59 protein-coding genes, 4 pseudogenes and 2 other annotated features (2 of these 65 cut by a window edge) are annotated in these 57671 nt (G+C 36.5%); of the genes and pseudogenes, 38 read left to right on the top strand and 25 right to left on the bottom strand.

Annotated features, from left to right (window positions below; translation table 11 throughout):
- The 7 genes from B5P42_RS03225 to B5P42_RS03195 form a co-directional block, all read right to left on the bottom strand.
- A protein-coding gene (locus B5P42_RS03225; protein ID WP_088035093.1) for a peptidase G2 autoproteolytic cleavage domain-containing protein crosses the window boundary here: on the bottom strand, nt 1-211 show its 5' portion. The gene continues 1184 nt to the left of window position 1, outside the view; the window shows 211 of its 1395 coding nt (coding positions 1-211); its start codon is at nt 209-211; its stop codon lies off the left edge, out of view.
- 223 nt (nt 212-434) lie between these two features.
- Entirely contained in the window at nt 435-1175 is a 741-nt protein-coding gene (gene prpE, locus B5P42_RS03220) for a bis(5'-nucleosyl)-tetraphosphatase PrpE (RefSeq protein ID WP_113733641.1), read from the bottom strand.
- Between the two features lie 79 nt (nt 1176-1254).
- Nucleotides 1255-2415, bottom strand: coding sequence for an FtsW/RodA/SpoVE family cell cycle protein (locus B5P42_RS03215; protein ID WP_002030401.1), 1161 nt, complete (start codon nt 2413-2415; stop codon nt 1255-1257).
- Between the two features lie 130 nt (nt 2416-2545).
- Entirely contained in the window at nt 2546-3472 is a 927-nt protein-coding gene (locus B5P42_RS03210; protein WP_002030400.1) for a glycosyltransferase family 2 protein, read from the bottom strand.
- 6 nt (nt 3473-3478) lie between these two features.
- Nucleotides 3479-4237, bottom strand: a complete 759-nt coding sequence (locus tag B5P42_RS03205; protein ID WP_113733640.1) for a class I SAM-dependent methyltransferase — start codon at nt 4235-4237, stop codon at nt 3479-3481.
- A 224-nt stretch (nt 4238-4461) separates the two neighbouring features.
- The gene (locus B5P42_RS03200) at nt 4462-5307 is read right to left on the bottom strand and encodes a TylF/MycF family methyltransferase (protein WP_002186420.1); all 846 of its coding nucleotides are present in this window, start codon (nt 5305-5307) and stop codon (nt 4462-4464) included.
- Nucleotides 5308-5430: 123 nt separating this feature from the next.
- Nucleotides 5431-6264, bottom strand: a complete 834-nt coding sequence (locus B5P42_RS03195; protein WP_113733639.1) for a BclA C-terminal domain-containing protein — start codon at nt 6262-6264, stop codon at nt 5431-5433.
- Between the two features lie 165 nt (nt 6265-6429).
- Here B5P42_RS03195 and B5P42_RS03190 point away from each other — a divergent pair, with 165 nt between their 5' ends.
- From B5P42_RS03190 to B5P42_RS03145, 10 genes are all read left to right on the top strand, one after another.
- A complete protein-coding gene (locus B5P42_RS03190; protein ID WP_002125963.1) occupies nt 6430-7527 on the top strand; it encodes a tetratricopeptide repeat-containing glycosyltransferase family 2 protein in 1098 nt (365 codons plus the stop codon).
- Between the two features lie 155 nt (nt 7528-7682).
- On the top strand, nt 7683-8372 hold the full coding sequence (locus B5P42_RS03185) for a class I SAM-dependent methyltransferase (RefSeq protein WP_113733638.1): 690 nt from the start codon (nt 7683-7685) through the stop codon (nt 8370-8372).
- Nucleotides 8369-9055, top strand: a complete 687-nt coding sequence (locus tag B5P42_RS03180) for a glycosyltransferase family protein (protein WP_002140852.1) — start codon at nt 8369-8371, stop codon at nt 9053-9055. The genes B5P42_RS03185 and B5P42_RS03180 overlap by 4 nt, the downstream gene beginning before the upstream one ends.
- A gap of 11 nt (nt 9056-9066) precedes the next feature.
- Nucleotides 9067-9747, top strand: coding sequence for a glycosyltransferase family protein (locus tag B5P42_RS03175; RefSeq protein ID WP_113733637.1), 681 nt, complete (start codon nt 9067-9069; stop codon nt 9745-9747).
- 14 nt (nt 9748-9761) lie between these two features.
- Nucleotides 9762-10499, top strand: a complete 738-nt coding sequence (locus B5P42_RS03170; protein ID WP_085309764.1) for a sugar phosphate nucleotidyltransferase — start codon at nt 9762-9764, stop codon at nt 10497-10499.
- A gap of 8 nt (nt 10500-10507) precedes the next feature.
- Nucleotides 10508-11053: a dTDP-4-dehydrorhamnose 3,5-epimerase gene (gene rfbC, locus B5P42_RS03165; RefSeq protein ID WP_002011381.1), complete on the top strand. Its 546-nt coding sequence runs from the start codon at nt 10508-10510 to the stop codon at nt 11051-11053.
- A gap of 15 nt (nt 11054-11068) precedes the next feature.
- The gene (gene rfbB / locus B5P42_RS03160) at nt 11069-12040 is read left to right on the top strand and encodes a dTDP-glucose 4,6-dehydratase (protein WP_044437803.1); all 972 of its coding nucleotides are present in this window, start codon (nt 11069-11071) and stop codon (nt 12038-12040) included.
- 11 nt (nt 12041-12051) lie between these two features.
- Complete coding sequence (gene rfbD, locus B5P42_RS03155) at nt 12052-12906, top strand: dTDP-4-dehydrorhamnose reductase (RefSeq protein WP_002011383.1); 855 nt, start codon at nt 12052-12054, stop codon at nt 12904-12906.
- A 108-nt stretch (nt 12907-13014) separates the two neighbouring features.
- Nucleotides 13015-13785, top strand: a complete 771-nt coding sequence (gene fabI, locus B5P42_RS03150) for an enoyl-ACP reductase FabI (RefSeq protein ID WP_002011384.1) — start codon at nt 13015-13017, stop codon at nt 13783-13785.
- A 147-nt stretch (nt 13786-13932) separates the two neighbouring features.
- Nucleotides 13933-14451 (top strand): CotO family spore coat protein, encoded by a 519-nt coding sequence (locus B5P42_RS03145; protein ID WP_181295479.1) that lies wholly within the window; start codon nt 13933-13935, stop codon nt 14449-14451.
- Between the two features lie 48 nt (nt 14452-14499).
- Here B5P42_RS03145 and exsY read toward each other — a convergent pair whose 3' ends face one another.
- Nucleotides 14500-14964 carry an exosporium assembly protein ExsY gene (gene exsY, locus B5P42_RS03140; protein ID WP_002140857.1) on the bottom strand — a complete coding sequence of 155 codons (465 nt, stop codon included), beginning with the start codon at nt 14962-14964 and terminating at the stop codon, nt 14500-14502.
- A 124-nt stretch (nt 14965-15088) separates the two neighbouring features.
- On the opposite strand from exsY, the gene B5P42_RS03135 reads away from it, so the two are divergent.
- Both B5P42_RS03135 and B5P42_RS03130 read left to right on the top strand, forming a co-directional pair.
- Complete coding sequence (locus B5P42_RS03135) at nt 15089-15448, top strand: DUF1360 domain-containing protein (RefSeq protein ID WP_002140858.1); 360 nt, start codon at nt 15089-15091, stop codon at nt 15446-15448.
- A 164-nt stretch (nt 15449-15612) separates the two neighbouring features.
- Nucleotides 15613-15798 carry a hypothetical protein gene (locus B5P42_RS03130; protein WP_044438098.1) on the top strand — a complete coding sequence of 62 codons (186 nt, stop codon included), beginning with the start codon at nt 15613-15615 and terminating at the stop codon, nt 15796-15798.
- A 76-nt stretch (nt 15799-15874) separates the two neighbouring features.
- On the opposite strand, the gene exsF is transcribed toward B5P42_RS03130, so the two are convergent.
- The 6 genes from exsF to B5P42_RS03100 form a co-directional block, all read right to left on the bottom strand.
- Nucleotides 15875-16378: an exosporium protein ExsF gene (gene exsF / locus B5P42_RS03125; RefSeq protein ID WP_002011391.1), complete on the bottom strand. Its 504-nt coding sequence runs from the start codon at nt 16376-16378 to the stop codon at nt 15875-15877.
- A gap of 167 nt (nt 16379-16545) precedes the next feature.
- Nucleotides 16546-17016 carry a spore coat protein CotY gene (cotY, locus tag B5P42_RS03120; RefSeq protein ID WP_002011392.1) on the bottom strand — a complete coding sequence of 157 codons (471 nt, stop codon included), beginning with the start codon at nt 17014-17016 and terminating at the stop codon, nt 16546-16548.
- Nucleotides 17017-17159: 143 nt separating this feature from the next.
- Nucleotides 17160-19226 (bottom strand): ATP-dependent helicase, encoded by a 2067-nt coding sequence (locus B5P42_RS03115; protein ID WP_044437809.1) that lies wholly within the window; start codon nt 19224-19226, stop codon nt 17160-17162.
- A gap of 223 nt (nt 19227-19449) precedes the next feature.
- On the bottom strand, nt 19450-19872 hold the full coding sequence (locus B5P42_RS03110) for a GNAT family N-acetyltransferase (RefSeq protein ID WP_044437812.1): 423 nt from the start codon (nt 19870-19872) through the stop codon (nt 19450-19452).
- A gap of 1 nt (nt 19873) precedes the next feature.
- Complete coding sequence (locus B5P42_RS03105) at nt 19874-20392, bottom strand: YjcG family protein (protein ID WP_113733636.1); 519 nt, start codon at nt 20390-20392, stop codon at nt 19874-19876.
- 90 nt (nt 20393-20482) lie between these two features.
- Nucleotides 20483-21214, bottom strand: a complete 732-nt coding sequence (locus B5P42_RS03100) for an alpha/beta hydrolase (RefSeq protein ID WP_002030493.1) — start codon at nt 21212-21214, stop codon at nt 20483-20485.
- Nucleotides 21215-21417: 203 nt separating this feature from the next.
- On the opposite strand from B5P42_RS03100, the gene B5P42_RS03095 reads away from it, so the two are divergent.
- The gene (locus tag B5P42_RS03095) at nt 21418-22329 is read left to right on the top strand and encodes a DMT family transporter (RefSeq protein WP_113733635.1); all 912 of its coding nucleotides are present in this window, start codon (nt 21418-21420) and stop codon (nt 22327-22329) included.
- 164 nt (nt 22330-22493) lie between these two features.
- On the top strand, nt 22494-23069 hold the full coding sequence (locus tag B5P42_RS03090) for a Crp/Fnr family transcriptional regulator (protein ID WP_113733634.1): 576 nt from the start codon (nt 22494-22496) through the stop codon (nt 23067-23069).
- Here the strand turns inward: B5P42_RS03090 and B5P42_RS03085 are convergent.
- The gene (locus B5P42_RS03085; RefSeq protein WP_113733633.1) at nt 23059-23730 is read right to left on the bottom strand and encodes a DUF4386 domain-containing protein; all 672 of its coding nucleotides are present in this window, start codon (nt 23728-23730) and stop codon (nt 23059-23061) included. The genes B5P42_RS03090 and B5P42_RS03085 overlap by 11 nt on opposite strands.
- A gap of 88 nt (nt 23731-23818) precedes the next feature.
- On the opposite strand from B5P42_RS03085, the gene B5P42_RS03080 reads away from it, so the two are divergent.
- A complete protein-coding gene (locus B5P42_RS03080; protein ID WP_113733632.1) occupies nt 23819-24214 on the top strand; it encodes a PH domain-containing protein in 396 nt (131 codons plus the stop codon).
- 24 nt (nt 24215-24238) lie between these two features.
- On the opposite strand, the gene B5P42_RS03075 is transcribed toward B5P42_RS03080, so the two are convergent.
- Together B5P42_RS03075 and putP are read right to left on the bottom strand one after the other, a co-directional pair.
- Nucleotides 24239-24637, bottom strand: a complete 399-nt coding sequence (locus tag B5P42_RS03075; RefSeq protein WP_113733631.1) for an Ig-like domain-containing protein — start codon at nt 24635-24637, stop codon at nt 24239-24241.
- A gap of 163 nt (nt 24638-24800) precedes the next feature.
- Nucleotides 24801-26279, bottom strand: coding sequence for a sodium/proline symporter PutP (gene putP / locus B5P42_RS03070; RefSeq protein WP_113733630.1), 1479 nt, complete (start codon nt 26277-26279; stop codon nt 24801-24803).
- 307 nt (nt 26280-26586) lie between these two features.
- Nucleotides 26587-26825, top strand: a binding site (T-box leader).
- A gap of 42 nt (nt 26826-26867) precedes the next feature.
- Nucleotides 26868-27112 (top strand) — a binding site (T-box leader).
- A gap of 51 nt (nt 27113-27163) precedes the next feature.
- On the opposite strand from putP, the gene trpE reads away from it, so the two are divergent.
- The 10 genes from trpE (at nt 27164) to B5P42_RS03015 (ending at nt 36356) form a co-directional block, all read left to right on the top strand.
- On the top strand, nt 27164-28582 hold the full coding sequence (gene trpE, locus B5P42_RS03060; RefSeq protein WP_113733629.1) for an anthranilate synthase component I: 1419 nt from the start codon (nt 27164-27166) through the stop codon (nt 28580-28582).
- Nucleotides 28579-29166 carry an anthranilate synthase component II gene (locus B5P42_RS03055; protein WP_113733628.1) on the top strand — a complete coding sequence of 196 codons (588 nt, stop codon included), beginning with the start codon at nt 28579-28581 and terminating at the stop codon, nt 29164-29166. The genes trpE and B5P42_RS03055 overlap by 4 nt, the downstream gene beginning before the upstream one ends.
- The gene (trpD, locus tag B5P42_RS03050) at nt 29163-30188 is read left to right on the top strand and encodes an anthranilate phosphoribosyltransferase (protein WP_044437821.1); all 1026 of its coding nucleotides are present in this window, start codon (nt 29163-29165) and stop codon (nt 30186-30188) included. The genes B5P42_RS03055 and trpD overlap by 4 nt, the downstream gene beginning before the upstream one ends.
- A 1-nt stretch (nt 30189) precedes the next feature.
- On the top strand, nt 30190-30951 hold the full coding sequence (gene trpC / locus B5P42_RS03045; RefSeq protein WP_002011417.1) for an indole-3-glycerol phosphate synthase TrpC: 762 nt from the start codon (nt 30190-30192) through the stop codon (nt 30949-30951).
- Nucleotides 30948-31562, top strand: coding sequence for a phosphoribosylanthranilate isomerase (locus B5P42_RS03040; RefSeq protein WP_113733627.1), 615 nt, complete (start codon nt 30948-30950; stop codon nt 31560-31562). The genes trpC and B5P42_RS03040 overlap by 4 nt, the downstream gene beginning before the upstream one ends.
- Nucleotides 31559-32752 (top strand): tryptophan synthase subunit beta, encoded by a 1194-nt coding sequence (gene trpB / locus B5P42_RS03035; protein WP_002086917.1) that lies wholly within the window; start codon nt 31559-31561, stop codon nt 32750-32752. Before B5P42_RS03040 ends, trpB begins: the two co-directional genes overlap by 4 nt.
- Before the next feature lie 3 nt (nt 32753-32755).
- Nucleotides 32756-33532 carry a tryptophan synthase subunit alpha gene (trpA, locus tag B5P42_RS03030; RefSeq protein WP_016094533.1) on the top strand — a complete coding sequence of 259 codons (777 nt, stop codon included), beginning with the start codon at nt 32756-32758 and terminating at the stop codon, nt 33530-33532.
- A 74-nt stretch (nt 33533-33606) separates the two neighbouring features.
- The gene (locus tag B5P42_RS03025; protein WP_113733626.1) at nt 33607-33966 is read left to right on the top strand and encodes a DUF4029 domain-containing protein; all 360 of its coding nucleotides are present in this window, start codon (nt 33607-33609) and stop codon (nt 33964-33966) included.
- A 115-nt stretch (nt 33967-34081) separates the two neighbouring features.
- Nucleotides 34082-35581 carry an L-lactate permease gene (locus B5P42_RS03020; protein ID WP_113733625.1) on the top strand — a complete coding sequence of 500 codons (1500 nt, stop codon included), beginning with the start codon at nt 34082-34084 and terminating at the stop codon, nt 35579-35581.
- A gap of 91 nt (nt 35582-35672) precedes the next feature.
- Nucleotides 35673-36356 carry a DUF2278 family protein gene (locus tag B5P42_RS03015; protein ID WP_113733624.1) on the top strand — a complete coding sequence of 228 codons (684 nt, stop codon included), beginning with the start codon at nt 35673-35675 and terminating at the stop codon, nt 36354-36356.
- Nucleotides 36357-36370: 14 nt separating this feature from the next.
- Here B5P42_RS03015 and B5P42_RS03010 read toward each other — a convergent pair whose 3' ends face one another.
- Complete coding sequence (locus tag B5P42_RS03010) at nt 36371-37204, bottom strand: hypothetical protein (RefSeq protein ID WP_113733623.1); 834 nt, start codon at nt 37202-37204, stop codon at nt 36371-36373.
- Nucleotides 37205-37404: 200 nt separating this feature from the next.
- Here B5P42_RS03010 and B5P42_RS03005 point away from each other — a divergent pair, with 200 nt between their 5' ends.
- The 5 genes and pseudogenes from B5P42_RS03005 to B5P42_RS32485 all read left to right on the top strand — a co-directional run bounded on the left by B5P42_RS03005 (nt 37405) and on the right by B5P42_RS32485 (nt 40395).
- Nucleotides 37405-38187 carry a zinc ribbon domain-containing protein gene (locus tag B5P42_RS03005; RefSeq protein WP_002086912.1) on the top strand — a complete coding sequence of 261 codons (783 nt, stop codon included), beginning with the start codon at nt 37405-37407 and terminating at the stop codon, nt 38185-38187.
- Between the two features lie 19 nt (nt 38188-38206).
- Nucleotides 38207-38551, top strand: a pseudogene (locus B5P42_RS03000) (TcaA second domain-containing protein); the annotation flags it as partial.
- A gap of 335 nt (nt 38552-38886) precedes the next feature.
- A complete protein-coding gene (locus B5P42_RS02995) occupies nt 38887-39966 on the top strand; it encodes an RNA-guided endonuclease TnpB family protein (protein WP_113733622.1) in 1080 nt (359 codons plus the stop codon).
- A gap of 149 nt (nt 39967-40115) precedes the next feature.
- Nucleotides 40116-40295 (top strand): annotated as a pseudogene (locus B5P42_RS32490) (zinc ribbon domain-containing protein); the annotation flags it as partial.
- Nucleotides 40285-40395, top strand: a complete 111-nt coding sequence (locus tag B5P42_RS32485) for a YARHG domain-containing protein (RefSeq protein WP_080118795.1) — start codon at nt 40285-40287, stop codon at nt 40393-40395. The pseudogene B5P42_RS32490 and the gene B5P42_RS32485, both read left to right, overlap by 11 nt.
- Before the next feature lie 43 nt (nt 40396-40438).
- Here the strand turns inward: B5P42_RS32485 and B5P42_RS02980 are convergent, their stop codons facing one another.
- On the bottom strand, nt 40439-40861 hold the full coding sequence (locus B5P42_RS02980; RefSeq protein ID WP_044437833.1) for a hypothetical protein: 423 nt from the start codon (nt 40859-40861) through the stop codon (nt 40439-40441).
- Nucleotides 40862-41060: 199 nt separating this feature from the next.
- Here B5P42_RS02980 and B5P42_RS02975 point away from each other — a divergent pair, with 199 nt between their 5' ends.
- Nucleotides 41061-42395, top strand: coding sequence for an FAD-dependent oxidoreductase (locus B5P42_RS02975; protein WP_113733621.1), 1335 nt, complete (start codon nt 41061-41063; stop codon nt 42393-42395).
- 157 nt (nt 42396-42552) lie between these two features.
- Complete coding sequence (locus tag B5P42_RS02970) at nt 42553-42963, top strand: DUF3908 family protein (RefSeq protein WP_002030461.1); 411 nt, start codon at nt 42553-42555, stop codon at nt 42961-42963.
- Nucleotides 42964-42995: 32 nt separating this feature from the next.
- On the opposite strand, the pseudogene B5P42_RS02965 reads toward B5P42_RS02970, so the two are convergent.
- The 6 genes and pseudogenes from B5P42_RS02965 to odhA all read right to left on the bottom strand — a co-directional run.
- Nucleotides 42996-43199, bottom strand: a pseudogene (locus B5P42_RS02965) (SAM-dependent methyltransferase); the annotation flags it as partial.
- A gap of 74 nt (nt 43200-43273) precedes the next feature.
- Nucleotides 43274-44836 carry a SagB family peptide dehydrogenase gene (locus tag B5P42_RS02960; protein WP_113733620.1) on the bottom strand — a complete coding sequence of 521 codons (1563 nt, stop codon included), beginning with the start codon at nt 44834-44836 and terminating at the stop codon, nt 43274-43276.
- A gap of 22 nt (nt 44837-44858) precedes the next feature.
- Complete coding sequence (locus B5P42_RS02955) at nt 44859-46808, bottom strand: TOMM precursor leader peptide-binding protein (RefSeq protein ID WP_113733619.1); 1950 nt, start codon at nt 46806-46808, stop codon at nt 44859-44861.
- Nucleotides 46805-48724: a putative thiazole-containing bacteriocin maturation protein gene (locus B5P42_RS02950; protein ID WP_113733618.1), complete on the bottom strand. Its 1920-nt coding sequence runs from the start codon at nt 48722-48724 to the stop codon at nt 46805-46807. Before B5P42_RS02950 ends, B5P42_RS02955 begins: the two co-directional genes overlap by 4 nt.
- Before the next feature lie 125 nt (nt 48725-48849).
- Nucleotides 48850-50106: a 2-oxoglutarate dehydrogenase complex dihydrolipoyllysine-residue succinyltransferase gene (gene odhB, locus B5P42_RS02945; RefSeq protein WP_002168867.1), complete on the bottom strand. Its 1257-nt coding sequence runs from the start codon at nt 50104-50106 to the stop codon at nt 48850-48852.
- 129 nt (nt 50107-50235) lie between these two features.
- A complete protein-coding gene (gene odhA, locus B5P42_RS02940) occupies nt 50236-53103 on the bottom strand; it encodes a 2-oxoglutarate dehydrogenase E1 component (protein WP_002186381.1) in 2868 nt (955 codons plus the stop codon).
- A gap of 815 nt (nt 53104-53918) precedes the next feature.
- Here odhA and B5P42_RS02935 point away from each other — a divergent pair.
- The 6 genes and pseudogenes from B5P42_RS02935 to B5P42_RS02905 form a co-directional block, all read left to right on the top strand.
- The gene (locus B5P42_RS02935) at nt 53919-54128 is read left to right on the top strand and encodes a helix-turn-helix transcriptional regulator (protein ID WP_000428506.1); all 210 of its coding nucleotides are present in this window, start codon (nt 53919-53921) and stop codon (nt 54126-54128) included.
- A gap of 2 nt (nt 54129-54130) precedes the next feature.
- Nucleotides 54131-54508 carry a hypothetical protein gene (locus B5P42_RS02930; RefSeq protein WP_060751875.1) on the top strand — a complete coding sequence of 126 codons (378 nt, stop codon included), beginning with the start codon at nt 54131-54133 and terminating at the stop codon, nt 54506-54508.
- Nucleotides 54509-54536: 28 nt separating this feature from the next.
- Complete coding sequence (locus tag B5P42_RS02925; protein WP_002086895.1) at nt 54537-54719, top strand: DUF3976 domain-containing protein; 183 nt, start codon at nt 54537-54539, stop codon at nt 54717-54719.
- Nucleotides 54720-54855: 136 nt separating this feature from the next.
- Nucleotides 54856-55216 (top strand): annotated as a pseudogene (locus tag B5P42_RS31880) (hypothetical protein).
- Nucleotides 55217-55662: 446 nt separating this feature from the next.
- Entirely contained in the window at nt 55663-56562 is a 900-nt protein-coding gene (locus B5P42_RS02910) for an ABC transporter ATP-binding protein (RefSeq protein ID WP_113733616.1), read from the top strand.
- Nucleotides 56555-57671, top strand: partial view of an ABC transporter permease gene (locus B5P42_RS02905; RefSeq protein WP_113733615.1) — the 5' portion only. It continues 125 nt past the right edge of the window; 1117 of the gene's 1242 nt are visible here — the first part of the coding sequence; it begins with the start codon at nt 56555-56557; its stop codon lies off the right edge, out of view. The genes B5P42_RS02910 and B5P42_RS02905 overlap by 8 nt, the downstream gene beginning before the upstream one ends.

Genomic DNA, 57671 nt, shown 5'->3' with positions numbered 1-57671 from the left:
TTGCTTTTATTTTCCTGCTATCTATAATTCGCCTCATAACAGCATTTTCTAAAGAGACATATGTTTCTCTCGGTTTGCTTTTTTTTGATGACTCTTGTTCTTCTATTTCTTCTATAGCTGCAGCTCGAATACTGCACCAGTTGTTAATTCCATACATGGGATGGTATAAAGGGTGGAATTTTCTTTTTTGTTTAGAAGATTTTTTCTTCATTCCGTCACCTCCTGCGACAGTATATGCCGTGCAATTAAAAAAAGATGCACTTTATTGCATCTTTTTTTAATTGCTTTATCTAGTTTTAGTGTGGAATATGTCTAGAAAACACCATGATCCTCTGCAAATCGTGAATTGTATTAAGTAGAGGTATTTATCCCGATTGGTGCGGGCTAATAATCAGTGGGGGATGAACAAAACCCCCACTGATTAAAGTTTCACTTTATGAAATTGGGCGGAACTTTTCAGGGACAAAAGGTAGGGAAGAAGGGACAGAAACGGTCTCCAACTCAGGGTAACGTAGTCCAGTTAGTTTACCACCAAATACAGCACCAGTATCAATATTGACTGTATGATTCACAAAGCGAGGTTCATTGACAGGTGTATGTCCATAAACAATCCATGTTTCACCCTTATACTCTTTCGCCCAATCTTGGCGGACAGGTGAGCCGTCAGGGTGTTTTTCACCTGTAATATCACCATATAATACAAAGGTTTCTACTTTTTTATCTTGTCTTCCTATGTAATCTTGCCGAATACCAGCGTGACAGACGGTTAATTTTTTTTCATCCAGTATGTGATATAGCGGTGATTGTTCGTAAAGAGTAATGAATTTTTCTTTTATTATTTGTTGCTTATTAGAAGGCAATGCTTCATATTCTGCAACAGTTGTTTCGAGCCCATGAGCGATTGTAACATTACGTCCAAGGAAGAAACGATACAGTTTATTACAGTGATTCCCTGGAGCATAATAAGCATTTTTTCTATTTATTACGAGCTCCCATACAATTTCAATCATCCGTAATGAATGAGGACCTCGGTCTGTAATATCACCAACGAATGCAAGCCTTCGTTTTGCGTTATGAATTGGGATACCACTATCCCAGCTATACCCTAGTTTCGTTGTTAAATCTTGAAACTCTTGGAAGCATCCGTGAATATCACCTATAATGTCATATTTCATATTTAAACCTCCAGCTCATTTTTTCATTAGTATATCTAAAATGGACATAGAAAAAAACCATACCGTTTTTCGATATGGTTCATTTAAACATAAAGATTTTAGTTCTTGAGCGTACGTTTAAAATAAATCCAATAGCAACCATATATGTGAGCAGTGAACTCCCGCCGTAGCTCATAAGCGGTAACGTTATTCCTGTAATAGGGAGTAAACCAATTGTCATCCCAATATTTTGGAATACTTGGAACGTAAACATTCCAATTGTACCAGCGCAAATATAACTACCGAAAGGTTCATTGCTTTCTAAAGCGATATGGATCATTCGATAAATGAGTAAGAAAAAAAATGAAATAATAACACTTGCTCCTAAAAAACCGAATTGTTCAGCGATATTTGTAAAAATAAAATCTGTATGTGGCTCTGGAAAATATACTTGTCTATTTTCCCATCCTTTTCCTTGCATCTCTCCTGATCCAGTAGCTAAAAATGCTTGTCTTAATTGATATCCTTGTGCGTCATATTCATAAGGTGCAAGCCAACCATAGAAGCGATTTAATTGATATTCTTTTAGAATGTGCTCTTTAAAGAACTCTGTATGCGTGAAATAAATATATGTTAAGGTAGAGCCTATGGCGAAAATACCGGAGGTTAATCCGAGGATAAAGCGCCAACGTATACCAGAAACTAAAACCATTGTTGCAAGCATCGCTGAAATGACCATTGTGTTTCCTAAATCAGGTTCTTTTGCGATTAGAAGTAGTGGAGGTAAACTAGCTGCAAATATTTTTAAAAGTAAAATGAAATCTTCGCGAGTTGTCCGAAAAAGGTATTTTTCATTATGATTCGCTATAATTCGTCCAACGACGATAATCAAAAATAATTTCATAATTTCAGAAGGCTGAAAGTTTCCGATGCCTGGGAGTCTGTACCACGCGGTAGCCCCTTTAATTGTAACGGCGCCAGGAACTTGAAGTTCTAGGCCAATTAGAAGTATGAGTGCAAAGCTATATAAATACCAAGCAATTTGTTTATAGCGATCGAAATCAATAACCATAATAACACCAATGGCGATAAATCCAATGGCATACCATTGGATTTGTTTTAATACAAAATTTACGTTTTGTAAAAATGGTGGTAAAGAAGCTTGTGCACTTGCGATAGCAAAGCAGCTAACAATCCCAATGGCAAATAAAATGAATATTAATATGTAGTCTATTTGATATTGAGTGTTCGGATCTTTCACTGTATGAATTCCTTTCTACTGCTCTCTATATTAGTGGGTTTTAGTTGGTGCATCACATAGTTTAAAAAGAATGTATGAACTATACGCATTATTCACGTAAAGCTCACACATTTTATTTTCGCAGAATAGACTAATGATGTAGCTCTTTTATAATTATGTCCAAACAATGGGAAAGACGTACATGTGCATCTGGAATGAGGTTTGGTAACTGGCTATAATATTCTAAGGAACCTTTACACCATTTATAAGCGCTAATTAGACCTAGTCTATAATCTGTATTATCTTGTAAAAATCCGTATTCTTTTGAAGTTATAACGAGGTGCGTAAAATCCTCAGATCCTTCAAGGAGCTTGCTGTGTATTTGTTGCCCAGTATGGTAGCGAAATTGGCTTAAAGGTTCGGATATGTATACTGCGTCTCCTTTAGAAAGTAAGGAAATCCATGATGCCATATCGACACTACAAGAATAGTGCCTTCCTTTTAGCGTGCCGAAAGGTTCAGTGAGTAACTGTTTTCTAAACAGAATAGTTGTAGGCTCACCGATAATGTTATGTCCACCTTTTAACATCCAGTCGCCTAAAAATATTCCGTTTAATTGAATGTCTTCGCTATATAATCTTTGTGTTGGATGAGCATCTCCAATTAAATTCCCGTGATCATCAATACGTACTCGATAAGAAGTTATAAGAGCGAGATTTTTATTTGTGTCTTGCTCAAAATAAGCCATCATTTTTTGTATTTTATGATTATAAAACACATCATCGTCCATTAAAAAATTTATATACTCCCCATTAGATTTCTCTAAGAGCATAAGATCGTTATGAAATTGTCCTAAAGTAGTGGTATTTCGAATGTATGTTATGTTTTTATAATTAGGTAAATACTGTTCATTTATTAAGATTTCTGTTTCATCATTTGTACTATCGTCTCCTATAATAATTTCAATGTTTGGATAAGTTTGTGCTAATGCACTTTCTAGAGCAATTTTGAAATAATGTGGTCGATTATAAGTGGGAATAAGGATGGAAACGAGAGGTGACTTTTTTTTATTATTCATACGAAACTACCTTTCAGAAGCTTTTTTTGTAAGAACGATATCTTGATAACTTGTATACTCATTTCTGCCGCACCATAAACCATAATACGGTTTATTAATTACCTCTAAGCCATGTTTATTTAATAAGGTGCGGATATCTTCTTCAGGATAGGCAACTGCGAAATTAGGAATATCTTTATTCACAACATAACAATTTTCAATTTGATGATAAAAACCTAATGTACTTAGCCCAGAATTTAAGTAATAGGATGATTCAGGGTTAATGAGAAAGAAGGTAATAAAACATCTCCCATCTTTTTTTAGAACACGTACAATCTCAGATACGTAATGTTCTAATTCTTTCGGAAGAAGATGGGTAAATACAGAAGTTAAAAAAATAAAATCGAATGAATCGTCTTCATATGGAAATTTGTATTGAGAAGCATCTTCTTTTCCTTCTGGGTTGTAGAATTGATTATATATATCAACGTGTTCAAAATGGAAATTGCTACGGGCAGTTGAAATATTATTTTTGCACCATGTAATGCCATCTTTAAATAAATCAAATCCATAATAAGCTCCATCATCACCTAAGTAATTCATTAATGGAACCGCCATTCGACCGACACCACAACCTACATCTAACACTGTTTCATTGGATTTTAAACTACCAATTTGAATAAAATGCTTTATGAATTCTTTTCCAACCTTTTGAAAGTCGCCACCTACATATTGGACGAGTTCGGGAGGTGGGATTAATGCGATTTTTTTTTCAAGCTCGCTCATAATTTCACTCCTTCCTTGTAGTAAATAGGGAACCAACATTTTTAATATGCAGCTAACATTTTATAGTGGGAGGGGAAACGATATTAGAACTGTTGCGATATGTAAAAAGCTCCCTAGAACAACTGGAAATAGTAATGGGAGCTTTTGTTTTTATTTATCATGCTATTGGCGAAGGCTAATAATTAGTGTGAGATGGAGAAACCCTAACTGAATAAAGTTTCGCCCTATTCTTTTCGCCAATAAACCCCGAATACATCAATTTTAGTAATAGGAGCTTTTAAGTTTCTTTGATTTCTAAAGTCTGTCACGGCCTCTGCACAAGCTGGTAGTCCATAGTCATCAATAATAATATAGCCGCCCTTAGAAACTTTATCGTATAAGTTCACGAGACCATCCATTGTGGATTCGTACATATCACCGTCAAGGCGTGCAATTGCAATTTTTTCTATTGGTGCTGTTGGTAAAGTATCTTTAAACCAGCCTTTTAAAAATTTTACTTGATCATTTAATAAATCATATTTTCTAAAATTCTCTTGTACTTGTTCTAAAGAAACGCGTAAGTAATCGAAAGAGTGTAAATAATCTCCGTAATCTTTCGGATAGTGTTCTAAATTCGGTGTTGGCAAACCTTCAAATGAATCTGCAACCCACACATTACGATCAGTAATGTTATTTGCCTGTAAAAAACCATTCATAAAAATGCACGATCCCCCGCGCCACACACCTGTTTCAATAAAATCACCTTCTATATTTTCACGGACAACTGTTTCTAGTGCTTCATGTAATTGATTCATTCGTTCCCGGCCGATCATACTGTGTGCTGCTCTTGGCCAATCCATCCCATCTTGACGTTCACTTTTTAAAACATCTGGTTTCACAATTTTCAAGTTATGGTTTTCAGCATATTGCTTAATGAATAAAGGAAGTGGTACGGTAACTGGTTCATATGGAAGTTCCTTAGAAATATGTAATGAAGCAGGTAAATATGGCTCATACTCTAGCCATATTTCAAATAAAATTGTTTTCTTTAACAACTCGAGATAAAGCTGAACAGCAAATTTATTTTCCATATTTGTGCCTCCTGCAAAATGTCATACAACAATATGATTATGTATATAGTGAAAGTTTCATGCTTGAATTCATAATTGAAAAAGCAGTAAAACTGATATCAGTTTTACTGCTAAGTAAAAAAATTAAGCGATTTTTTCAATGATAATGGATGCACTTGTACCAAGAGCTAATGATAATCCAATTCCAGTAACAATTGCTTCAACCATTGATGGAGTTATTGTAATTTGTGTAATTGCTTGGATAACGATAGGTGCTCCAAGTGAGATTAAGCTTGTGCCTGCACCTGGTACATTAACTCCATTAACTTGAATTGCAAGGCTACCTAATAAACTTACTGCTGCAGTATATGCGATAACAGTAATTTTATAGAATCCAGTTTCACTTATGATGAAAGTATCAGCGTCTAATTGAGAAATTGCTGTACCAAACTGAGATCCAACCGTGTTAAACGGTACAGGATCATTAATTCCAAGAGCTAAAGAAACTGTAGCAGAGTTAAATGCATACAATCCTGCTGGAAGTCCTAATCCAGATGGCCCGGTCGGCCCAGTAGGTCCAGTAGGTCCAGTAGGTCCAGTAGGTCCAGTAGGTCCAGTCGCACCAGTCGCACCAGTGTCTCCAGTCGGCCCAGTCGGTCCAGTTGCGCCAGTGTCTCCAGTCGGCCCGGTAGGTCCAGTTGCGCCAGTGTCTCCAGTCGGCCCAGTCGGTCCAGTTGCACCAGTGTCTCCAGTCGGCCCAGTCGGTCCAGTTGCGCCAGTGTCTCCAGTCGCGCCAGTTGTACCAGTGTCTCCAGTAGGCCCAGTAGGCCCAGTAGGCCCAGTCGGTCCAGTAGGCCCGGTTGGAAGTGTAAACGGTGGTATTGGTGGTAAAGTTGGACCTACAAGATTAGGATCAAATGCACTAGCTGATAAGAATTCATCAGGATTTAAGCCATCTGAATAATTATTATTTGACATAAATTCACCTCCATAAAGCTTTCATTATATAGTAGATGCAAAATCACAAGAAAATGACACGGACATTTGAATTATTAAAAAGAAATCTTAAATAGCTTGAACAAGTTAAAAAAATGGAAAGTTTATTGTATGTATAACATATGATTGAGTTGGAAGAGGGTGATTATGTTGAACAAGCAAGGAATTACAATTAGTCTATGTATGATTGTTCGCGATGAGGAAAATACAATAGATCGATGTTTGGACGCGGTAGAAAAAATTGTTGATGAAATTATTGTAGTTGATACAGGATCCACTGATCGAACGAAGGAAATTGTAGCAAAATACACTTCTAACATACACGATTTTCCGTGGGTTGATGATTTTGCGGCAGCTAGAAATTTCGCGTTTTCAAAAGCAACGCAAGAATATATATTATGGTTAGATGCTGATGATGTGTTATTAGAGGAAGCTCAAGAATCACTGAAAACATTAAAACGAGAGTTAGATGGTAAAGTTGACGCTGTTTCTATGCCTTATTATCTTGTAATGGATTCTAATGGGAAACCTTTATATTGCACAAGAAGATATCGACTTGTAAAGCGTGAAAAACAATTTCAATGGTTTGGAAAGGTGCATGAGTATTTAGCTGTTTCTGGTGAGATTTACAATAGTAATGTCGCCATTACACATAAGAAAGAAAAAGAAATAACGAATCGTAATTTGAAAATTTTTCAAAATGCTGTAGCAGCTGGAGAAGAATTAAGCCCGAGAGATTTATTTTATTACGGTAATGAATCTATGGATAATCAAAAATACGACGATGCGGTTCTTCTGTATGAAACATTTCTTAATCAAGAGGAAGGATGGCATGAAGAGAAAATTTATGCATGTGGTAAGTTAGGAGATTGCTATGCGAAGTTAGGAGACTGGGAGAAGGCAGTTGAAACTTGTACGAAGTCGTTTCGTTATGGTATTCCTAGAGGAGAGAATTGTACAAGAATAGGATATATATATATGGAACAACAAAAGTATAATGAAGCGATATTTTGGTTTAAGCTAGCAACTGAAGTGCCGCTAGCAGAGGATAGTCCTTTTCACAGTCCGGCTAGTTATACGTGGATTCCATATTTACAAATGTGTATTTGTTATAGCAGATTAGGAGATCAAGATAAAGCTTATTATTATAATGAATTGGCAGCTTCTTATGTTCCGAATAATGCTGCGATTGAATATAACCGTAAATATTTTAGAGGCATCTATGATAAACAATATAAAATGTAATTTGTTCTATTTTTAGGAAATGACTTGTCGCTATTCTAATGATAGTAGAATGGCTATATATTAGAGTATCGGTAATGCAACCAATAGAGATGGCATCCTTTGTAGAATATCTTTTGTTTATATTTCAAATTCAATTTGCATAAGGAGTGTGTGAAATGAATCGGGAGAAAAGTTCTTTATACGAAGAAAAATCTGAACATTATTATAATGCGATAAATCCTAATTTATTCAAGCATATAAAAAAGGAATGGCAAGAAGTTCTTGATATTGGTTGCTCGAGCGGTGCATTAGGAGCGGCTATAAAAGAAAATGGAGCACGTGTATCAGGAATTGAGGCGTTCCCAGAGGCTGCCGAAAAAGCGAAAGAAAAACTAGATCATGTTATTTTAGGTGATATAGAAACAATGGATCTTCCTTATGAGAAGGAACAATTTGATTGTGTCATATTCGGGGATGTATTAGAGCATTTATTTGATCCGTGGGCTGTCATAAAGAAAGTAAAGCCATATATAAAAGAAAATGGTGTGATTTTAGCTAGCATACCAAACGTTGCGCACATTTCAGTATTAGCTCCCTTACTCGCTGGAAATTGGACGTATACAGAATATGGCTTATTAGATAAAACGCATATTCGTTTCTTTACTTTTAATGAAATGCTAAGAATGTTTTTAAAAGCAGGATATTCTATTAGTAAAGTAGATCGTGTATATATTGATCATAAAATATATGAGCCACTTATTGAAGAGTTATATGGAATTTGTAAAAAGTATCGTCTTGGAAGTGGCTTCATGGCTGAGACAGTTGTATTTCAATATATTATTGAAGCAGAAAAATCACAATTATGAGTGCTGCAGAAAAAACAATACTATTTGTTACATGTATAAATGATCGGAAATTGTATGCACAATGTGCGCGACATATATTGAAATTGGCAGTACCTCCTGGGTATACTATACAATTTATGCCGATTCGAAATGCAAAAAGTATGACGAGCGGATACAATCAAGCCATTTCACATCCAGCGAAGTATAAAGTGTATTTACACCAAGATGTCTTTATTATAAATGGAGCCTTTCTATACGGATTAATTCAATTATTTGAGGAGCATGAACATCTTGGGATGATTGGGATGGTTGGATCTCAATATGTTCCTCCAAATGGTGTATGGAACGAAGGGCGTGGGATTGTCGGGAAAGTCATTGGTTATATGAACGATTTGTTTTATATGGCAAGTTTAGAGCAACCATTTCATGAATCAAAAACGTTTATTCCTGTGGAATGTATTGACGGTTTATTGATGGCGACACAATATGATATTCCGTGGCGAGAGGACTTATTTGATGGGTTTGATTTTTATGATGTATCCCAATCTTTTGAATTTAAAAAAGCTGGGTATACAGTCGGTGTCCCTGTGCAGCGTGATGCTTGGTGTATTCATTATCATTTCGATGTAAATATGACGAACTATGAAAAGTATAGAAAAGTATTTGTAGAGAACTATATGTCAGATGTGAATAAGGAAGAATAGAGGGCTACAAAATGAAAGATCATACAATATTAGTCGTTGTTTGTGTAAATAATGAAGAGCTTTTCGAGCAATGCGAAAGGCAAATAAGAAACATTGTTGTTCCCCCTGGTTATGTAGTGCAAATTTTTCCGATACGAGATGCGAAAAGTATGGCAAGTGCGTACAATCGAGCACTTTCATATCCGGCGAAATATAAAGTATATATACATCAAGATACTTACCTTATTAATCGTGATATGTTTTGTACCCTCATTTCTCTTTTTAAAGAAAATGAAAAGCTTGGTTTAATTGGAGTAGCTGGTGCTCAGTTTTTACCGAGTAACGGGATATGGTGGGAAGGGAAAAATTTAGTAGGGAAAGTGATTGAGTACAGAAGACAGAATTATCAATTATTAAATTTGGATCAGGGGTTTTATGGAAATCAATCTTTTATGTCAGTGCAAGCAATCGATGGTTTACTCATGGCAACGCAGTATGATATTCCGTGGCGAGAGGATTTGTTTCAAGGATTCCATTTCTATGATGTGTCACAGTCTTTAGAATTTCAAAAGGCTGGATATTTAATTGGTATCCCTAATCAAGCAAATCTATGGTGTATTCATTACAACGGAGATGAGTTTGATGTGGATACATATGAGAAATACCGGGAAATTTTTGTGGAACATTATAAAGAGGTGCTATCTCCATCATAAGGGAGAGATGAAGGATGAAAGGGATTATTTTAGCAGGCGGGACAGGATCGAGATTATATCCAATAACGAAAGTAACGAATAAACATTTACTTCCCGTTGGGCGGTATCCGATGATTTATCATGCGGTATATAAGCTGAAGCGATGTGGAATTACAGATATTATGATTATTACCGGTAAAGAGCATATGGGAGATGTTGTGAGCTTTCTAGGAAGTGGTCAAGAGTTTGGTGTATCCTTTACGTATCGTGTGCAAGATAAGGCGGGTGGGATTGCGCAGGCGCTAGGACTTTGTGAAGATTTCGTAGGAAATGATCGGATGGTAGTTATATTAGGAGATAATATCTTTTCAGATGATATTTGCCCGTATGTTAAAGAGTTTGCAAGTCAAAAAGAAGGGGCTAAAGTGCTGCTTCAATCTGTAGAAGATCCCGAGCGATTTGGTGTAGCGCATATTAAAGGCCGAAAAATAATTGAAATTGAAGAAAAGCCGAATGAGCCGAAAAGTTCTTATGCTGTTACGGGAATTTATTTGTATGATTCGAAAGTCTTTTCTTATATAAAAGAATTAAAACCTTCCGCAAGAGGAGAACTTGAAATTACAGATATAAATAATTGGTATTTAAAACGAGGAGTACTTACTTATAATGAAATGAGTGGCTGGTGGACTGATGCGGGAACGCATGCTTCTCTTCAAAGAGCGAATACGTTAGCGCGGGATATAAACTTTGGGAAACAGTTTAATGGAGAATAGGTGAAAATATGAAAGTTGTAGAAACAAATTTTACCGATGCGAAATTGTTAGAACCGAGATTGTTTGAAGACGAGCGAGGTTTTTTTACTGAAAGTTATAATAAGAAGATGCTAGAATCGTTAGGGATTACGCATTCATTTCTGCAAGATAACGTATCTTATTCAGCGCATTCGGGGACGATTCGAGGGCTACACTTTCAAAAAAATCCGAAAGCACAAACGAAACTCATTCAAGTTATGCAAGGTGCAATATATGATGTTATCGTTGATTTGCGAAAAGATTCACCTACATTTAAAAAGTGGAGAGGTTATATTTTAAGTGCGGATAATCATAGGCAATTATTAGTGCCGAAAGGATTTGCTCATGGTTTTTGTACACTTGTACCTCATACAATTGTTATGTATAAAGTAGATGAGTATTATAGTGCTGATCACGATTCCGGTTTGCTTTGGGAAGATAAAGAATTATCAATTCCATGGCCGGTAACAAATCCTATCTTGTCCGATAAGGATCGAATATTACCATTACTTCAGGAATATGAAGATAGTTTTTAAGTAGGAGAGTTGTTTATGAATATATTAGTTACAGGTGGAGCTGGATTTATTGGAAGTAATTTCATTCACTATATGTTAAAAAACTATGAAACATATAAAATCATTAATTACGATGCATTAACATATAGCGGGAATTTAAATAATGTAAAGTCTATTCAAGAAAATCCTAACTACTCATTTGTAAAAGGGAAAATCCAAAATGGAGAGCTGCTGGAACATGTTGTTAAGGAACGTGACGTGCAAGTAATTGTAAATTTCGCAGCTGAATCACATGTGGATCGTAGTATTGAAAACCCAATTCCTTTTTATGATACGAATGTAATAGGTACAGTCACGCTGTTGGAGTTAGTGAAAAAATATTCACATATTAAACTCGTGCAAGTATCAACAGATGAAGTATACGGTTCTTTAGGGAAAACCGGGAAATTTATAGAGGAAACCCCGCTAGCTCCTAATAGTCCATATTCTTCAAGTAAAGCGAGTAGCGACATGATAGCCTTATCTTATTATGAAACGTATCAATTACCAGTTATTATAACGCGTTGTTCTAATAACTACGGACCGTACCAATATCCTGAGAAATTAATTCCGTTAATGGTTACGAATGCGCTTGAAGGAAAGAAACTACCATTATATGGTGATGGATTGAATGTAAGGGATTGGCTGCATGTAACGGATCATTGTAGTGCAATTGACACCGTTTTGCATAAGGGATGTGTAGGAGAGGTGTATAATATCGGCGGAAATAACGAAAAAACAAATGTAGATGTTGTGGAACAAATTATAAAACTTTTAGGAAAAACGAAAAAAGATATTGAATTTGTAACAGACCGTTTAGGTCACGACCGTCGTTATGCGATTGATGCACAAAAAATGAAGAATGAGTTTGAATGGGAACCGAAGTATACGTTCGAACAAGGATTAAAAGAAACGGTGGAATGGTATAAAAACAATGTGGACTGGTGGAAACCACTAAAAGAAAAGTAAGGGGCATGTAGATGAAAGAACGGATTATCATAACGGGAGCGAACGGTCAGCTAGGGAAGCAACTACAAGAAGAGTTGAATTCTGAGGAATATGACATATATCCATTTGATAAAAAGTTATTAGATGTAACAAATATATCCCGAATTAAGCAAGTGGTACAAGAAATAAAGCCACATACAATTGTTCATTGTGCAGCGTATACGAAGGTAGATGGTGCTGAGAAAGAACAGGATCTTGCTTACTTAATAAATGCGATTGGAGCTCGAAATGTAGCGGTTGCTTCACAATTAGTAGGGGCTAAGTTAGTGTATGTCAGTACCGATTATGTATTTCCAGGTGACAAACCGGATGGCTATCATGAATTTCATAATCCAGCACCGATAAATATATATGGAGCTTCTAAATTTGCAGGAGAGCAGTTCGTAAAAGAGTTACATAATAAATATTTTATAGTTCGTACATCGTGGTTGTATGGTAAGTATGGAAATAATTTTGTGAAAACGATGCTACGATTAGGAAAAGAGCGAGAAAACATATCTGTTGTAGCGGATCAAATTGGCTCTCCTACGTACGTGGCAGATTTAAATATGATGATTAATAAGCTCATTCACACTTCTTTATACGGTACGTATCACGTATCCAATAGAGGATCATGTTCTTGGTTTGAATTTGCCCAAAAAATATTTTCGTATGCAAATATGAAAGTGAATGTATTACCTGTTTCAACTGAAGAATTCGGATCGGCGGCTGCGAGACCAAAATATTCTATCTTTCAACATAACATGCTACGATTAAATGGTTTTTTACAAATGCCTACTTGGGAAGAAGGATTAGAAAGGTTTTTTATAGAAACAAAAAGTCATTAACAAATTTATGTTAGTGACTTTTTTGTTTGCCTTTAAGAGGTTTTATGGTACTATAATTATAGTATCAGGTACTAATAACAAGTATAAGTATTTCTGGGAGGATATATCATGGAACTATTACAAGGGAAAACATTTGTTGTTATGGGCGTTGCGAACCAAAGAAGTATTGCATGGGGAATTGCTCGCTCTTTGCATAATGCAGGTGCAAAATTAATATTCACATATGCAGGAGAGCGTTTAGAAAGAAACGTTCGTGAACTAGCGGAAACATTAGAAGGACAAGAATCACTTGTATTACCTTGTGATGTAACGAATGATGAAGAACTTACAGCTTGCTTTGAAACTATTAAGCAAGAAGTTGGTACAATTCACGGTGTTGCACACTGTATTGCTTTTGCAAATCGTGATGATTTAAAAGGTGAATTTGTAGATACTTCTCGCGATGGATTTTTACTTGCACAAAATATTAGTGCATTCTCTTTAACAGCTGTAGCAAGAGAAGCGAAGAAAGTGATGACAGAAGGCGGAAATATTTTAACTTTAACATACCTTGGCGGCGAGCGCGTTGTGAAAAACTATAACGTTATGGGTGTTGCGAAAGCTTCGTTAGAAGCTAGCGTGAAATATTTAGCGAACGATTTAGGACAACATGGCATTCGCGTTAACGCTATTTCTGCAGGACCAATTCGTACGTTATCTGCGAAAGGTGTAGGCGACTTTAACTCAATCTTAAAAGAAATTGAGGAACGCGCACCACTTCGTCGTGCGACGACTCCAGAAGAAGTTGGAGATACAGCAGTATTCTTATTCAGTGATTTAGCACGCGGAGTAACAGGTGAAAACATTCATGTTGATTCAGGATATCATATTTTAGGATAAATATAATAGGAATTAAAGTTTAAAAAGGACAGTCTCTAAACGTTGAGACTGTCCTTTTTAATTGTTCTCAGAAAGAACGATTTTTAACGAAAGTTCTAGCCACGTTATGAATATAACTATAATAGTACACGATTTATCCAGCTACGTATGGAAGTGGGAGGGACGAGTGTGAAGAATAAAAATAAAAGTTCAACAGTTGGAAAACCGTTGTTATATATTGCACAAGTAAATTTAGAACTCGCTGCACCGAAAATAAAAAGAATTATTTTAACGAATTTCGAAGATGAGGATCAAAAAGAGCAAAGTAATAGAAATGAAAGTATTGTAAGTAGTGCTGTGGAAGAAGTGGTAGAACAAGAGAAACAAGAACCACGAGAGGAGCCTCAAGTGGAGGTGGAAGAAAAAGTAGAGGAAGAGCAAGTGAGAACGGTCCCTTACAATAAATCCTTTAAGGATATGAATAATGAAGAAAAAATTCATTTTTTATTAAATCGTCCTCATTACATTCCAAAAGTAAGATGTAGAATAAGAACGACGACCGTCTCATATATAGGATCGATTATATCTTACCGTAATGGCATTGTATCCATTATGCCACCAAATAGTATGAGAGATATTCGATTATCTATAGAAGACATCAAATCGATTGATATGGCCGGCTTTTAAATATGTAAAGGTGGTAGAAAGCTTCTACCACCCCAATAGTTTTTTAGTTTACTTAACTATAGAAACGTCGCGTAAGCACTGAATAGCACAGAAGCAGCTTAAATCAACAGTAATGCAAGTAGATGTCGAGATTAATCTTGCATTTGGTATAGCTAAAAACGTACAAATTGGATCGTCGCCAGGTGGTACAGGAGACCCATCACCTAATACTACAGTTAACACACGTAGGACAGCACAGCTATCGTCATCTACGCTTTCTACACGGAAAATTGGAGATTGGCAGTTAGTAAGGCTTGAAGATGGTGCAAATGCTTCAAATGGCGTTCCAGCTTTTGTGTATAAAATAAAAGGGCGTGTATTTGCTACTGCTGCTGTATTGTGTGCTCCTAAAAATGGAATTTCACAACCAGAACCACATGTTGAACTAGAGCAATCTTGTAGTTCATTGATGAATTTTACGACGTCAACTACGCAGTGAGAAGAGCTATGGTGTTTATTTTCGTTACAACTCATTAATGTCACTCCTTATCTTCTTGTTTGTATTTACATTAATAAGATATTGGAGTGGGGGAGATTTGGTCACAATCTTAAGACCTTTTTTTTTAAATAGGCTAAAGAGGATAGGGAAGGTGGAATTATGTTATTTACAAGCTGGCTTTTATTTTTTATTTTTGCGCTAGCTGCATTTAGGTTAACTCGTCTTATTGTTTATGATAAAATTACAGCTTTTTTGCGAAGACCGTTTATTGATGAGTTAGAGATTACAGAGCCTGATGGAAGTGTATCGACTTTTACAAAGGTGAAAGGGAAAGGATTAAGAAAGTGGATGGGAGAATTATTAAGCTGCTATTGGTGTACAGGTGTGTGGGTTAGTGCTTTTTTATTAGTTTTATATAAATGGATTCCTATTGTTGCAGAGCCTGTACTAGCATTATTAGCCATTGCAGGTGCAGCAGCGATCATTGAAACAATTACAGGATATTTTATGGGAGAATAATAAAGTGAAAATTTAATCAGTGTGGGGCATCCCCCGCTAATTATCAGCCCTCACCAATCGGGATAAATTTTCATGATGTTAGAAAAAGCGGAGTTTAAAAGAATGAGGGAACGGAAATAAGGAGTTGTTCATATAGTGAATAGACAGAATTGACAGTAGAGGAGATGTTTGCTGTGAGCAATAATCCAAGGCGAAATTCATATGACCTGCAGCAGTGGTATAACATACAGCAACAGCAACAAGCACAACATCAGGCATATCAAGAGCAATTACAGCAACAAGGGTTTGTGAAAAAAAAGGGATGCAACTGTGGGAAAAAGAAGAATACAATAAAACAATATGAAGAATGAAACACTCATGTTACGGTGAGTGTTTTTTATTGTAAAAATAAAAAGCGGTATTTCAATTAAGAAATACCGCTTTTTACTAGCTAATTTGTGCAACTGTTAATGCTGCAGCACGGATGTCTACAGTTCCAAGCAGTTCAACTGGTACAATTTGAATTAAGTCACCAGGGTTTAAGTTAATAAGAATAACACCGCTGGATACGTCTACTTCACCAGTACCAATAACGTTAGAGCGAACCGCTGTACCTGATCCAGGAATAATGTTAGCTGGTGTACCTAATGATAAGAAGAAACGACCAGCTTCTGGTGCAGTAGGAACGTTATCAAGACTGATCGTTAATGTATAACTGATTTGATAAATACCAGCTACTTGAATTCGAATACCGTCTCCGACACTTACTGTATTATTTATTACAGGAACAGTAATATTTGGGTTTGGACTTACGCTAGGTAATAGTAGTGGTGTGAATAGTGAAGCGAACTGAGGTGCAGAAGCGTTGAAAGCAAAACCGAAGGCAGGTAGTGTACTAGCTGGTTTCGCCTCACAATCAATGTTATTAAATTCGCAATCAGAAGAGAACATGTTTTTCACTCCTTTATCTGTTTCTACTTTTAGTTAATGAAAAGGACAGGTTCTATGTTCTAGACAAGTTCCCAATTTTATAAAAAATACATAATAATACCTTTTAAGCATGGATTGGGTGGCAGAATCATCTGCCACCCAATCCATGCTTAAATTAGTATTCAGTTTTATATAGAAACATCGCGTAAGCATTGAATAGCGCAGAAGCAACTTAAATCAACAGTAATACAAGAGGAGGTTGATACTAATCTTGCATTTGGTACAGCTAAAAATGTACAGATTGGATCGTCACCAGGTGGTACAGAGGTACCATCACCTAAAACTACAGTTAATACACGCAATACAGCACAGTCATCATCATCTATACTCTCTACACGAAAAATTGGAGATTGGCAGCTAGTAAGGCTTGCAGATGGTGCAAATGCTTCAAAAGGTGTTCCAGCTTTTGTGTATAAAATAAAAGGACGTGTATTCGCTACTGATGCAGTGTTATGTGCTCCTAAAAATGGAACTTCGCAACCAGATCCACATGTTGTGGTTGCACATTCTTGTAGTTCATGTATAAAACGAACGACATTAGATACACAGTTGAAATCACAATCATGGTGTTGATGATCTTCATTACAATTGCAGCTCATTATGTTCACTCCTTATCGTGAGTTCTGACATACACTATTACAATATGAACGGGATATGGTTGATATTACGTTAATTCTCAGGATAGAAACAGGGAATTTATATAGAGGGGATGTACATATCGTGATATGGAAAAAGACACCCATTATTTAATGGATGTCTTTTCAGGTAAATCTTTTTGCGTAGTATATAGAAAACGAGATATATCTAGTTTCTTTCCTCTGAAAAATTGCGGGGAGGAAATGTAAAGTTCTTCTTTTGCGCGTGTAATGGCGACATAGAGTAATCGTCGTTCTTCTTCTAATGCTTCAGAAGTCTCCGTCACACGGTCATTTGCATCTTTTAAAGAAGAAGTATGCGGCAATATACCATCGCTTGCTCCGAGTAAAAAGACGCATGGAAACTCAAGGCCTTTCGCGTTATGAATTGACATAAGCGATACGGTATCTTTTTGCGGCATTGTTTTTAATGCTTCCATTTCTTTTTGACCTTGAATGGCTTCATTAATAAATTGTAAGTAAGCTGGAATATCCGTAAAGCGAGTTGCTGATTCCATTAATTCTTCTAACATTTCTTCTTGTATGTCCTTATGCATCGTAAAGGAAGAACGATCATTACTTTGTAAGTACTCTAAATACTTTCCTTTACCATGAATAATTTCTTTCAATGCTTTTTTCGGTTCAAGTTCTTTTATAAACTTAATAAAATCGATTCGCTCATTTACTTTTTTAACTTGAAAAGGTTTCAAGCTTGGGTTTAGTAATAGAAAATGAAGAAGAGAAGGGAAACGGCCCTCACCATATTTCCATTGTTCACGTTCAATAAATGAAATGCACTCATCACGGCCAATATACATTGTTGGTAATATATTTGAAAGTGATTCGAGGCGGAACGGTTCAAGCACGAGTCGTAAGTGATCTAATACGGGCCTAATTAAAGAATGTTCGTAGAACGATTGGCTCGCTCCATGTTTAATAAATGGAATCTTATGAATTGTAAGCTGATCAAGTAAAGAACGGCTCACAGAATGTGTACGATATAATAAACAAAAATCTTTATAATTTCGTTCACCACTATCTACTTTTTCCTGAATGAGTTGCAAAATTTGATTTGCTTCATCAAGAGTTGTCGCAGGTCGTGCATAAAACGGCTGCATGCCATCGTTACGAACAGAATATAGCTCTTTATCAAAACGTTCTTGATTGAGCTTAATAACTTCATTTCCAAGTCCGACGATAAATGGATTAGATCGATAATTCGTATTAAGTGCGATAATCGTTGTATTATCAAATTCCTTTGGAAAAGATAAAATAATTTGGTGACTTGCCCCTCGCCAGCCGTAAATCGCTTGATCGTCATCACCTGCGATAAATAAATTATTTCTTGGCGTGGCTAACAATTTTACAATTTCATATTGTGCATACGACGTATCTTGAAACTCATCTACTTCAATGTAATGAAAACGCTCTTGTAATTGAGTAAGCAGGGGAGCGTTATTTTCTAACATATAATACATTTCTAATAAGATGTCGTCAAAATCGATATAATTGTGTCGTTGTTTTACCTCTTCGAAACGTTCGTATACTTCTTTGAACTCTTGTTCAACCGGTGTTTTCGCTTTTACATCTTTCGGACGATTCAAGTTGTTTTTCTCAAGTGAAATCATAGCGAGTATCGTTTCGGCATCATAATCGTCTTTTAAGCGCAATTCTTTCAAAATTTTCTTTATCATAATTTGTTTATGTTTTTCATTTGCTAAAATTTGCTGATTATATCCTTGACTACGAAGCAATTTTAAAAAGACAGAGTGGAATGTACCAGCAACGACATAGCTACTTGCGGCATGATTCATACCAGGTAAATTCGCTACACGGCTTCGAATTTCTTCAGCTGCTTTTTGTGTAAACGTCAGCAGTAAAATATTTCGCGGATGGACATGTTTTACATTAACTAAATAACCAACGCGAGTTGTTAAAACAGATGTTTTACCACTTCCAGCACCAGCTAGTGTAAGGACAGGTCCTTCTGTCGTTTGCACTGCTTCTAACTGTTTTTCATTTAAATAAACACCTTGCTGTTCTAAAGCGCGGAAATACGCCGCATCTGCATCTTCTTCCATAATTAAATGGGTAGATGTTTTCGGAATATGATACGCCGCTTGCGGAATGCCAGCGTGTGTTAACGGTTTTTGTGAAAATTTTTCTTGTGTCATATATTCACCTTCAAAACTATAGCATCAACATTTAACTTTAGCGGAAGAAAAAGAAAATAGCAATGTAAAAAACAGGAGGGGCTACCTCCTGCTACAAAATTACCCCGCTATTTGCGGGCAGTAAAACTCTCACTTCAAAATTCAGGTGCCCGTAAACGCCCGATTGGTGAAGGCTAATAATCAGTGGGGGATGAACAAAACCCCCACTGATTAAAGTTTCACTTTATAATTCTTTTATCATTACGACGTGCGGGATATTTGCTTCCATAAACACATCAGAAGCCGTCACGTATCCTAGCTTTTTATAGAAAAATTCAGCATGTGTTTGAGCATGGAGTTTCAATTTCGGTAGAGACTCTTCCTTCGCATACGCTTCAAGTGCATCCATAATGATTTTGCCAATGCCTTTTTTGCGATGGGAAGCTAGTACGCAAATGCGTTCCATCTTTCCAACTCCATCAACGATGCGGAAGCGACCAGCACCAACTGGAACATCATTATCATATATAACAACGTGTGTTGAAATTTCTTCAAACTCATCATACTCTTCTTCTGCAGAAACACGTTGCTCATTCACAAATACTTGCTTACGTACAGAGAATGCATCTCTTAGTTGTTCGTCCGTTTGTACGATTTGTGCGTGCAAATTAGTTGTTCTCCTTTCCGAGGTGGAATGTTTCATGTACAGTCCATGTTCCATTTTCTAATTGGTATAGAAGGTGGAAACGATCGATTGGTTGTTCATAATAGAAATCTTTCATACGTAATCGACCTAATACATCAGCATGCTCTGCATCTGATAAATCTTGACCGATTGTTAAATGAGGTACGAAAGAGTATTCACGCTCTTGTGTAAAGAAACCATTATGCATTTCTTCATTTAAGAAAGTTAGTTCAGGTGTTTTTTCTACTTTAAAATAAAGAACATTATTAACAGGTGCGAATGAACCGACTTTTCCAACATGAAGGGTGAAAGGGTTCGTTTTACTTGCGATTGTATGTAACTCGTTTACAATCGATTCTAGTTGATCATCTTGCGTCTCAAAGGGTGTTTTCAATGTAACATGTGGCGGAACTAATGCGTAGTGCGGATCATAACGTTTACGCAATCCGTTCGCTTTATCTTGAATCATTTTTGATGGGAAAATTACAATTCCTAATTTCATGTTCCAATTCCTCCCTTTGCAAGTCTAGTTAGATTTTGAGAATAAATCTCTTTATCTATTATATCAAATTATTCTGAATACCGCTCTCTATTATTTCATTGATAGAATATGAGAAAATGCTTTTGGTAAATCTGCTTGCCAATATTTCCATGTGTGATTCCCTTCAAACTCTTCATAATGCGTGATGAAATTTCTATCTGTAAGTAGTTTATTTAACTCGCGATTTGGTTCTACGAAATCAGATACTTGTCCGTCTGTACGCTTGACAGCTGTTTCTTCGGTCCCAATTACGTGATAAAGATCTAGCGCCCCCGGATTTTTGAAATCTTTTGCTAAGTTCATGACTGTTTCATCAACAAATGGTGATTGCATAACGACCTTACCAAATGTATGCGGATACATAAGTGCGGTCATGAAGGAAACTGTACCGCCGAGAGAATCTCCAATTAAAACGCGTCCTTTACCCATTTGATATGTTGGATAATTTGCATCAATATATGGAGCAAGCTCATGAGCAAGGAAACGAATGTAAGCAGCATTCTTTACATCATTTGGGAAATATTTTTCCTTACGATCGTGTACATTTTTATATGGAATACCGACAATAATTGTGCGGTCGATTTCTTCAGTTTCACGAAGACGCTCAATTACACGGTGCGCTTTACCAAGCTGAAAATAATCTCTACCATCTTGTGCAATAACAACCGTATGCTTATGGAGAGGTGTGTAATTTACTGGTAAATAAACAAGAAGTGTAAGCTCCTCTTGAAGTGATGTACTAAAAAATGAAATTTCTTCAATTCTCCCTATTGTTTGATTCATGTATATCCCCCTAAATAAAAATTTACTGTAATGATTGTAAGAGCAACGCTTGTAGTGAAAAGGAAAGAAATAATCACTAATAGGTGCCTTAATTTCTATTTTACCATAATGGTACGAAGAATCTAAAAAATTAGTATTTAAGTTGTGAAAGAAAACGGATATAATGAAGTGGGATTTTTTACAGGTGAGAGGGGAGACAGGATTTGAAACAAGAAAGATCAATCGCACTACCACTAGCAATTTCCATTATAGCAATTTCATTCGCAGCTGTTTTTGCAAAGATGTCCTCAGCACCATCTTCCGTTTTAAGTATGTATCGATTATGGATTATCGTACTTATTATGCTGCCGATCGTTTGGAAAAAACGGGAAGAGTTTAGTAGGATTCAAATAAAAGATTGGGGATTTTTAATTGGATCTGGTTTCTTTTTAGCTCTTCATTTTCTTCTATGGTTTGAATCCTTAAAGCATACGACAGTTGCTAGTTCGACGATTATTTTAGCACTTCAACCGATCGTATCTTTAGTGGGAGGTTTTTTCTTATTTAAAGAAAGAACAACCTATTCAGCAATTGCGACGATGGGAATTGCGATACTAGGCGTAATGTGTATTGGCTGGGGAGATTTAGGGCTAAGTGAGCAAGCAATTTATGGGGATATATTATCCTTTTTAAGTGTAATAGCAGTTGTCGGTTATTTATTTATCGGACAAACGACAGTAAAGAAAGTATCTCATTGGATTTATAGTTTCACTGTATTTGCCTTCGCTGGTATATTTATAGCGATTTATAACGTTATACTTCAAGTGCCATTTACAGGCTATACGAAGTGGGATTGGAGTATTTTTCTTTTACTTGCGATTGTACCGACAGTGTCACACGTCATTAATAATTGGTTATTAAATTACGTAAATGCAACAACGATTTCAATGAGCATTTTAGGAGAACCAGTTGGGGCATCTATACTAGCGTTCTTCTTACTTGGAGAAAAATTAAATGCAATGCAAATTATCGGTAGCATACTCGTATTGTTTGGTGTATCTGTTTTCTTACTACAGCAACAAAAGCGAACATCAAAAAATGTGGTGAACGAGCCGGCTTATACACAGGAAGTATAACGAGTTTATTGTAAAATATGAGAAGAGAAGTTATTGGTAACTTCTCTTTTTTTGTTCCATGCAGAAAGTAAAACAGATAAATAGGGGGGATTTCCACTATAAATATATAGTGGAGTTCAATCATACGTTTCTCATACAAAGATAGAGAGGGAAGGAGAGACCAAATGAAAGATATTTTAATGAAATACATGAAAAACCTTACGACATTAAGTGAAGAGCAGCAGCGCATGATTGTAGAAGAACTACAGATTGAAGAATATAAAAAAGGAACAGTGCTCTTAAGGCAAGGAGATGTTCCGTCTAAATGTTATTTTGTATTAAAAGGATGCGTGAGGCAACATTGTATAGATGAATCTGGAAAAGAAGTTACATCAAATTTTTATATAGAAGAACAGGCAATCACAAATTTTAATCATCATAAACAAGATAAATCATCACCACATACGTTAACTTGCCTAGAAGATTGTCTAGTTGTAGTTGGCGATCTGTATAGTGAAAAGGACATGTATAAGAAATATTCACAGTTAGAAAAAATGACGCGCCAAATGATTGAATACAATTTTGGTGAAGTACAAGAAGAACTTACATTATTTATTGCATCGACACCAGAAGAGCGCTACAAATCATTATTACAAAAACGACCTCATTTAATTCATCGTGTTCCTCAATATCAATTGGCAAGTTATCTAGGTATTACGCCAGAATCATTAAGCAGAATTAAGAAACGACTCAAACAGTAGAGTTTTTTCCACCTCTAAGCAATAGCCATATACTAAATCCTAGTTCACCTGCGATCATCGGTAGTTGAAAGACAACGTTAAGAATGGAAATAATCGCATTATATTGTGAAAACATTGTATTCAGTACGTTAATGATAATATAGCCGATTGCAGCAATAAGCAGTAATATACTAATAGTTTTCGGTATGTTTTTAGATTGAAGGGTTACGTATCCTAAGGTGAGAAGATGTAAGCCGAAAATGATTAATCCTACAGACCAAATGTATTCAAAAGCTTCTAGAAATAACATTGTATATGCTTCGGAATTAGCAACTGTACTTTTTGAAAGAGGTAATACAAATATTAAATTGAATATAGCAATCCCAAGTATAGCTGTATACATAAGACGAAGACAGGCAGCTAGTAATGAGAGGCTAGCATGGATAGGTTTTAGAAAGAAATAAAGAGCCCACGAGGCGATAATATCCGTAATAAAAATGATAATCCATCCGAAAATTTCTGCTCTGAAAAGTGAACTTGAAGTTTGAATATTATGGAGTGTCGCGTCCGCATCTCCTTGTACAACAAGATTTCCGTGAACAAAACCGTAAGAAAAAAGTGCGGTGAATGCCATGACAAGAAGAGAAATACCAGTAAATAAGGCAAACTTTCGTTGGTTCATAATACATCCTCCTATTCTAATTTTATTTTCATTTTAATAGGAGAGAGGATGATGATTCATTGACTTAAATCAAGAGAGGGGAAGTTTAGTGGAATTTCTATCAAAAAAAGATGTATGGTTATATCCAATTTTTTTAGTTGTGATTGGTGCGTGTTTTGCTCCTTTAGTAGCTGGAAGAGATTACTTTCTGCTACTTTTTACGATTCCTTTAGTAATTCTTTTCGTTTGGAGTTGGTTTACAATGAAATATATCGTGGAAGAAGAAGTAATCTTTATTAAATCAGGACCCATTAAGAAGCGGATTTTTATACAAGATATAAAGAAAATTTCCAATACAAAAAATCCGTTAGCTGCCTATGCACTATCATTCGATCGATTAGAAATTTTATACGGATCATATGAAACAGAGATTATTTCTCCTAAAGATAAAGAACAATTCATCAATCTCGTGAAAAGTAAAAATCCACACATTAAAATAAAGTAAAAGAGTGGCTACGAAGCCACTCTTTTATTTTGGATTTGTCATATAAGGTTGCACGTGAACGATACATAAGTCACGAAATTTTCCTTCAGCAGTTGTGACAATTACGACTGCTCTTCCTGCACTTTTTCCAGTAATCGTTACCGTATCACCTTTTGGGTATATTGTGATGACATCAGAATTCATATTTGTCCATATAAGCTCTTGATTCGTTGCCTGCATTGGCAAAACATAAGCTGATAAATCGGCACTTTGTCCGGTTTTTATTTTAAACTTATTTTTCTGTATATGAATACCAATTACAGATATAACAGAAGGAGCAATTGAAATTTTAGGTGGATTTGGTTGTATGTTTAAACGAGAAGCAGAAGTGTTTGTGATAGGTGAAAATTTTCTTATATGTTGTTGCTGTAAAGATGCTAGCATTGTGGAGTCCCCTTCCTGTATAAGTGTCGATACTAATAATATAAAGGAAGAATGTTATAGTAAATTTAACGAAACATAAAGAAATTGTTAAATTCGAGAAGAATATTGTCGAACTGCGGTAAAAAGAAAGCTCTGCTGTTATCGTAACAGCAGAGCTTTCTTTTTATAGATTATGAATATGTTGTTTTTCAAAATTCTCAAATTGCTCTTCAACTTCTTTTGAAGGTTTAGTTAGTAAACTAACAATTATGATCACTATTAAACTAATAGCGAAACCAGGAATCATTTCATATAAGAAATCTTTTAAGAATTTAAACTGTGTCCAAATAATTACTGTAGCGGCACCTGAAACCATACCAGCAAGTGCGCCCCATTTCGTCATACGTTTCCAATATAAGCTTAATAAAATAGCAGGTCCAAATGAAGAACCAAATCCAGCCCAAGCATATCCCACAAGAGCTAAAATCGTATCATTTTGTTTAAACGCTAATGCGCACCCGACTAAGGCGATAACAAGTACAGCCATACGACCGACAAATACAAGCTCTTTATCAGAAGCAGAACGTTTAAAGAATGTACGATATAAATCTTCTGTTATAGCACTAGAAGTAACGAGCAACTGAGATGAGATTGTACTCATAATCGCTGCTAAAATCGCTGCTAATAAAAATCCAGTAATAAGTGGATGGAATAAAATTTTTCCAAGTTCAAGGAAAATTGTCTCTGGATTAGATAATGTCAACCCTTGTTGTGAATAGTAAGCAATACCGATAAGACCAGTAAACATAGCTCCGACAACAGAGAAAATCATCCAGCTCATACCAATTCTTCGTGCGCTTTTAATTTCTTTTACAGACGAAATTGCCATAAAGCGTACGATAATATGAGGTTGTCCAACATAACCAAGGCCCCATGCGAATAAAGAAATCATTCCTAAAGTAGAGGCACCTTTAAAAATATCTAAACGTGTTGGATCTACAGATCGAATTGTGTCAAACGCAGGTCCAAGTCCGTTCGAATTCATAATTGTTACGATAGGAACAAGAATAAGAGCAATTACCATAATGATTCCTTGCACGAAGTCTGTCCAACTTACCGCTAAGAAACCACCAAATAATGTGTAAGCCACGACAACTGCTGCGACAATGAATAATCCAACATGATAGTTCATACCAAATGAATTTTCAAATAATACAGCACCTGAAACTAATCCTGAAGCTACATAGAAAGTAAAGAAAATCATAATAACAAGTCCGGATACTAAGCGTAGCATATGAGATTTGTCGCGGAAACGGTGTTCCAAAAATTCTGGGATAGTAATAGAGTTGTTTGCAATTTCTGAGTAGGTACGTAAGCGAGGAGCGACATAAAGCCAGTTTGCGTATGCGCCTAGTGTTAGGCCGAATGCAATCCAACTACTACTTAATCCAACGCTAAACATTGCACCGGGTAATCCCATTAAAAGCCAACCACTCATATCGGATGCTCCAGCACTTAATGCTGTTACTGCGGGGCCTAGTGTACGCCCGCCAAGCATATAATCTGTTAAGTTGGACGTTCGTTTGTAGGCGAAATAGCCGATTACTAACATCCCGAGCATGTAAATAGAGATAGAAGTTAAAGTTAACATCTGCGTACTCATGTAGTTCCCCTTCCTTTTGTCATGTCTTTTGATGCATTATGCATATTTATAATCTATCATGATTATTCTGAAAAATCCATATACAAATATGAATTTTCAGAAATGTAAGCGTTTTTTGACATCGTTTTACTTTTTTAATATATAAATTTCAGACAAAAAAACCTTAATTTTAATAGAGTATTTATTATATTTACATAAAAACACGTTGTTTTGTCAATATAATATTGAAAGAAGGGAGAAATATTTTTTTGAAAAAAGTATTGACTTGTGAAAAAAGTTAGGTCTATAATGAGTGCAACTTAAAAAAATGCAAGCGTTGATGAAGAAGAGTACACATGATGAACATGTCAGAGAGCTGATGGTTGGTGCGAATCAGTATGGGATTGATGTGGAATGGGCTTCGGAGCTTCCAAACCGAAACGAAAGAAGTAGGCTTTGGCGACATGATCTCATCGATACAAGAGACACGTATTATTTTTTGATACGGCAAAGTGCGTTACATTCGTAACGAATTAAGGTGGCACCACGGGAGTACCCGTCCTTTCTATAGGATGAGTACTCCCTTTTTGTGTACAAAAAATTAAATATGTTAAATCGTTTAAGTAAGAAGAGTACGTATATTGGAGACGTTTCAGAGAGCCGGGGACAGGTGGGAGCCCGGTGCGGTGCCATATACGGAATGGGCTTACGAGAGGTATGCTGAACAATTATTTTCAGTAGGCAATCCGGGTTCCGCCGTTACAAGGATAAGGTATATATTTTGTACCTGAATAAAGCGGGATGCTTTTGCGTCCAACCTGAGGTGGTACCACGGTAAATTTATCGTCCTCTACATATTTCGATATGTAGGGGACTTTTTTATTTTTCAGAGTGAGGTGAAAGGCATGATGACAAAAGAGGAATTTATGAAGCAAAAAGAACAAAGAAACACATTTTTAGTAATTGCTGAAGAAGAAGGAGATAGCATTACGCCAATTTCTTTATATAGACGTATGAAGGGAAAGAAAAAGTTTTTATTAGAAAGTTCGCAGCTTCATCAAGATAAAGGGCGCTATTCTTACTTAGGGTGTAATCTTTATGGAGAAGTGAAAAGCGTTGGTATAGAAGTAGAGCGAATGATGTATGGGAAAAAAGAAAAGCTGCAAGGTAACGTACTGCAAATGCTAGAAGAGGTAATCGCACCAGCGCAAGTAGACAGTCCATTTCCGTTTTGCGGGGGAGCAGTTGGATATATTGGCTATGACGTCATTCGGCAGTATGAAAACATTGGAGCAGATTTACACGATCCATTAAATATTCCAGAAGTACACCTTTTACTATATCGTGAGTTTACCGTTTACGATCATTTACGCCAAAAGTTGTCATTTGTATATGTATGCAGGGAAGACGATTCAGCTTCTTATGAAGAAGTATACGAAAGATTGCAAGTATACAAAGAGGAAGTGCTAAAGGGAGAAGAAGCGGAAGTAAATGAAATACAATCAATATTATCATTCACTTCTTCAATAACTGAAAAAGAATTTTGTGAAATGGTAGAAACAGCGAAAGAATACATTCGGGCCGGAGATATTTTCCAAGTTGTATTATCCCAGCGTTTGCAAAGTGAATGTAAAGGAGATCCATTTGCATTATACCGGAAACTTCGAATTGCAAATCCATCACCATATATGTTCTATATCGATTTTCAAGATTATGTTGTACTTGGCTCTTCGCCGGAAAGTTTGTTATCAGTAAGAGAGGATAAAGTGATGACAAACCCAATTGCTGGTACGAGGCCGAGAGGGAAAACGAAGCAGGAAGATGAGGAAATCGAAAAAGAACTGTTAGGAAATGAGAAAGAGCGAGCAGAGCATATGATGCTTGTGGATCTAGGACGAAATGATATTGGCAGAGTAAGTGAAATTGGCTCTGTGACGATAGATAAATATATGAAAGTAGAAAAATACTCTCACGTTATGCACATTGCATCTGAAGTTTACGGAACATTGCGAAAACAAATGAGTGGATTTGATGCATTAGCGTATTGTTTACCAGCTGGTACAGTATCAGGTGCTCCGAAAATAAGGGCGATGGAAATTATTAATACGTTAGAGCATGAAAAAAGAAATGTATATGCCGGAGCGGTTGGATATATTTCATTCTCAGGAAACCTTGATATGGCGCTAGCAATTCGAACGATGGTTGTGAAAGATGAGAAAGCGTACGTTCAGGCAGGAGCGGGTATCGTCTACGATTCAGACCCGGTTGCTGAATATGAAGAAACATTAAATAAAGCGAGAGCGCTTTTGGAGGTTATGAAATGATTGTACTGATTGATAACTATGATTCCTTCACATATAACTTGTATCAACTATTAGGCGAGTACGAAGAAAACATCGTCGTCGTAAGAAATGATCAAATAACAATTGAACAATTAGAGGAGATGAAGCCGAAAGGAATTGTGCTCTCACCAGGACCTGGGAAACCAGAAGATGCTGGAATTTGTATCGATGTTATTCGTCACTTTTATAAGAACGTTCCCATCTTAGGAATTTGCCTTGGCCATCAAGCAATCATATCCGCATTTGGAGGAGAAATTGTTAGAGCAGAGCGCATTAAACACGGAAAAACATCGCGTGTGAAACATAACGGAACGTCAATCTTTTCGTACGTAACGCAGCCGCTAACAGCGATGCGTTACCATTCACTCGTCGCAGTGCAAAATAGTTTGCCGCAGTGTTTTGACATACTAGCGACAGCGATGGATGACGGAGAAATCATGGCAGTTCGTCACAACTATTATCCGCTCTTCGGATTACAGTTTCACCCAGAATCAATTGCAACAGAAGAAGGCGGAAAGTTAATACGTGCCTTTTTAGCAGAAGTGAAAGAGGAGGAGAGAGTATGAACAGTTATCTTCGAAAATTAGTAGAGGGACAACATTTAACAGAAGAAGAAATGTATGAAGCGGGACTTCTTTTATTAAGTGACAACATATTGGAAAGTGAAGTTGCAGCTTTCTTAGTATTGCTGAAAGCGAAAGGCGAAACAGCAGAAGAAATATACGGTCTCGTTCGTGCTCTTCGCGAAAAGGCATTACCGTTTTCAAATCATATAAAAGGCGCGATGGACAATTGCGGAACGGGTGGTGACGGTGCGCAAACATTCAATATTAGTACAACATCGGCATTTGTACTTGCCGGAGCTGGTGTAAAGGTTGCGAAACATGGAAACCGCGCTGTTTCTAGTAAAACAGGAAGTGCTGATTTATTAGAAGAACTCGGTGTAAACATAAGCTGTACGCCGGGTGAGATTGACTATTTATTAGAGAATGTAGGTATTGCCTTCTTATTCGCACCAGCGATGCATCCAGCATTAAGACGCATTATGAAAATAAGAAAAGAATTAAACGTTCCGACGATCTTTAACTTAATTGGACCGTTGACGAATCCGGTTAATTTAGAAACACAATTTGTCGGTATTTATAAACGAGATATGTTATTGCCAGTAGCGGAAGTGTTGCAGAAACTTGGCAGAAAACAAGCGCTCGTCGTAAACGGAAGTGGCTTTTTAGATGAAGCATCATTACAGGGAGAAAATCATGTCGTCGTTTTAAAAGATAATGAAATAGTAGAAATGAGTATTGATCCAGAAAAGTATGGTTTTTCAAGAGTGAAAAATGAAGAAATTAGAGGTGGGAATTCAAAAGAAAATGCAAAGATTACGCTCGGAGTATTAAGCGGAGAAAAGAGTGTCTATCGCGATACTGTTTTATTAAATGCAGGTCTAGCCCTTTTCGCAAATGGAAGAGCAGAAACGATTGAAGAAGGAATTACACTAGCGGCACATAGCATTGACTCTGGAAAAGCATTAGCCAAACTAAACTTATTAATTGCAGCAAGCCATGAAAAATTAGAAAGGGTGAATTAAAATGGGGACGATTTTAGACAAAATTGTAGAGCAAAAGAAAGTAGAAGTTGCGGAGTTATATGAAACATATTCACCAGTGAAAGAAAAAAGGAAAACACACTCACTTGTAAAAGCGTTAGAGCAGTTTACTGTAATAGCAGAGGTAAAGCGAGCGTCTCCATCAAAAGGCGATATTAATTTACACGTTGATGTGCCAAAACAAGTGAAAACATATGAAGAATGCGGTGCTGGAGCAGTTTCGGTTTTAACAGACGGTCAATTTTTTAAAGGGTCGTTTCACGACTTACAAACGGCAAGAGCAGAAAGTAACATTCCGCTTTTATGTAAAGATTTTATAATCGATAAAATCCAAATTGATAGAGCGTATGAAGCAGGAGCAGATCTTATTTTATTAATTGTTGCAGCATTGTCAAAAGAGAAATTAAACGAGCTTTATAACTACGTGCTAGAAAAAGGATTAGAAGCGATTGTTGAAGTTCATGATGAACAGGAATTAGAAATTGCAATCCGATTAAATCCGCACGTTATCGGTATTAACAACCGTAATTTAAAAACATTTGAAGTAGATTTAAGCCAAACTGAAAAGCTCGGAAAACGACTGAATGAGGAAAACCTACTTTGGATTAGTGAAAGTGGCATTCATTCAAAAGAAGATATTATTCGCGTCAAACGAGCTGGTGCAAAAGGTGTATTAGTTGGAGAAGCACTTATGACATCATCTTCTATAAGTAACTTTTTCGAAGACTGTAAGGTGAACATATGAAAGTGAAAATTTGCGGCATCACTGATGTTGAAACAGCAAAACATGCTTGCGAATACGGAGCAGATGCAATTGGATTTGTTTTTGCAGAAAGTAAGCGAAAAATCACCCCAGGGCTAGCGAAAGAAATTATTGGGGAAATTCCAGTCCACGTTTTCAAGGTAGGTGTTTTCGTAAATGAATCAGTAGAAGTGATCCAGAAAATTGCAGAGGAGTGCGGGTTAACCCATGTGCAACTACATGGGGATGAAGACAATCATCAAATCAGAAGATTGAATATTCCGTCTATAAAAGCGGTAGGAGTAGCTTTAGAGAAAGATATTGAATGTGCGAAAAAATACGATACAGATTATCTGTTATTTGATAGCCCGAAAGAAAAGTTCCACGGAGGAAACGGAAAGACATTCTCATGGGAGTTACTCGCACATATGCCAAACGAGTTGCGAGAGAAAACGATATTAGCTGGCGGATTAAACATCCTTAATATAGAAGAAGCAATTCGAACCGTTCAGCCATATATGATCGATGTGAGCAGCGGAGTAGAGACAGAAGGAAAGAAAGATATAGAGAAAATAAAACAATTTATTATAAAAGCGAAGGAGTGTTCCAAATGAATTATGCATATCCAGATGAAAAAGGTCATTACGGTATATACGGAGGACGATACGTTCCAGAAACGTTAATGCAATCTGTATTAGAACTAGAAGAAGCATATAAAGAAGCGATGCAAGATGAAGCGTTTCAAAAGGAATTAGATCATTATTTACAAACGTATGTTGGAAGAGAAACACCGCTTTATTTCGCTGAAAATATGACAAAGTATTGCGGCGGAGCAAAAATCTATTTGAAACGTGAAGATTTGAACCATACGGGAGCTCATAAAATTAACAATACAATCGGTCAGGCACTTCTTGCGGTAAGAATGGGTAAGAAGAAAGTTGTCGCTGAAACAGGAGCAGGACAACACGGAGTTGCAACAGCTACTGTATGTGCACTTTTCGGTTTAGAATGCGTCATCTTCATGGGAGAAGAAGATGTGAGACGACAAAAATTAAACGTGTTTCGAATGGAATTACTCGGAGCAAAAGTAGAAAGCGTTGCGGCAGGTAGCGGCACGTTGAAAGATGCGGTAAACGAGGCGCTTCGTTACTGGGTTTCACATGTACACGATACGCACTACATTATGGGATCAGTTCTCGGGCCACATCCATTCCCGCAAATTGTTCGTGATTTCCAAAGTGTAATTGGGAAAGAAACGAAAAAGCAATACGAAGCGTTAGAAGGGAAATTACCAGAAGCAGTCGTTGCTTGTATTGGCGGTGGTAGTAATGCAATGGGAATGTTTTATCCGTTCGTACACGATGAAGAAGTTGCTCTTTACGGTGTTGAAGCAGCTGGAAAAGGTGTTCACACAGAAAAGCACGCAGCCACTTTAACGAAAGGAAGTGTCGGTGTTTTACACGGATCGATGATGTACCTTCTGCAAAATGAAGAAGGGCAAATTCAAGAAGCGCACTCTATTTCGGCAGGGCTGGATTACCCAGGTGTTGGGCCAGAACATAGCTTGCTAAAAGATATTGGCCGCGTTTCTTATCATTCCATTACAGATGAAGAAGCGTTAGAAGCATTTCAATTATTAACGAAAAAAGAAGGGATTATCCCGGCATTAGAAAGTTCACATGCTGTTGCATACGCTTTAAAACTAGCGCCGCAAATGAAGAAAGACGAAGGACTTGTCATTTGTTTATCCGGCCGCGGTGATAAAGATGTAGAGAGTATAAAACGTTATATGGAAGAGGTGTAAAAAATGGGAGTAGAAAAAATTATAGCAGCGTTTGAAAATGGCAAGAAAGCATTTATTCCGTATGTAATGGGCGGAGATGGTGGACTTGAAAAGTTAAAAGAAAGAATTCGTTTTCTTGATGAAGCAGGAGCAAGCATCGTTGAAATCGGTATTCCGTTCTCAGATCCAGTCGCAGACGGTCCAACTATTCAAAGGGCAGGAAAAAGAGCATTAGATAGCGGTGTAACATTGAAAGGTATTTTTCAAGCATTAATAGAGGTGAGGCAAGAAGTTCAAATTCCATTTGTACTTATGACATATTTAAATCCAGTACTCGCATTCGGAAAGGAACGTTTCATTGAGAGCTGTCTTGAAGCAGGGGTGGACGGTATTATCGTTCCAGACTTACCGTATGAAGAACAAGACATTATTGCACCGCTCCTTCGCGTGGCGAATATCGCTTTAATTCCACTCGTTACCGTAACGAGCCCTATTGAACGAATTGAAAAAATTACGAGTGAATCACAAGGATTCGTCTACGCCGTTACAGTAGCGGGCGTAACGGGAGTACGTCAAAACTTTAAAGATGAGATTCATAGTTACTTAGAAAAAGTAAAAGCACACGTCCACTTACCAGTAGTCGCAGGATTCGGTATTTCAACACGAGAGCAAATTGAAGAAATGATTACAATATGTGATGGAGTAGTCGTTGGAAGTAAAGTCATTGAGCTGTTAGAAAATGAAAAGCGAGAAGAAATTTGTGAGTTAATACATGCAGTAAAAGAAACAGAAGAGGCTTAAGTCTCTTCTGTTTCTTTTGTGTAATAAATGTTAAAATATACAGAAAATACTTATAAATTAAAGGGTGAGAAGGCATGCTAAGACGTAAACTATTATATCTTCTTTTAACTGTACCATTATACGCTTGGATCATTAGCATGACGAAAATAGAGTTGATGGCTCTATTTCTAGGGTATTTATTCATCTTTTCCAACTTAAACAGGATTCAAGAGCAATCTATTTTCGAAGTATGTATATTTTCGGTTAGTATAGAACTATTTAGTATCGTCTCGATTGTATTATTAAGTGAATTATTCCAATGGATCCATTCATTTGAATTAATAAAACTTGGGAATATTGTATTGCAAGTAATATGTGCTTATATTGTGTTTGTTGTACTAGAAAAAATGATTGGACAGCAGACGGTTTTTCAGGATAAAAGAAAATGGGAGTGATTCAAAAAGGAGCCAAAAGGCTCCTTTTTTGAATCTGTTGTAAAAACAATTGAAAAATATTACATCTGTTATATAATAGTTAAAAATTGTATTTTTAATGAAAAGAGATGATAGCATGGCCATATTGTTGGCACTTATCCCGATTATGATGATTTTCATTTGTTTGTTTTTGTTTAAACAAACGTCATTAAGAGCCTCATTAATCTCTTATGCCGTTTCTGTCGGAATCGTTTTACTCTCGCCAACGTTTCAATTAGGGATAAGTGAAACTGTACACGCAACAATTAAAGGGTGGTTAATTTGTTTTATTGTCGGATACGTTTTATTTTTCGGTATTTTTTTATTTCACCTCATGAACAAAATGGGATACATCGATCAAGTAGCACGATTTCTAGAACAAGTCACGCGCGATCGATTATTGCAAATGCTTCTTATGTGTTTTGGTATTTGTCCACTTATTGAATCAGTGAGTGGATTCGGAATTGGTTTTATGGTCGCAGCACCTATTTTTCTTTCGCTCGGTTATAAACCGTTTCAAGCTGTGCTACTATCGTTTATCGGTTTACTTGCAAGTTCATGGGGCGCGATGGCAACGGGTACGATTATCGGTTCTCAGCTTATTAACATGCCGCTCACAACTCTTGGTACAAATACAGCATTATTAAGTATCCCGATTTTCGCATATTTTATCTTCCTTTCTTTATACGTTGTCGGTGGCTGGCAGGCAGTTATAGAAAAGTGGAAGGAAGGAGTAGGATTCTTTCTATTATTTTCTCTCGGAATCTATCTTTCTAACGCATACGTAAGTGTTGAACTAGCAGGTATATTAAGTTCTATCGTTACAATTACATTTGGCTTTCTTATCATTAAATTAAAAGGGAAAAGTGAGCAAAACTTTATAACAGAACATGCTGCGGCTGTAGAGAGAGAAGTATCTATTATAAAAATTATTAGCCCTTATATATTCTTAACAGTTTGTATTTTACTTTCTCGCCTCGTTCCAGTATTACATGATTTTCTTAGGTCATATGCAGTTCTCGATTTAAAATCATATTCTTACAAACTAGAGCTACTATATTCACCAGGATTTTGGCTCGCTATGACTTGTTTATTTACAATTATTTTCTTCCGCGTTCCATCTAATGTTATTAAACAATCACTCTCGCAAACGATAAAACAATGGATTCCTTTCGCTATTACAACGACGATGTTCATTGCAATTTCAGAACTAATGGGCGCATCTGGTATGCATTCATTACTCGCAAAAACAGCTGGTGAAACATTTGGGACATTTTTCGTTTTCGTTGCACCATTCATCGGCGGTATCGGCGGTTTTTTAACAGGTAGTAACGCAGGATCAAATGCGATGTTTATTAAACTCCAAATGCAAACAGCGCAAAACGTAGCACTCCCGTGGCAATATGTCACAACACTCCAAAACACAGCATCATCAGTAGCGACAATCGCTTGTCCATCACGAATTACACTAGGCGCGTATTTATGTAATATCCCTTATCGTGAAAATGAACTATTAAAGAAAACGACTTTAATGATTTTTGGTGCGGTGTTGCTTGTAGTGGTGGAGGTTATTGTTTGGTATATGTTGAGAAAATAAGAAATCCTCCTGGGAAAGGAGGATTTTCTTTTTATATGGATAATGCCTAAAGTATGAAAAGCTTCTACTAAATGAATAGGAGATGAAAGAGATGCCCTTAAAAAACTACGGTGTATTAAAAGGTACAGTTGTACAATCTAAGATTGGAAAAGGGAAAACACCTCATTATCAAGTTCATTTACAAGGCGAAGCAGAAGTAGATTATCGCATTGCAATTAACGTGAAATCGCAAAGCTATCCGTCGGAAGTTTTATATTTTGCGAGTAACAATATTCGATCAGAGGCGATTCATATTTTACCGACATTACCGTTCGGTTTTACGGAAGTGAAAAACAATGAGCCGAAAGTTGCTTTAGATTATGTAAGAGGTAATTTATTTGATTCGAAGCAAATGATACCTTTACCTGCTGAAAAATCGGGATCTGATAATGATTTAAATGAGAAAATAGAACATTATATAAAAAGAGCAATAGATGAGAAAGCAATTATTTATGCGTTTGGTGAAAGGTGGGGACCAGAAGAAAAGGTTCCGGATTCGTATTTTCATTTTACACCTGGAAACGGTATACACGATATTCATATGAATCAAGGGAATGTAGAGAAATGGCAAGGTGATGATGGCAAATGGCAAGACGGTGGGATATTGATTCACTTTGAGAAGAAGGAAGAGTGGATTGGTATTTTTCTTGCCTTTCAGTCACAGTCATGGTGTACGGATGAAGAAGGGCATGCTCGTGTTCCGGTTGAGCATTGTGATTATAAGAGAAATGATTGATGAGAAGAGGGCGTTCACAACGAACGCCCTCTTCTTATTTTATAAAACGCAAAACTCACAAGTGTAGAAATACAAGAGAAAAGAAGCGCCACACTAGAAAATGCAATGAGATACATATTATATTTCATAACTTTGCCGATTAGTTGGTTACTATCGTACTGAAACAGTCCCGCTATTATATTGAATAAAAATAATACGATAAACATGACGATGACGCCGTCTATGGATCCTTTAATGTCTGGTTTACTTAAAGCGATATGTGCGGAAATACAAATAGCGATAAATAAAAATAACCAAAAAGAAGGGGTCAATAAATTGTTCATTGTAAACAAGCTTTTTAATAAAAAGAATGTTGATAAAAACATGTTTTGGATCATGTCTAAGTTAATAGAAGTCGATGCGATTGTTGTTTCGAGAGTTGTATTAAATAAAGAATATGACTCTGGTACGAAATAGCGCATTAAAAGTATTAAGGCAGTAATACCAGAAATAATAGGACCGATGCCGATAAAGAAATTACCGATTCGTTGGTATATACTTTTTTGATTGTATTGATGTTGTACGTAACCTAAAGCTCCCTGACTTGTATCTGTTGGGAAAAACTGCGTTGCTACAATTTTATGACGAAATAATAGACACATAATTGCATGCCCAAGTTCATGAACGGGAACACCAATCCATGCGGTTAAAAGAAAACCTTTCCTACCAAAAGCTCTCGACCAATACGTTCGTGTGAGAGATTCTAAATAACCTAATATAAATCCAATTACAATGATGACACCAATTAAAGAAAATAATTGGATCACACTTGTAAGGAGTGTTTGAAAAATCGAGTTTACAAATTCCAATGTCTTCATCCAATCTGTTTAAAGTTTCACTTTATTTGCTCTGTTTCATAATAACATTATTTTTCTATATTACTAGCACACATAGTTTCGTTTAAAAGAAGGATTTCATATTCTTTTTCTTGTAGTCATGTTTTATGTACAAAGTCATATATTGAATTTGTAACACCCTATAAGGTATATGCTTAAGGAGGGATGAGAGAATGAAATGTCCGGCATGTAATACTGAAAATGCAGCGGAAGCAAGGTTTTGCGGAAATTGTGGACATTCGTTAACGGAAGAAGTGGTAGCGAGTGGTGGGCAGGAAGAAGGGCAGCTATCGCGCCCGGCACGAGTAAAGGAAACTCGTCCGAATGAAACGGTAGAGCAAGTGAAACAATTTGCAAGTGGCTATTTTCAGTTCTTTAAAAATGCTTTTAAATCACCATCGGCCATTATGGAAAGTGGAAATATTGAAGTGCGAAATGGAATTGTAAGTCTTGTGCTTATTTGCTTTTTAGGAGCATGTATTTTTTATAGAATGATGAGCGCAGCGGCGACTGTTACGAGGACATTAGTGCCAGATATAGCTACTCCTACTTTCTTTGGAGAATCTGTAATGGTCTTTTTCTTTTTATTAATTTTAACTTTATTTGTCGGATTTATTATTTTTGTAAGTGGTAAGATGATGAAATCATCTTTTTCTTTTCTTGAAGCATTCGGTATATGGGGGACGATAGCGACGCCAGCTATTGCTATACTAGTTCTTTCTTTTCTATTTAGTTTCCTATTGATCTTTTTTTTACCAATCTTATTAGGGCTGGCTACAACGTATATGGGAATTAGTATAATTGTAGCTATATTAAAACTAGACAACGGCGGAGTAGATCCTGTTTACACACTTATTATCGCAAATGTTTTAATCGGAATTGCAACGTTTATCGTGTTTTGGTCTTACATTAAAACGATAATCCAAACCTTTATCGGGGGATTAACAGGCTTCTAACGAAAAGGTGGTTGAATGGATGAATGTATGTACAAAATGCGGAGCTCAGTATGAAGATGGAGTGCAATTTTGCCAAAAATGCGGGATGAAGAGGGAAAGTCTTGTAGTAAAGAAGAAAATGAGCGGCGGTACAAAAGTTGGCATTACACTCTTAACATTACTTGTTATAGTAATTGTTGGATTGTATTTGTATGGATCATCGTATTATAAGCAGACGGCACAAGTAGACCGAATGATTACTATTTTACAAGAGAGGGACGGGGAGAAATTAGCTGAGATCGTCACGACAGATGATCCAGCCGTTATTGTAACGAGAGAGAGTTTAACGCCTCTATTTTCATATATAAAAGAAAATCCATCTTACAGCCCTTTCCGAACGAGAAAGCCCATTGCCTTTAGGCATGGGATGAAAGTGAGGTTGGATACGGAGTACCACTAAAAATCGCAAGGTTCGTGGTACTTTAAGTATCCAAAGTATAGGTAGTTTCTTCGAGTCTTTTTGTTGTAATTTTTCGAAAGTAAATGATACATTGTAACTAGAATCAATGATGATAGCAGTACGTTTCAAAGTGTTTGAGAGGAAAATCTCCTCACCTCATGTAGTTGTAAAGTTTATGGACACGTTCTCATTTTGTTTCTATTGCTAGAAATGTATCAAATGCACGATGTTGAAAATCAAAAAACAAGGGGATGAAACGCATGTCACAGACCCTAACAGTGAAAGTGAAATTGATTCCAACAAAAGAGCAAATCCGTTTATTAGAACAAAGTAGTCATGAATATATCAAAGTTATAAATACACTTGTATCGGAAATGGTTAAAGCAAAGAAAAGTACGAAAAAAAGCACAAAAGATATTGAAGCAAATATCCCAAGTGCGGTGAAGAATCAAGCAATCAAAGACGCGAAAAGTTTGTTTGCTACAAAAGTAAAGAAAAGCAATTATAAAATCATTCCGATTTTAAAGAGGCCTGTTTGTATATGGAACAATCAAAATTATTCGTTTGACGCCACTCATATTTCAATCCCGTTTAAGGTAAATGGAAAGGCCACTCGTTTAAAGTTCCGAGCTTTATTAATCGATAAAAACAATCGCAATTTGGATTTGCTAAAACATAAGTTAGGTACACTTCGCATCACAAAGAAATCGAATAAGTGGATGGCCCAAATATCTGTCATGGTTCCTACAAATGAAAGAGCAGGGACGAAAATTTTAGGAGTAGACCTAGGCCTCAAAGTCCCTGCGGTAGCGATTACAGATGATGACAAGGTTCGTTTCTTTGGAAATGGTAGGCAAAACAAATATAGGAAGCGTAAGTTTCGTAGTGTGCGTAAGAAGTTAGGAAAAGACAAAAAAGTGAATGCGATTCGGCGATTGGATGATAAAGAACAAAGATGGATGCAAGATAAAGATCATAAAATAAGTCGTGAAATCATTAATTTTGCGATTGCAAATCATATTTCTGTCATTCGATTAGAACAATTAACGAATATAAGACAGACGGCAAGAACAAGCCGTAAAAACGAAAAAAACCTACACACTTGGTCATTCTATCGTTTGTCAAAATTTATTGAATATAAAGCGATATTAGCTGATATTCAGGTTGAATATGTGAATCCGGCTTATACAAGTCAAAGCTGTCCAAAATGTGCTGAAAAGAATAAGGCGCAAGACAGAAAATACAAGTGTCCATGTGGATTTGAGACACATCGTGATATCGTTGGGGCGATGAATATTCGCTATGCAACTGTGATTGATGGTAACAGTCAATCAGCCTAAGCACCTATATGGTCTGGTTTAGGAGGGGCAATGAGATGCCCTCATCTTGAAGGCTGTTCAAAACAGAAATGGACTGCGAACGCTTAGTCATTCAAGAATCCCACCCGTAATTCCATAAGGATTCGGGCTTGCGACTTTAGTCGTGGGAGTCTCAAGTGAATGAATTGAAAGAATATTTGAGGCAAGGTGAAAAACGAGGGGACGGAATCGAAAGAACAGATTTTTCGTTAACGAAAGACGGGAAGTATTTCTTTTTATTTGATCGGTATAAATTGAAAGCGAAGACGTATTATACGACGTTGCTTTCAAACGAAAGATATGCAAGCGTATTTTTCAAAACAGTCTTGGTATAGAGAAAATCCGTATTTTACAGGAAAGCTAACAGATATTGAAACTTATAATGTTGAACTGATCAAATCAAGAGAATAGAGTGCATGATAAAGGTACAGTGCATAACTGTACCCTTTTATGGTTATTTAGCTGGACCAGGATCCCTTGAGAAAAAGATATGAAAGAGGAATGTGACTTTGCTTGCTCCTCCTGATGTACTTGCTTGCACATCAGATAATGCACTAGATGTTAAAACACCTTCAGAACGAGGGGGTACGACTATTTTGAGAGTATCATCTTTTTCTGATGATGCAGTAACTGTTATTGTATCATCAGATAAGTTCAAAATTTTAACAGTACCGATTGGTAAGATGGACTTGCCAGCGTGTGATGCTGAAGCAAAGCGAGAGCCTTTCCAAATCGTTTGTGCGAAAGTCTCATCATTAGATAACCAAGCACGAGCGCTGTATAATGTTGCGTTAATAGAAAATTCTTGATCAAGTGGCATGGCGGCTTTCGGTTCTTGCGGTTCCTCTGGAGTTTGAGCGAGAAGGCCGGCGCACATGTATATTTCACCTACTTTCGATAGTTGCTGTTATAGCATATTAAACATCTTGTTTATAAGACACGACGGATACCTATTAAGGCATAGTTTTGTGCACCAAACTTGTAGATTAAATTCTTTTTCTTTACAATTTAAGTAGGTGTTATTTCTATAAAATATGGAAATCGTAAAGAGTATGTAAAAAAGAAGGAGTGGTAAAGTGAACTATGTCATTATTGGCGGAGATGCCGCTGGTATGAGTGCAGCAATGCAAATTGTTAGAAACGATGAAACGGCAAATGTTGTAACGTTAGAAAAAGGTGAAATCTATTCATACGCTCAGTGCGGATTACCGTATGTGATTAGTGGTGTTATTGCTTCTACTGAAAAGTTAATTGCACGCGATGTAAAGACGTTTCGTGATAAATATGGAATTGATGCGAAAGTACGTCATGAAGTAACGAAAGTAGATAAGGAAAAGAAAATGGTGTACGCAGAGCATACGGAGACGAAAGATGTTTTTGAATTTCCGTATGACCGTTTATTAATTGCGACTGGAGTGCGTCCTGTTATGCCAGAATGGGAAGGGCGAGATTTGCAAGGCGTTCATCTTTTAAAAACAATTCCGGATGCTGAGCGCATATTAAAAACGCTAGAAACGAATAAAGTTGAGGCTGTAACTATTATTGGCGGCGGTGCAATTGGTCTAGAGATGGCAGAAACATTTGTAGAACTAGGAAAGAAAGTAAGAATGATTGAGCGAAACAATCATATTGGCACAATTTATGATGCCGATATGGCGGAATATATACATAAAGAAGCAGATAAACATAATATTGAAATTTTAACAAATGAAAATGTAAAAGCGTTTAAAGGAAAAGAGAGAGTGGAACAAATTGAAACAGATAAAGGTACGTATAAAACAGATCTCGTTTTAGTATCTGTCGGTGTACAGTCAAATACTGATTTTCTTGAGGGGACAAATATACGTAAAAACCATAAAGGTGCAATTGAAGTAAATGCTTATATGCAAACGAATGTGAAAGACGTATACGCTGCTGGTGATTGTGCAACGCATTACCATGTTATAAAGGAAATGCATGATCATATCCCGCTTGGAACGACTGCGAATAAACAAGGGCGACTTGCCGGACTCAATATGGTTGATAAACGAAGGGCATTTAAAGGTACGTTAGGTACGGGCATTATTAAATTTATGAATCTGACGCTCGCAAGAACAGGCTTAAATGAAAAAGAAGCGAAAGGGCTAAACATCCCGTATAAGACGGTCAAAGTAGATTCAACAAATATGGCAGGCTATTACCCGAGTGCTTCGCCACTTCACTTGAAATTACTATATCACGCCGATACGAAACAATTGTTAGGCGGACAAGTAATTGGAGAAGAGGGCGTAGATAAACGTATTGATGTTATCGCAATGGCACTTTTCAATAAAATGAGTATTCACGATTTAGAAGATGTCGACTTAAGTTACGCACCACCATATAACAGCGTTTGGGATCCAATTCAACAAGCAGCAAGGAGAGCGGAATAGCACTTTTTAAGTGCTATTTTTTTGTTAAAGGGGAATAAATAAAGTTTCACTTTATTTTGAATATACCGTTCACCCTTGAAAACATAGTACGTATCGCTTATATTGTCATATAGTATTTATTTTTTAACAAAGCAATGAACGAACCAGGGGGCACAGTATGGCAATTAACATGAATACAATCGAAGAATGGATTGCTGAATCAAATGCAAGAAACGAAGAAGACTTAGGAAACGTTGTTGAAGAGATGAAAGAAGTATGTGTCGGACTTGATAACGCGACATTAATTTATACGAAAAACGTATTTTGTTTCGGTAAGAAAGTAGAAGTATTCTTCTTCTTCCAAGATCACGTCGTTATCGGAGAAGAGAAGGAAGAGTATATTGAGATTGAAAAATTAAAGTATGATGACATTACAAATAGCAACTTAAAAACAAATGACAAAAATACAACGTTAGAACTAAAGTTTTCTAACGGGAAAGCTATTAATTTAGATAGTCTAAATGATAACTACGGTACGAAAAACTGGTTATTTGCAAGACAAATTAAGAGTATTTTTAAAGTAATCTAGTAAAAAAGGCAGGCCTTGAAAGGTCTGCTTTTTTACTTATTTCCTATTAAATAAAGGCACCCTCTTTCTTCATAACATTTCACGCTTGTAAATCCCGTCTCATAAAAAAGGTTTACTAATTCTTCGGTCGTCTTAAATTTATCCATATGATATTGGATTTTGAAAGTTTCAGCGACTAGTAAAAAGGATCCATTCGGTTTTAAGACGCGAAATACTTCTTTCATATCATTTTTTATATAAGAATATGTATTTATTTCGCTTTTAATAATTTAACTCCTTTAAAAAAAGCACGCCATTAATCGGCGTGCTTCTAATTATGCAAGGACCCTTTTAGCCAATTTCGCGCTCGATACGCCCCAACCGGAATTTGAATGAGTGAAGTTTCATTTCCGGCATCAATCCCGTACAATTGATCGCATGAATTTGTATCAAAACTTAGTAACGGGTGCCCGCCCATCCCCATAGCGGTCGCAGCTAAAACGAGTTTATGAACGAGCATGCCAGCTTCCATTTGATGAATGCGATATCCTCTATAACCTAATTTATTTTTATAGTAATCTTTATTTCCGACTACATGTAGACAAAGTGGTACTTGAAAAAGGTTTACGTTATCCATCGTCATACTGGATTGCAGAGAATAACGAAGATCTCCGTACCGAATTGGCTGTATGGAATGTGTCCTACTGTTATAAGCGTAAGCGCCGTTTTCTATGTCTTTTACGTTATAAAAACATCCATATAGTGAGACTCGTGCGTTTTCATTTACATACTTGCCATCAAGGTCGTTGTAATAAGGGAAGGAGAGGCTCGCTGCTTGTAGTAGAGTAGCAAGCTCGGCTGCATCCCATTTCGTTAAAATGAAGTCAGAATCAGGTGAATATCGTTTTTTACAAAGTTGTAAGAAATCATATGATAAACGTTCCACTTTAGGTAGCTGTACAGCATGTGGACTATATTGTTGTCGTTCTTCACAGGTAAATGTTTGGAAGTGTTCTGTCGATTCAATCATAGATGCCGCGGTTATTTTTTTTATCATCGGATAGTCATCTACATGTTTTGAACGAACGAAATGCTCATGTGTTAACGGCGGGATTTGTTGCAACAAGTCATGAGAAGTAATAGTTTTATTTTCGTGATGATCATCATGAAACCAATCTGTATTCGGTTCTGTACTTAAAGGAATAACAGCATACACACTTTCTTCACCTTCTGACAGTCCAAGTAAATGATCCATTGCCCGATCTAGAAACTGAAAATATACACCATTTGTATAACCAAATTGTTTTGCGCATTCAAGTAATTGACCGATGAGAACACCGCTATCTAATCCTTGAAGACGATACGAAAAGTTATTGTATTTAAAGAAGTTTTTCCAAAACATAGTGGATACAAATGCAGCACCAAAACAAGAATGTATGTTACAACGATTGCCGAGTGCTTCTGTAAGATAAGAATCGAAATTTCCTTCGCGAAGTAAGATAAGACGGTGATGCGCGGCGTCGTAATGGTAAATGCCGTCTGGATAATGATCAATTTTTAAATACATATATAATTCATTCGGATATAAAGCACCCCCAGAAGGGATGAATCTTCGAAATAGAGTCGTTGTTTTATTATTTTCTAGGTTAGTAGTAGGCTGACATAATTGTGTTAAACCAAATGAGTACCAAAGATAATGACCGATTTCCTCTAAGTTAGGTTTAGTAGAAGAATTCCGCAAAGTTAATGGGATTTCTAAAGAGAGAGGGATTACTGGTAAATTTCGATATAATTTATAAGGAAGTGGTGCGTCTTCCCAGTCAATCTCTTTATCGGACGACATAATTTCATTAATAGAAAAATGGAGATGATGTAAAAAAGTATCAGGTTGCATCAAAATTCCCCCTCACTATGAATTATGGAAACGGATGCGGATGTGGATTTAAACTTTCATTCGTTAAAGGCTCAGCCCAATATCCAAGTGTCATCGGTACGGTATACACTCTATCCAGTCCTGTAACCCGAGTGAGATGGTGACCGAACGTCATCGGTAACATGCCTGGAATAATTACTTTTACACAATGTAAGCCGTTCTTTTCTATAAGGGGGACCGTTTGATCTACAACAATTACTTCAAGTCCAGATTGATGTAACCTGTTTAAAAGTTGATGAAGATCAGATGTTAAATCCATATCAAATGATTGTAATACATTCATTTCTTGGAACGTTTGCACTGGAGCATCATCACGTAAAAGGAAGTGAAGACGTTCTTCCGCTTCTTTCAATCCGTACAGCATACTATGATCTTCCATTTGCGAAACAAGATATGGATCTTGTAAACAGTGTTCATATTTCTCTCTTTTTTGTTCAAGCTCTTCATCTGTTATAAGTAACATGCCTGCTATTTCGTGAATTGCATTTTTTACAGCTCGAATTGGTTCCATATGTGCGCCGCCAGCACAGACGAGATTCATACCATCTTGCCTTGTATTTTTCGCAATGACCCATATGCTCGGAATACCATGTTCCATCGTCGCGTTGAAAACGTATAATTCATATCCAGTAATTGTGCGTAAGCGTTCAATCATTAATTGCAATTCAGTATCATTGGCTGAACTAAGATCGAGACGGGGAAGAGGTAATTCGGCATACCAAGTGAGCAAAAAGGCGTCACGCTCTACAATTTCTAAAATGCCGTGAAAAATTGCTTCTTCTAAACTACCACCAATTGCACATCCATTTGATGTTTCATACACGAAAGCATCTCGATGACCAAGGCTATAATAAGCGATTGATTCTGGAACTAAAAGGGGCCTGTTTTGTAATAAAGAATATCCCCATACCCAGTTTTGCTCATAATCAGGATCAAACGGCTTAAATGGAAAACTATCACGATTGTAATGTTCATTTGTATGTACACCAAGTGTGAGGGGATTCAGTGCAATATCTTCTAGCTCACGAAAACTGCCATGTATATTTGTTTTTTTTCCACGAGGCGACATACCGCAATAGCGTTCTAAACCTTCTAAAATAGCGGTTGCTTCACTAAGTGAAAATGAATGAGTCCGGCCCGCGACACCTTCATTTCCAAACAGTAACGGCATGTTTATAATGACATCAGCAAACGGTAATAGAGAATGTTGCATTTTACCGTTTAAAATACCAGTCCGGTAATCTAAATAGTCTCTCGTTAAAAATGTGTTTAGCTCATGAATGGAACGACAGCGATACGTTTCAGTACTCGTTTTCAAACTTGGTTGTAAAGAAATTTGCGCTGCATCTGCTGTATCGTCAGGCAAATTGCTGCATACCGGACAGAGAGGGTCTGGAAGAAACGAATTCCGGGTACATTGTAACGTTTGTAAGTCCAGTAAAATGAGTTCGTTTTCTAAAGAAGAATATCCATGAGCTAATATTTTCTCTGTTTCAGCATGAATGAGCTGGCACATTTGTAACATTCCATTTTGGGTGGCGCGTACATCACGCCTCGTCACGTTCTCTGCTTTTAATGCATATTTTCGTTGTAGTTCCCACATTTCTTTTTGATCAAAGCCAGCTATAAACCGGCGTCCATCAGCGCAGTGGGAACATCCAGTTGTAAGAGGCTTCACGTAAGGACCGATAATACCTTCACCAAACGAAGTAAACGCGCGAAGCCACGGAATATTATTTGAGCGAAAGATAAGCTCAGCATCACGATGTACGGAAGAAGGAGACCCGTCATGTAAAACGAGAGCAAGATGAATGTTTTCAGGGAGAGCTTCTGTAATTGTATGCTGGCGGATGAGTGAATATTGCTTGCACAATTGCTCATGTACATAGTCTGTGAGTAGGCCATCTCCTATAAGTAGTATGTTTTGAGTCATTGGTCATCCTCCTTTGCAATTAATACCCCATATACACCGTCTAAGTTGTCTCTTAAAAATGACTCAATAGCTAAATCAAAAACGAATGGATACAAGTTGTTTTCCGTTAAATTTTGCAAAGCAACTTGTAAAGACTGTACGCCTGGAATTTCTTCCTCTTCTTGTATTGCTACTCTAACAGGATCCGTACTATATAAAACAATGGATGATTCCGGTAACATATTAGCTTTATAAGGAATCTCTTCATTTTGAATATGAAGGAGTGCTTGTTGCAGAGCATTTCTTAATGCGAGTGTTATATTAATATTTGCCGCACCATACCATCTATCATTAATACCGATCCAAACGACAGGAAAACCAAGTAACTCCTCACTCATTCCTACTTTAGGTATTTCATGAATTGTAGAGAGAGCATCGTAGTAAAACCTACAATGTTTATCATGAATTTCGGTTAAATAAAGCTCTGTAATCTCTTCTAGCATATGTGATTGGCGTTCATATAACTTATTATTTAAATGTTTTTGGAGTGCTCGGTATACACCTTCTGTCATCGTTTCCCCAGCACCAATACCGATATCAGTATGTTCGGGGATAAGACGATGAATCATTTCAGCTACATATGTTTCAACTCCTGTTAAGCCAGCTTCGCGGCGTGCTTCATTATGAGTTAATCCACCGCAAGTTATAGTAGGAAGGGGAGAGGTAGGTCCGTCTGATAATGGATTTGCAACTTGAATATTGCACTGTGATAAAGGCAATTGATTTAAATCTTGTTCATCCCACATGTGGAATATGCCAGCTTCTTTAGAAGTTAACGCATCAAAAAAACGAAAAAGTTCAGTTGAAGTATATTGTCCGGAACGTTGGGCAAGGTTTTCTTGAAGATTTTGCACCGTATCAATTGTAAAGATTTCATCGGTTGCGAGAAGATGTTTTATGAAAGGGTGCCACTTTCCTTCAAGTGTTTCCAAGTTTAATAAAAAGAATTGAGGATTATGCTGCCTATGTGAATCTTCAGCGACATGTTTAAATAACTCAAAAACGATAACATTTGCTAACATTGCAGATGCAATTGGTGAGAAAGGTTCAGGTGGATTTTCACTTTGTAAAGTAGTTTCGTGTAGACGATGCCAAGCTGATTCCCAGCATTCTTCACGGTCTGCGGTTACGACGGGTCCAGCTAAACCAATTCTTGATAAGCAAATAGCTGGTATGAAATTTTTCTTAAACTCTCTACAAATAGTATGGATTGCTCTTAAACTTTCAATATCTCCATTTTGGGAAACGTATAAAATCCAGTCGAAAGGCTCGAATACTTCATGTAAAGGGCGATCAATTGTAATATCTATTTCTTGAATGAGTACATTGTCATCATTTGCATATGCACGTTCGCTTAATTCATGAATTCGATTGTAGTTTGTTTCAGCACGATCTGTAACAAGATAATGAAATGTAGGTAAACCAGATTCTAATAAAGAAGAAACTAGGGAAGTAAGCATATCGCCAGAACCAATTATAAGCACATTTGCTGCGCGGTACGTTTCGAATTTTAAAGCGCCTGAATGGGAATCAGCTTCTAAAAACTCAATTTGCGAAGCATATCTGTCGAGTAATGCACTGTTTAATTCGTGGGGAGCATCTTGGCTTACATCACGAACGAAACCATTTTCATATAAAATCTCTCCAATTTCAAATACACGATTTTGATAGGGGAGAGGGAGACCATCGGTTATTTCTGTCAAAGAATGATTACCGTTAAACATAGGCATTAATTTCTCAATCCAGTCATAAATTCCATCACCATCCATACGGAATGAACTGGAGTTATTTCGAAAGTAAACGCCCCCGTTTGAATCGGGGAGGAAGAAAGTATCCTTATTTGCTTTAAGTTTTGCATGAACTGGAAGGTTATTCATGTTTATCCCCCTTACGTTTTAGGCATACATTATTAGTCTATGTAGTGTGATTTGTCCCATATGAACATAATGAAAAAAGGCTGTAGAATGATTCATTCTACAGCCTTTAATAGATTAATAATCTATCAACCTTCTAATAATAATGATTTTGGATCTTCAAGCATATCTTTAACAGCAACAAGGAAGCTAACTGCTTCTTTACCATCAACAATACGGTGATCGTAAGATAGTGCAAGGTACATCATTGGACGGTTTTCCATACGCTCTGCATCAATTGCAACTGGACGTACTTGGATTTTATGCATCCCTAGAATACCTACTTGTGGACTATTTAGGATTGGTGTCGACATTAGAGAACCGAACACACCACCATTTGTAATTGTAAATGTACCACCTTGTAGCTCTTTTAATGAAAGTTTATTATCGCGTGCTTTCAGACCTAAATTACGAATCTCGCTTTCAATTTCAGCGAAGTTCAATTGGTTAGCATCGCGTACAACTGGAACAACTAATCCATCTGGAGCTGCTACTGCAATACCGATATCATAGAATTTTTTAATGATAAGCTCATCGCCTTGAATTTCAGCATTTAATAATGGGAACTGTTTTAATGCTGCAACAACTGCTTTTGTGAAGAATGACATAAAGCCAAGACGTACATCATGTTTTTTCTCGAAAGCATCTTTGCGTTCTTTACGTAATTCCATGATTGCACTCATATCAACTTCGTTAAATGTAGTTAACATTGCAGATGTTTGTTGAACTTCTACAAGACGTTTTGCAATTGTTTGACGGCGGCGGGACATTTTCACACGCTCAACTGGTTTTTCAAATTCAGTTTTTGCAACTGGAGCCGGACTTTGTTTTGGAGCAGCTGGTGCTTCTTTTGGCGCTGCAGCGTGAGCTTGTACATCATGTGGTCTCACACGTCCAAGTGGATCTGTGCTACGTACTTCGTTTAAATCGATTCCTAATTCACGAGCCATTTTGCGAGCAGCTGGTGATGCGATAGGACGATTTGTATTTGGTAAACCTTGCAACGCTTTATTTTGTTCAGCACTTGGAGCTGCTGCTTTCGGTGCTTCAGTAGTTTCTTGTTTTGGTTGCTCATTAGCCGGAGCAGGTGTGCTTACTTCAACCGCTGCGCCGTTTGCATCTAAAATTGCGATAGTAGCACCAACTTCAACTGTATCTCCAGGTTCGCCTAGTAACTTCGATACAATACCTGAATCCTCTGCAATGATTTCTACATTGACTTTGTCAGTCTCAAGCTCAACAACGCTGCCACCTTTCTCAACTTTGTCGCCTACGTTGATAAGCCATTGTGAAATAGTTCCTTCTGAAATAGATTCTGCAAGCTCAGGTACTTTAATTTCGATCATTTTAAATGTCCTCCCCTTATTTGCCTAACGGTGTGTTTTATCTTCTTTAATCTTCGGTAATCTCCATTTGTTAGGCTGGCTGTGGCAGACTATCTGCCACAGCCAAGCCTGAAAAACTCATTGTTACTTTCAGTTGCTGAAAACTTCAATTTCTTGTTTATCTTGACGGAAGTTGTACTTCACATCTAAAGCGTGTGCAACGATTAATTCTTGCTCAGCTTTGTGAGCGAATGGATCGCCACCAGATGGGCTAGAACGATCCGGGCGTCCAATGTAACCTGTTTTCACTTTATCCCCAGCTAGTTCGAACAGAATTGGAGCCATGTAATGCCATGCGCCCATATTACGAGGTTCTTCTTGAACCCAAATGATTTCTTCTAAGTTTTTAAAGCGTTTAATAATAGATTGAACTTTTTCAGCAGGGAATGGGTACAACTGCTCGATACGAACCATATGAACTTCATCTAGGCTGTACTCATGCTTACCACTTTCGATTTCTGCTGCTAAGTCAATTGCCATTTTACCTGTACTTAAAACAAGACGTTTTACTTTGTTTGGTTTCGCACCAAGGTTTTCTTGTTCTAAAGCAGGTTGGAAACGTCCTTCGCTTAACTGACTAGCAGTTGAAAGCGTAAGTGGATGACGTAATAAACTCTTTGGTGTCATAAGCACTAACGGTCGAACAGCTTCTGTTCCTAAGATAGATGCTTGACGGCGCAAGATATGGAAGTATTGTGCCGCGCTCGTTAAGTTTGCAACTGTCCAGTTGTTCTCAGCAGCTAATTGTAAGAAACGTTCTGGACGTGCACTAGAGTGTTCTGGCCCTTGACCTTCATAACCGTGTGGTAATAGAAGAACTAAACCAGATTTTTGACCCCATTTTGCTCTTCCTGCTGAAACATATTGATCAAATAATGCTTGCGCAGTATTTGAGAAGTCACCGTATTGAGCTTCCCACATCACAAGAGTTTCTGGAGCAAATACGTTGTAACCATATTCGTAACCAACAACAGCAGCTTCTGATAACGGACTGTTATGAACAGAGAATGATGCGTTAATGTTCGGTAAACGGTGTAATGGTGAATATGTTTCGTTTGTATCAGTATCGTGTAATACGATATGACGGTGCGCGAATGTACCACGCTGTGAATCTTGACCAGTTAAACGAATTGGCGTACCTTCTTGCAAAATAGAAGCGAATGCTAACGATTCAGCAAGTGCCCATTCAATTTTACCGTTCTCTTCAAGAGCATCTTTACGGCGCTCAAGAATTTTCTTCACTTTTGGATATACGTTAAAGCCTTCAGGCCAAGATAATAGTCCTTCATTAATTGCACGAAGTGATTCAATTGAAACACCAGTGTCAATCGGTTGAATTCCTTTTGCAACAACCTCTGGAACTTTAACGTGAATTGTTGCAGCACTCGTATCAGCTGGTGGCACTTGTGCGTATTCAGCCTTTAATTCCTCTTGTATAAACTGAGTAATTGTTTCAACCTCATCTGCATTCAGAACGCCAGCAGATTGTAATTGATCTGCATAAATTGCTCTTACAGTTGGGTGATTTTTAATTTTTTTGTACACTTGTGGTTGCGTAACTGCTGGATCATCCATTTCGTTATGACCATATCGGCGGTAACCGATTAAATCGATTAAGAAGTCCTTTTTGAACAGCGTACGATATTGGATCGCAAGGTTTGCAGCAGCAAGACAAGCCTCCGGATCATCAGCATTTACGTGAACAATCGGAATATCGAAACCTTTTGCAAGGTCGCTTGAATATTTAGTAGAACGAGAATCATAGCTATCAGTCGTAAAGCCGACTGCATTATTTGCGATAACATGGATCGTTCCGCCAGTTTGGTATGCATTCAATCTACTTAAGTTGAGTGTCTCAGACACAACACCTTGACCAGGGAATGCAGCATCACCATGAACTAAAATTACGAATGATTTTGTAGTATCTTGTTCTGGAAGACCAGATTTTTTACGATTCTCTTGAGCTGCACGTGCGAAACCTTCAACAACAGGGTTAACGAACTCAAGATGACTCGGGTTATTTGCTAATGTAACACGAGTGCTAACTTCTTCATTACCAACGACTTGTTCTCTACCTAAATGGTATTTCACGTCGCCAGTCCAGCCAGCATTTGCCACTGCACCTTCTATTTTTGCATGTTTGAATTCTGCAAACATGTGATTATATGGCTTTTCTAATACGTGAGCGAGTACGCTTAGACGACCGCGGTGAGCCATACCAATCATGACATCTTCTACGCCGCCTTTAGCACCTTCAGAAACAATTTCATCTAGTACAGGTACAAGCATATCAACGCCCTCTATTGAGAAACGTTTTTGACCAACGAATGTTTTATGCAAGAATTGCTCGAAACCTTCAACAGCAGCTAAACGTTTTAAAAGAGCAGTTCGTTTTTTATTTGATAATGGTTGACGCAATGAATTTGATTCCACCATTTGATGCAACCACGCGCGTTCTTCACTATCTTGTATATGTGAAAATTCATAAGCTAAAGATTTTGTATAAACGTCTTTTAATCTATGAATTACATCAAGTGCAGTGTGAATACCCTCTGGTGCATCTTGCCATACTGTTTTTGCTGGAATCGCTTTCAAGTCAGCATCGCTCAGTTCGTTCATTGTTTTCTCGATAAGAGATTGGCCGTTTGCAGCATCTTCCATCGGATTAATGTGAGCCAATGTATGCCCGAAAGAACGGATCTGTTCAACAAGTTGAACGACTTTAAGAATCTTTTCAATGTTCCCTGTGTTTTGAGGAGAAAAATGTGTTGCTGTGTTGTCCCCTGTTACGACATCATCTTGAAACGAAGGAGCTCCAAAAATTTCAAAAAGCTCTTGTAATTCCGGATCAACAGAACCTGCTCCAGTTACGTAAAGATCATACTGCTCAATAACATAACCAAGGTTCGGACCATGGAACTTGGCCCAAGGGTTTGTCGTTGTATTCTTCCTCGTCATTTGTTTAAACCTCCCAATGCATATAATCCTTTTTCCATACAAAAAGGTGCATTTTGCTCTTTTCAATAATTGATGAACCAATAATCAATGTAAATGTTTTTCTTTACTCTTATGTTATTACAATAATTTACATAATACCAAACACTATTACTTATCTGTTTTGTAAAAAAACATTCACAATAACTTATCACCCAAGTTAATCTTTCATGTTATAAAGTAATTTCACGGGAAAACGGGGTGGATATATTTGGTATACCTACATTAATAACTATAATTGTTGCATTTAAATATAAGTATAACTATCAGAATGTTTCGATAAAGTTTAGTTCGAATTATGTATATTGGAATAATAAGCGCTTTCATTGATATTATACAACAATATAACGGAATATAGTATAAAAAATAAAAAATTATGAATTTACCATAAACTTTATCTCGATAGTGTTAAATATCGAAAGGAAAATGAAGGATTTCTACAAAAAAAGTGGCTAAACATAAAAAATGCTTCATAAATCGTTAGTTTCTATAAATATGGCGAAAAACAATAGCGCATTTCACCCGATAAAGAGCAGAATGAAACATTTTAAAAGGATAAAACAAATATGGAGATATTAAATTTTCATAAAAACGGAGAGGAGATATAGTAACGGCTATATACATTGTTCCATGTTTCATTTCAAAATAGACGTGCTGAATTTGAAAAAGTTTCTTCTATATAAATAGAATGAAAAATAGACGAAATGAATGTAAAGGAAACTTGACGTAAAGTTTACTTTACATATATACTCGGTATAAGGAAGGAGGGAGAAATTTCCTTGGAAAATAAAATGGTTGAATACCGAAAAAAATTTGGATTATCTCAAGAAAAATTGGCTGAGAAACTTGGAGTTTCCAGACAAACCATCATTTCAATTGAAAAGGGAAAATATGATCCATCACTTCCGTTAGCATTTGAAATAGCAAAAACATTTCAGACAACGATAGAACATGTATTTATTTATGAAGGAAAGGAAGAGGGGGAATAAAGATGAACTATTCACAAAAGTACTTCGTTATGATGGGAATTATTTTTCTATTTATGAGTGGATTTATGATATTAACAGGTATAATGACGCATTCTGCACCACCGGCTCCAACGTATACATTGCTTGCGATGATGATTATGTGTTTTTGCTTAAGTTACTTGCACCCACAATTTAAAGAAAAAGATGAGCGAATGAAGCTTATTCGTTATAAAGGGATGTTCGTGACCTTTTTTGCACTAACCGCATATTATCTTCTTTTCTCTATCGGCTTAAACTTAAAAATACTTACACTATCTGCTACTGAACTATTGAACATACTTATGGCACTCACGATGAGTACAGTTTTTATCTCATTTGTTGTTTTATCGAAAAGATATTAAGATGTAAAAGAGAAAGGAAGATTAACATATGCAAATGATGTATGCTTTTGGCATGGGGCTTGTATTATTTTTAGCGGTATTCTTATTTATTCGTAAAGACGTTCAAGGCGGGACGTTAACGAAAAGAGGATTTTATAAAATGATCGGCTGTTTAGTTGTTATGTTTATAGCGATTATCGTAATGATCGTTTTAATAAATCAGTCATTATAGAACTTAAAAACGGAACCTTACTTTATAGTAAGGTTTTTCTATTTGAAATTAATACTAAAAAATACCATAAAAACTATTTAGTGACTATATTTCCTATTATATAATCCAATAAAATGATAGATAAGGAGAATAGTATATGAACAAAAAAGCTATCTTCTTTTTATTAACATGTCTACTACTTGTAGCTAGTATTACTTATATAATATGTAACAAACGAGAACAAGTGCCACCTATGTTAGTATGGGGGGACCGGGAATACTAAGTTACGAATGAACCTGTCAAAGCGGAAGAAGTCGGGCAAAAGCTTGGCGAAGTGACAAAGAAAATTGAAGCAATTAAAGCACCTACTAAAAATAGCTAATCTAATACATTACAAGAAAAAACAGAAGTATTCACAATGATTGAAGAAAAAAGATGATCAATCGCCTTTAATCATAAAGGAACCTTTTGGTGACGAATATAGAATCGTAAGACCGATGTTAAAACAAGTATTATAATATAAATGAAGAAACAAATTTTTAATAGAGAGTAGTGAACGGTATGAGATGGAAAGCAGGAACTTTTGAAAAGATAGAAACGAATGATTTATCTATTGAGCAGCTTAAATGTGCCTATAAGTTATTTTAAAGTACATAACGAAAATTTTTTTAAAGAAATACTTTATGGAAATATTAAAATATGTAAAATTGCATATTGGTTATTCTAAATCTTATGCTAACCTTATAATGAAAAATATAACATTTGTTGGTAATGAATGATTTTTGAAGGAAATAAGTTATTAAAAAAGATACCATATAGGAAAATTGTTGAAAATTCAGATTTTACAAATGTCATTTTATTTTTAATGTCTTATAAAAGAGATACCATAAGAGGTCAAAATATTGTGGTTGACTGGATATACAATTGTATAAATAAATCATCTTGAGAATTAAGGGTGTGGATAATGAGTTTACTAATTAAAGATTTAACAAAGAAATTTGACGAGCATGTTGCAGTTAATAATTTGAATATCAAGATACTAAAAGGTGAAATTTTTGGATTCTTGGGCGGGAATGGAGCAGGTAAAACGACTACATTTCGAATGATACTTGGCTTTTTATCGAAATCAAGCGGAACCATTTCATGGAATGGTAAGCCTATAAATTATGATGTAACGGATAAGATTGGGTATTTACCCGAAGAACGTGGGCTTTATGCGAAAATGACTGTCAAAGAACAAGTTAACTTTTTTGCAAAATTAAAGAACATGAAAAGTAAAGATGCAGAAAAAGAACTTCACTATTGGCTGGAGCGTTTTAATATTACTGAGTATCTGAACAAAAAGGTAGGAGAACTTTCAAAAGGGAATCAGCAAAAAATTCAGCTGATAACAGCGATTATACATAAGCCTGAACTCTTAATTTTAGATGAACCATTTAGTGGTTTAGACCCAGTAAATGTTGAAATGTTAAAAGAAGCCGTTCTTGATATGCAAAAACAAGGGTCGTACATTCTTTTTAGTTCACATCGTATGGAACATGTGGAAGAGTTATGTCAACACATTTGTATCATGCACAAAGGAGTACCTGTTGTTCAAGGAGACATTGCCAAAATTAAAAGTGACTTTGGTAAAAAGAATGTTGTAATCGTTGGCGATCATGACTTTGATCATTTGAAAGAAATAAAAGGTGTAGAAAGTATGAAGAAACGTAAAAATGCAGTTACTCTTAAAATTTCATATGAAGAAGTTTCGCATGTTTTATTTAAAGAGATAACGAAATTAGGTTTTGTTAAAAAATTCGCAGTAGAAGAACCTACATTAAATGACATCTTTATTGAGAAAGTAGGTGCACAGCATGAATAGTTTCTGGACAATTTTTTTACAAAACTATAAATCTAAGGTAAAAGCTACATCATATATTGTTATTACAATCATGATTTCTATGTTAATTATAGGAATGATGAATTTTGAAAAAATTTATAACTATTTTGTAGGTAACGAGGAAGAGCAAGTTGTCGTTGTTACAGAAAAAGAAGAATTATATACAACAATTCAACAAGTGTTTAAAAATGTCGATAGTAAGATACATGTTAAGCGTAGTACGGATAAACCAAAAGCAGAATCAGGTGTTAAAAATGGTGATTATACATATGCAATCGTTGTAGAGGAATTGGATAATAAGCAACTAAAGGCTACGTATATAACTGAGACAGATGTAAATCAGCAAGATGTTAGCAAGGTTCAAACTATTTTATCTCAAATACAATCTTCTAATTTCGCTCAGCAATTGAATCTATCGCAAGATGAATTAAAGGTGTTAACAACGCCAGTAGAAATACAAACCAAAACTGTTTCAGATAAGGTTAAAGATGGAGAACATACAGAGGGTGTAGGAATTTTAATTAATACCTTTATCATGCTAAATTATGTAATGATATTAATGTATGCTGCACAATTAGCTACAGATGTTGCAACAGAAAAATCTTCTCGTGTAATGGAGTTAGTTGTTTCAAGTATTTCGCCTACAAAACATTTATATGCGAAGCTCTTCTCAACATTGTTGGCAGGTATTACACAAATAATAATTTGGGGCTTGGTCGCAACTGTAGGGTATAAAACAGCAATTAATGAATCGAAAAATGATATTTTAAATAGTATTGATTTAAATTCTGTTGCTCCTACTCTAGTGTTTTATGGGATTCTATTCTTCACATTAGGATTCTTATTATATGGCTCATTATCTTGTCTACTCGGCTCTGTTATTAGTCGTATAGAGGAATCTTCTCAAGCTGTTATGCCGCTGACATTTATGTTAATTGCTGCTTTGTATATCGCACTTTATGGAATGTCAAATCCAAGCAGCACGGTTGTTACCATTACTAGCTATATACCTTTCTTTACTCCTATTGTTATGCTCGTACGAATTGGATTCCTCAATATCCCAGTATGGGAGATTGCGCTTGCATTAGCGA

The organism is Bacillus sp. SRB_331 (genome assembly GCF_003264175.1).
In the GTDB taxonomy this organism is placed as follows: Bacteria; Bacillota; Bacilli; order Bacillales; family Bacillaceae_G; genus Bacillus_A; species Bacillus_A mycoides.
Note: the sequence above shows the minus strand (reverse complement) of the source record. Positions and strands in the feature narration are given on the sequence as shown.

What these genes read in the sequence shown, in the direction of transcription:
- prpE (WP_113733641.1), bottom strand. Translation starts at nt 1,175, where the DNA reads ATGAAATATGACATTATAGGTGATATTCACGGATGCTTCCAAGAGTTT.
- B5P42_RS03210 (WP_002030400.1), bottom strand. Translation starts at nt 3,472, where the DNA reads ATGAATAATAAAAAAAAGTCACCTCTCGTTTCCATCCTTATTCCCACT.
- B5P42_RS03205 (WP_113733640.1), bottom strand. Translation starts at nt 4,237, where the DNA reads ATGAGCGAGCTTGAAAAAAAAATCGCATTAATCCCACCTCCCGAACTC.
- B5P42_RS03200 (WP_002186420.1), bottom strand. Translation starts at nt 5,307, where the DNA reads ATGGAAAATAAATTTGCTGTTCAGCTTTATCTCGAGTTGTTAAAGAAA.
- B5P42_RS03195 (WP_113733639.1), bottom strand. Translation starts at nt 6,264, where the DNA reads ATGTCAAATAATAATTATTCAGATGGCTTAAATCCTGATGAATTCTTA.
- B5P42_RS03190 (WP_002125963.1), top strand. Translation starts at nt 6,430, where the DNA reads ATGTTGAACAAGCAAGGAATTACAATTAGTCTATGTATGATTGTTCGC.
- B5P42_RS03185 (WP_113733638.1), top strand. Translation starts at nt 7,683, where the DNA reads ATGAATCGGGAGAAAAGTTCTTTATACGAAGAAAAATCTGAACATTAT.
- B5P42_RS03180 (WP_002140852.1), top strand. Translation starts at nt 8,369, where the DNA reads ATGAGTGCTGCAGAAAAAACAATACTATTTGTTACATGTATAAATGAT.
- B5P42_RS03175 (WP_113733637.1), top strand. Translation starts at nt 9,067, where the DNA reads ATGAAAGATCATACAATATTAGTCGTTGTTTGTGTAAATAATGAAGAG.
- B5P42_RS03170 (WP_085309764.1), top strand. Translation starts at nt 9,762, where the DNA reads ATGAAAGGGATTATTTTAGCAGGCGGGACAGGATCGAGATTATATCCA.
- rfbC (WP_002011381.1), top strand. Translation starts at nt 10,508, where the DNA reads ATGAAAGTTGTAGAAACAAATTTTACCGATGCGAAATTGTTAGAACCG.
- rfbB (WP_044437803.1), top strand. Translation starts at nt 11,069, where the DNA reads ATGAATATATTAGTTACAGGTGGAGCTGGATTTATTGGAAGTAATTTC.
- rfbD (WP_002011383.1), top strand. Translation starts at nt 12,052, where the DNA reads ATGAAAGAACGGATTATCATAACGGGAGCGAACGGTCAGCTAGGGAAG.
- fabI (WP_002011384.1), top strand. Translation starts at nt 13,015, where the DNA reads ATGGAACTATTACAAGGGAAAACATTTGTTGTTATGGGCGTTGCGAAC.
- B5P42_RS03145 (WP_181295479.1), top strand. Translation starts at nt 13,933, where the DNA reads ATGGAAGTGGGAGGGACGAGTGTGAAGAATAAAAATAAAAGTTCAACA.
- exsY (WP_002140857.1), bottom strand. Translation starts at nt 14,964, where the DNA reads ATGAGTTGTAACGAAAATAAACACCATAGCTCTTCTCACTGCGTAGTT.
- B5P42_RS03135 (WP_002140858.1), top strand. Translation starts at nt 15,089, where the DNA reads ATGTTATTTACAAGCTGGCTTTTATTTTTTATTTTTGCGCTAGCTGCA.
- B5P42_RS03130 (WP_044438098.1), top strand. Translation starts at nt 15,613, where the DNA reads ATGTTTGCTGTGAGCAATAATCCAAGGCGAAATTCATATGACCTGCAG.
- exsF (WP_002011391.1), bottom strand. Translation starts at nt 16,378, where the DNA reads ATGTTCTCTTCTGATTGCGAATTTAATAACATTGATTGTGAGGCGAAA.
- cotY (WP_002011392.1), bottom strand. Translation starts at nt 17,016, where the DNA reads ATGAGCTGCAATTGTAATGAAGATCATCAACACCATGATTGTGATTTC.
- B5P42_RS03115 (WP_044437809.1), bottom strand. Translation starts at nt 19,226, where the DNA reads ATGACACAAGAAAAATTTTCACAAAAACCGTTAACACACGCTGGCATT.
- B5P42_RS03105 (WP_113733636.1), bottom strand. Translation starts at nt 20,392, where the DNA reads ATGAAATTAGGAATTGTAATTTTCCCATCAAAAATGATTCAAGATAAA.
- B5P42_RS03100 (WP_002030493.1), bottom strand. Translation starts at nt 21,214, where the DNA reads ATGAATCAAACAATAGGGAGAATTGAAGAAATTTCATTTTTTAGTACA.
- B5P42_RS03090 (WP_113733634.1), top strand. Translation starts at nt 22,494, where the DNA reads ATGAAAGATATTTTAATGAAATACATGAAAAACCTTACGACATTAAGT.
- B5P42_RS03085 (WP_113733633.1), bottom strand. Translation starts at nt 23,730, where the DNA reads ATGAACCAACGAAAGTTTGCCTTATTTACTGGTATTTCTCTTCTTGTC.
- B5P42_RS03075 (WP_113733631.1), bottom strand. Translation starts at nt 24,637, where the DNA reads ATGCTAGCATCTTTACAGCAACAACATATAAGAAAATTTTCACCTATC.
- putP (WP_113733630.1), bottom strand. Translation starts at nt 26,279, where the DNA reads ATGAGTACGCAGATGTTAACTTTAACTTCTATCTCTATTTACATGCTC.
- trpE (WP_113733629.1), top strand. Translation starts at nt 27,164, where the DNA reads ATGATGACAAAAGAGGAATTTATGAAGCAAAAAGAACAAAGAAACACA.
- B5P42_RS03055 (WP_113733628.1), top strand. Translation starts at nt 28,579, where the DNA reads ATGATTGTACTGATTGATAACTATGATTCCTTCACATATAACTTGTAT.
- trpD (WP_044437821.1), top strand. Translation starts at nt 29,163, where the DNA reads ATGAACAGTTATCTTCGAAAATTAGTAGAGGGACAACATTTAACAGAA.
- trpC (WP_002011417.1), top strand. Translation starts at nt 30,190, where the DNA reads ATGGGGACGATTTTAGACAAAATTGTAGAGCAAAAGAAAGTAGAAGTT.
- B5P42_RS03040 (WP_113733627.1), top strand. Translation starts at nt 30,948, where the DNA reads ATGAAAGTGAAAATTTGCGGCATCACTGATGTTGAAACAGCAAAACAT.
- trpB (WP_002086917.1), top strand. Translation starts at nt 31,559, where the DNA reads ATGAATTATGCATATCCAGATGAAAAAGGTCATTACGGTATATACGGA.
- trpA (WP_016094533.1), top strand. Translation starts at nt 32,756, where the DNA reads ATGGGAGTAGAAAAAATTATAGCAGCGTTTGAAAATGGCAAGAAAGCA.
- B5P42_RS03025 (WP_113733626.1), top strand. Translation starts at nt 33,607, where the DNA reads ATGCTAAGACGTAAACTATTATATCTTCTTTTAACTGTACCATTATAC.
- B5P42_RS03020 (WP_113733625.1), top strand. Translation starts at nt 34,082, where the DNA reads ATGGCCATATTGTTGGCACTTATCCCGATTATGATGATTTTCATTTGT.
- B5P42_RS03015 (WP_113733624.1), top strand. Translation starts at nt 35,673, where the DNA reads ATGCCCTTAAAAAACTACGGTGTATTAAAAGGTACAGTTGTACAATCT.
- B5P42_RS03005 (WP_002086912.1), top strand. Translation starts at nt 37,405, where the DNA reads ATGAAATGTCCGGCATGTAATACTGAAAATGCAGCGGAAGCAAGGTTT.
- B5P42_RS02995 (WP_113733622.1), top strand. Translation starts at nt 38,887, where the DNA reads ATGTCACAGACCCTAACAGTGAAAGTGAAATTGATTCCAACAAAAGAG.
- B5P42_RS32485 (WP_080118795.1), top strand. Translation starts at nt 40,285, where the DNA reads ATGCAAGCGTATTTTTCAAAACAGTCTTGGTATAGAGAAAATCCGTAT.
- B5P42_RS02980 (WP_044437833.1), bottom strand. Translation starts at nt 40,861, where the DNA reads ATGTGCGCCGGCCTTCTCGCTCAAACTCCAGAGGAACCGCAAGAACCG.
- B5P42_RS02970 (WP_002030461.1), top strand. Translation starts at nt 42,553, where the DNA reads ATGGCAATTAACATGAATACAATCGAAGAATGGATTGCTGAATCAAAT.
- B5P42_RS02960 (WP_113733620.1), bottom strand. Translation starts at nt 44,836, where the DNA reads ATGCAACCTGATACTTTTTTACATCATCTCCATTTTTCTATTAATGAA.
- B5P42_RS02955 (WP_113733619.1), bottom strand. Translation starts at nt 46,808, where the DNA reads ATGACTCAAAACATACTACTTATAGGAGATGGCCTACTCACAGACTAT.
- B5P42_RS02950 (WP_113733618.1), bottom strand. Translation starts at nt 48,724, where the DNA reads ATGAATAACCTTCCAGTTCATGCAAAACTTAAAGCAAATAAGGATACT.
- odhB (WP_002168867.1), bottom strand. Translation starts at nt 50,106, where the DNA reads ATGATCGAAATTAAAGTACCTGAGCTTGCAGAATCTATTTCAGAAGGA.
- odhA (WP_002186381.1), bottom strand. Translation starts at nt 53,103, where the DNA reads ATGACGAGGAAGAATACAACGACAAACCCTTGGGCCAAGTTCCATGGT.
- B5P42_RS02930 (WP_060751875.1), top strand. Translation starts at nt 54,131, where the DNA reads ATGAACTATTCACAAAAGTACTTCGTTATGATGGGAATTATTTTTCTA.
- B5P42_RS02925 (WP_002086895.1), top strand. Translation starts at nt 54,537, where the DNA reads ATGCAAATGATGTATGCTTTTGGCATGGGGCTTGTATTATTTTTAGCG.
- B5P42_RS02910 (WP_113733616.1), top strand. Translation starts at nt 55,663, where the DNA reads ATGAGTTTACTAATTAAAGATTTAACAAAGAAATTTGACGAGCATGTT.